At 71.5% G+C, this 56,817-nt stretch carries 46 protein-coding genes and 1 pseudogene (2 of these 47 cut by a window edge); 18 read left to right on the top strand and 29 right to left on the bottom strand.

The window, feature by feature from the left end; translation table 11 throughout:
* A protein-coding gene (gene mgtA, locus ABZV77_RS22170) for a magnesium-translocating P-type ATPase (RefSeq protein ID WP_356259383.1) crosses the window boundary here: on the bottom strand, positions 1–911 show its 5' portion. 1,819 nt of this gene lie to the left of the window's left edge; the window shows 911 of its 2,730 coding nt (coding positions 1–911); it begins with the start codon at positions 909–911; the stop codon falls past the left edge of the window.
* A gap of 586 nt (positions 912–1,497) precedes the next feature.
* On the opposite strand from mgtA, the gene ABZV77_RS22175 reads away from it, so the two are divergent.
* From ABZV77_RS22175 to ABZV77_RS22185, 3 genes are all read left to right on the top strand, one after another.
* Positions 1,498–3,555 (top strand): phosphocholine-specific phospholipase C, encoded by a 2,058-nt coding sequence (locus ABZV77_RS22175; protein WP_356259385.1) that lies wholly within the window; start codon positions 1,498–1,500, stop codon positions 3,553–3,555.
* 74 nt (positions 3,556–3,629) lie between these two features.
* Positions 3,630–6,233, top strand: a complete 2,604-nt coding sequence (valS, locus tag ABZV77_RS22180) for a valine--tRNA ligase (protein WP_356259388.1) — start codon at positions 3,630–3,632, stop codon at positions 6,231–6,233.
* 133 nt (positions 6,234–6,366) lie between these two features.
* The gene (locus ABZV77_RS22185; RefSeq protein WP_356259390.1) at positions 6,367–7,317 is read left to right on the top strand and encodes a phospholipid scramblase-related protein; all 951 of its coding nucleotides are present in this window, start codon (positions 6,367–6,369) and stop codon (positions 7,315–7,317) included.
* Between the two features lie 87 nt (positions 7,318–7,404).
* Here the strand turns inward: ABZV77_RS22185 and ABZV77_RS22190 are convergent, their stop codons facing one another.
* Together ABZV77_RS22190 and ABZV77_RS22195 are read right to left on the bottom strand one after the other, a co-directional pair.
* Positions 7,405–8,316 (bottom strand): DMT family transporter, encoded by a 912-nt coding sequence (locus tag ABZV77_RS22190; protein ID WP_356259392.1) that lies wholly within the window; start codon positions 8,314–8,316, stop codon positions 7,405–7,407.
* Entirely contained in the window at positions 8,313–9,104 is a 792-nt protein-coding gene (locus tag ABZV77_RS22195; RefSeq protein WP_356259395.1) for a phosphatase PAP2 family protein, read from the bottom strand. The genes ABZV77_RS22190 and ABZV77_RS22195 overlap by 4 nt, the downstream gene beginning before the upstream one ends.
* Positions 9,105–9,264: 160 nt before the next feature.
* On the opposite strand from ABZV77_RS22195, the gene ABZV77_RS22200 reads away from it, so the two are divergent.
* Complete coding sequence (locus ABZV77_RS22200; RefSeq protein WP_356259397.1) at positions 9,265–9,849, top strand: TetR/AcrR family transcriptional regulator C-terminal ligand-binding domain-containing protein; 585 nt, start codon at positions 9,265–9,267, stop codon at positions 9,847–9,849.
* A 162-nt stretch (positions 9,850–10,011) separates the two neighbouring features.
* Here the strand turns inward: ABZV77_RS22200 and ABZV77_RS22205 are convergent, their stop codons facing one another.
* The 4 genes from ABZV77_RS22205 to ABZV77_RS22220 form a co-directional block, all read right to left on the bottom strand.
* On the bottom strand, positions 10,012–11,004 hold the full coding sequence (locus ABZV77_RS22205; RefSeq protein WP_356259400.1) for a DUF2510 domain-containing protein: 993 nt from the start codon (positions 11,002–11,004) through the stop codon (positions 10,012–10,014).
* Positions 11,005–11,081: 77 nt separating this feature from the next.
* Positions 11,082–12,275 carry an anhydro-N-acetylmuramic acid kinase gene (locus ABZV77_RS22210; protein ID WP_356259402.1) on the bottom strand — a complete coding sequence of 398 codons (1,194 nt, stop codon included), beginning with the start codon at positions 12,273–12,275 and terminating at the stop codon, positions 11,082–11,084.
* Positions 12,276–12,400: 125 nt separating this feature from the next.
* Positions 12,401–13,387, bottom strand: a complete 987-nt coding sequence (locus ABZV77_RS22215; protein ID WP_356259405.1) for an acyl-CoA dehydrogenase family protein — start codon at positions 13,385–13,387, stop codon at positions 12,401–12,403.
* Complete coding sequence (locus ABZV77_RS22220) at positions 13,387–14,613, bottom strand: acyl-CoA dehydrogenase family protein (protein ID WP_356259408.1); 1,227 nt, start codon at positions 14,611–14,613, stop codon at positions 13,387–13,389. Before ABZV77_RS22220 ends, ABZV77_RS22215 begins: the two co-directional genes overlap by 1 nt.
* A gap of 90 nt (positions 14,614–14,703) precedes the next feature.
* On the opposite strand from ABZV77_RS22220, the gene ABZV77_RS22225 reads away from it, so the two are divergent.
* From ABZV77_RS22225 to ABZV77_RS22240, 4 genes are all read left to right on the top strand, one after another.
* Entirely contained in the window at positions 14,704–15,486 is a 783-nt protein-coding gene (locus ABZV77_RS22225) for an SDR family oxidoreductase (protein WP_356259410.1), read from the top strand.
* A 99-nt stretch (positions 15,487–15,585) separates the two neighbouring features.
* Entirely contained in the window at positions 15,586–16,173 is a 588-nt protein-coding gene (locus tag ABZV77_RS22230) for a TetR/AcrR family transcriptional regulator (RefSeq protein WP_356260198.1), read from the top strand.
* Positions 16,174–16,219: 46 nt separating this feature from the next.
* Positions 16,220–17,377, top strand: a complete 1,158-nt coding sequence (locus ABZV77_RS22235) for an acetyl-CoA C-acetyltransferase (protein WP_356259413.1) — start codon at positions 16,220–16,222, stop codon at positions 17,375–17,377.
* Between the two features lie 149 nt (positions 17,378–17,526).
* Complete coding sequence (locus ABZV77_RS22240; protein WP_356259415.1) at positions 17,527–20,175, top strand: AAA family ATPase; 2,649 nt, start codon at positions 17,527–17,529, stop codon at positions 20,173–20,175.
* An 85-nt stretch (positions 20,176–20,260) separates the two neighbouring features.
* Here the strand turns inward: ABZV77_RS22240 and ABZV77_RS22245 are convergent, their stop codons facing one another.
* The 4 genes from ABZV77_RS22245 to ABZV77_RS22260 are packed head-to-tail and all read right to left on the bottom strand — an operon-like array spanning position 20,261 to position 23,770.
* Positions 20,261–21,331 carry a nitronate monooxygenase gene (locus tag ABZV77_RS22245; RefSeq protein WP_356260200.1) on the bottom strand — a complete coding sequence of 357 codons (1,071 nt, stop codon included), beginning with the start codon at positions 21,329–21,331 and terminating at the stop codon, positions 20,261–20,263.
* A gap of 8 nt (positions 21,332–21,339) precedes the next feature.
* A complete protein-coding gene (locus ABZV77_RS22250; protein ID WP_356259418.1) occupies positions 21,340–22,113 on the bottom strand; it encodes a CoA-transferase in 774 nt (257 codons plus the stop codon).
* Positions 22,110–22,982, bottom strand: coding sequence for a CoA-transferase (locus tag ABZV77_RS22255; RefSeq protein ID WP_356259421.1), 873 nt, complete (start codon positions 22,980–22,982; stop codon positions 22,110–22,112). The genes ABZV77_RS22250 and ABZV77_RS22255 overlap by 4 nt, the downstream gene beginning before the upstream one ends.
* A complete protein-coding gene (locus ABZV77_RS22260) occupies positions 22,979–23,770 on the bottom strand; it encodes an enoyl-CoA hydratase family protein (RefSeq protein WP_356259423.1) in 792 nt (263 codons plus the stop codon). The genes ABZV77_RS22255 and ABZV77_RS22260 overlap by 4 nt, the downstream gene beginning before the upstream one ends.
* A 69-nt stretch (positions 23,771–23,839) precedes the next feature.
* Between ABZV77_RS22260 and ABZV77_RS22265 the strand changes: the two genes are divergently transcribed.
* Together ABZV77_RS22265 and ABZV77_RS22270 are read left to right on the top strand one after the other, a co-directional pair.
* Positions 23,840–24,604 (top strand): SDR family oxidoreductase, encoded by a 765-nt coding sequence (locus ABZV77_RS22265; RefSeq protein ID WP_356259426.1) that lies wholly within the window; start codon positions 23,840–23,842, stop codon positions 24,602–24,604.
* A gap of 21 nt (positions 24,605–24,625) precedes the next feature.
* Complete coding sequence (locus ABZV77_RS22270; protein ID WP_356259429.1) at positions 24,626–25,558, top strand: SDR family oxidoreductase; 933 nt, start codon at positions 24,626–24,628, stop codon at positions 25,556–25,558.
* A gap of 14 nt (positions 25,559–25,572) precedes the next feature.
* Here ABZV77_RS22270 and pcaD read toward each other — a convergent pair.
* The 6 genes and pseudogenes from pcaD to ABZV77_RS22300 all read right to left on the bottom strand — a co-directional run.
* Positions 25,573–26,331, bottom strand: a pseudogene (gene pcaD / locus ABZV77_RS22275) (3-oxoadipate enol-lactonase); the annotation flags it as partial.
* Positions 26,328–27,650: a 3-carboxy-cis,cis-muconate cycloisomerase gene (gene pcaB, locus ABZV77_RS22280; protein WP_356259431.1), complete on the bottom strand. Its 1,323-nt coding sequence runs from the start codon at positions 27,648–27,650 to the stop codon at positions 26,328–26,330. The pseudogene pcaD and the gene pcaB, both read right to left, overlap by 4 nt.
* Positions 27,647–28,210, bottom strand: a complete 564-nt coding sequence (gene pcaG, locus ABZV77_RS22285; RefSeq protein WP_356259434.1) for a protocatechuate 3,4-dioxygenase subunit alpha — start codon at positions 28,208–28,210, stop codon at positions 27,647–27,649. The genes pcaB and pcaG overlap by 4 nt, the downstream gene beginning before the upstream one ends.
* Complete coding sequence (gene pcaH, locus ABZV77_RS22290) at positions 28,210–28,920, bottom strand: protocatechuate 3,4-dioxygenase subunit beta (RefSeq protein ID WP_356259437.1); 711 nt, start codon at positions 28,918–28,920, stop codon at positions 28,210–28,212. Before pcaH ends, pcaG begins: the two co-directional genes overlap by 1 nt.
* Positions 28,921–28,985: 65 nt before the next feature.
* The gene (locus ABZV77_RS22295) at positions 28,986–29,633 is read right to left on the bottom strand and encodes a CoA transferase subunit B (RefSeq protein WP_356259440.1); all 648 of its coding nucleotides are present in this window, start codon (positions 29,631–29,633) and stop codon (positions 28,986–28,988) included.
* Complete coding sequence (locus ABZV77_RS22300) at positions 29,633–30,388, bottom strand: CoA transferase subunit A (RefSeq protein ID WP_356259443.1); 756 nt, start codon at positions 30,386–30,388, stop codon at positions 29,633–29,635. The genes ABZV77_RS22295 and ABZV77_RS22300 overlap by 1 nt, the downstream gene beginning before the upstream one ends.
* A 161-nt stretch (positions 30,389–30,549) precedes the next feature.
* Between ABZV77_RS22300 and ABZV77_RS22305 the strand changes: the two genes are divergently transcribed.
* Positions 30,550–31,044, top strand: coding sequence for a MarR family transcriptional regulator (locus ABZV77_RS22305; protein WP_356259446.1), 495 nt, complete (start codon positions 30,550–30,552; stop codon positions 31,042–31,044).
* A gap of 6 nt (positions 31,045–31,050) precedes the next feature.
* On the opposite strand, the gene ABZV77_RS22310 is transcribed toward ABZV77_RS22305, so the two are convergent.
* The 5 genes from ABZV77_RS22310 to ABZV77_RS22330 form a co-directional block, all read right to left on the bottom strand.
* The gene (locus ABZV77_RS22310) at positions 31,051–31,992 is read right to left on the bottom strand and encodes a DUF3048 domain-containing protein (RefSeq protein WP_356259448.1); all 942 of its coding nucleotides are present in this window, start codon (positions 31,990–31,992) and stop codon (positions 31,051–31,053) included.
* Between the two features lie 40 nt (positions 31,993–32,032).
* Complete coding sequence (locus ABZV77_RS22315) at positions 32,033–33,823, bottom strand: FAD-dependent oxidoreductase (protein WP_356259451.1); 1,791 nt, start codon at positions 33,821–33,823, stop codon at positions 32,033–32,035.
* A gap of 144 nt (positions 33,824–33,967) precedes the next feature.
* Complete coding sequence (locus ABZV77_RS22320) at positions 33,968–35,038, bottom strand: ATP-dependent DNA ligase (RefSeq protein ID WP_356259454.1); 1,071 nt, start codon at positions 35,036–35,038, stop codon at positions 33,968–33,970.
* Positions 35,039–35,137: 99 nt separating this feature from the next.
* On the bottom strand, positions 35,138–35,671 hold the full coding sequence (locus tag ABZV77_RS22325) for a GNAT family N-acetyltransferase (protein WP_356259457.1): 534 nt from the start codon (positions 35,669–35,671) through the stop codon (positions 35,138–35,140).
* Positions 35,668–37,353 carry a nitronate monooxygenase gene (locus ABZV77_RS22330; RefSeq protein ID WP_356259460.1) on the bottom strand — a complete coding sequence of 562 codons (1,686 nt, stop codon included), beginning with the start codon at positions 37,351–37,353 and terminating at the stop codon, positions 35,668–35,670. The genes ABZV77_RS22325 and ABZV77_RS22330 overlap by 4 nt, the downstream gene beginning before the upstream one ends.
* A gap of 199 nt (positions 37,354–37,552) precedes the next feature.
* Here ABZV77_RS22330 and ligD point away from each other — a divergent pair, with 199 nt between their 5' ends.
* The gene (ligD, locus tag ABZV77_RS22335; protein WP_356259463.1) at positions 37,553–38,584 is read left to right on the top strand and encodes a non-homologous end-joining DNA ligase; all 1,032 of its coding nucleotides are present in this window, start codon (positions 37,553–37,555) and stop codon (positions 38,582–38,584) included.
* Between the two features lie 107 nt (positions 38,585–38,691).
* On the opposite strand, the gene ABZV77_RS22340 is transcribed toward ligD, so the two are convergent.
* Both ABZV77_RS22340 and ABZV77_RS22345 read right to left on the bottom strand, forming a co-directional pair.
* Positions 38,692–40,920 carry a family 16 glycoside hydrolase gene (locus tag ABZV77_RS22340; protein WP_356259466.1) on the bottom strand — a complete coding sequence of 743 codons (2,229 nt, stop codon included), beginning with the start codon at positions 40,918–40,920 and terminating at the stop codon, positions 38,692–38,694.
* A complete protein-coding gene (locus ABZV77_RS22345) occupies positions 40,920–43,445 on the bottom strand; it encodes a ThuA domain-containing protein (RefSeq protein ID WP_356259469.1) in 2,526 nt (841 codons plus the stop codon). The genes ABZV77_RS22340 and ABZV77_RS22345 overlap by 1 nt, the downstream gene beginning before the upstream one ends.
* 199 nt (positions 43,446–43,644) lie before the next feature.
* Between ABZV77_RS22345 and ABZV77_RS22350 the strand changes: the two genes are divergently transcribed.
* A complete protein-coding gene (locus tag ABZV77_RS22350; RefSeq protein WP_356259472.1) occupies positions 43,645–44,742 on the top strand; it encodes a multicopper oxidase domain-containing protein in 1,098 nt (365 codons plus the stop codon).
* A 21-nt stretch (positions 44,743–44,763) separates the two neighbouring features.
* Here ABZV77_RS22350 and ABZV77_RS22355 read toward each other — a convergent pair whose 3' ends face one another.
* Complete coding sequence (locus ABZV77_RS22355; RefSeq protein WP_356259475.1) at positions 44,764–45,765, bottom strand: abortive infection protein; 1,002 nt, start codon at positions 45,763–45,765, stop codon at positions 44,764–44,766.
* A 117-nt stretch (positions 45,766–45,882) separates the two neighbouring features.
* The gene (locus ABZV77_RS22360) at positions 45,883–47,361 is read right to left on the bottom strand and encodes a HEAT repeat domain-containing protein (RefSeq protein WP_356259478.1); all 1,479 of its coding nucleotides are present in this window, start codon (positions 47,359–47,361) and stop codon (positions 45,883–45,885) included.
* 147 nt (positions 47,362–47,508) lie between these two features.
* Here ABZV77_RS22360 and ABZV77_RS22365 point away from each other — a divergent pair, with 147 nt between their 5' ends.
* Together ABZV77_RS22365 and ABZV77_RS22370 are read left to right on the top strand one after the other, a co-directional pair.
* Positions 47,509–49,569, top strand: a complete 2,061-nt coding sequence (locus ABZV77_RS22365) for a restriction endonuclease (protein WP_356259480.1) — start codon at positions 47,509–47,511, stop codon at positions 49,567–49,569.
* Positions 49,570–49,663: 94 nt separating this feature from the next.
* Positions 49,664–50,698 (top strand): LacI family DNA-binding transcriptional regulator, encoded by a 1,035-nt coding sequence (locus ABZV77_RS22370; protein WP_356259483.1) that lies wholly within the window; start codon positions 49,664–49,666, stop codon positions 50,696–50,698.
* A 225-nt stretch (positions 50,699–50,923) separates the two neighbouring features.
* Here the strand turns inward: ABZV77_RS22370 and ABZV77_RS22375 are convergent, their stop codons facing one another.
* Positions 50,924–52,162, bottom strand: coding sequence for a glycoside hydrolase family 64 protein (locus ABZV77_RS22375; protein ID WP_356259486.1), 1,239 nt, complete (start codon positions 52,160–52,162; stop codon positions 50,924–50,926).
* 213 nt (positions 52,163–52,375) lie between these two features.
* Between ABZV77_RS22375 and ABZV77_RS22380 the strand changes: the two genes are divergently transcribed.
* Together ABZV77_RS22380 and ABZV77_RS22385 are read left to right on the top strand one after the other, a co-directional pair.
* Entirely contained in the window at positions 52,376–53,167 is a 792-nt protein-coding gene (locus ABZV77_RS22380; RefSeq protein WP_356259489.1) for a VOC family protein, read from the top strand.
* Positions 53,168–53,368: 201 nt separating this feature from the next.
* Complete coding sequence (locus ABZV77_RS22385; RefSeq protein WP_356259491.1) at positions 53,369–53,617, top strand: WhiB family transcriptional regulator; 249 nt, start codon at positions 53,369–53,371, stop codon at positions 53,615–53,617.
* A gap of 133 nt (positions 53,618–53,750) precedes the next feature.
* On the opposite strand, the gene ABZV77_RS22390 is transcribed toward ABZV77_RS22385, so the two are convergent.
* Positions 53,751–56,231, bottom strand: a complete 2,481-nt coding sequence (locus ABZV77_RS22390) for a hypothetical protein (RefSeq protein ID WP_356259494.1) — start codon at positions 56,229–56,231, stop codon at positions 53,751–53,753.
* Between the two features lie 55 nt (positions 56,232–56,286).
* Positions 56,287–56,745, bottom strand: a complete 459-nt coding sequence (locus tag ABZV77_RS22395; protein ID WP_356259497.1) for an Lrp/AsnC family transcriptional regulator — start codon at positions 56,743–56,745, stop codon at positions 56,287–56,289.
* Between the two features lie 62 nt (positions 56,746–56,807).
* Between ABZV77_RS22395 and ABZV77_RS22400 the strand changes: the two genes are divergently transcribed.
* Positions 56,808–56,817, top strand: partial view of an AzlC family ABC transporter permease gene (locus ABZV77_RS22400; protein ID WP_356259500.1) — the 5' end (the start) only. The gene runs 761 nt beyond the window's last position; only the first 10 of its 771 coding nucleotides appear in the window; it begins with the start codon at positions 56,808–56,810; its stop codon lies beyond the right edge, outside the window.

Consider the following 56,817-nt stretch of genomic DNA (forward strand, 5'->3'; position numbering starts at 1 on the left):
AAGACGACCGGGACCATCACCAGCATGAAGCGGATCAGCAGGAAGCTGACCCGGCGCACGCCGATGTCGAACGCGGTCTGCGGGCGGTCGCCGGTCAGTGCGCTCGCCATCGAGCCGAAGTAGGTGTGCGCGCCGGTCGCGACGACCACGCCGGTCGCGGTGCCGGAGGTCACCGACGTGCCCATCAGGCAGAGGTTGTCGGCCTCCACGGGGTCCGTGGTGGTCTGCTGGCCCAGGTCGTGGGCGCGCGTGTCGGCCTTGGCGACGGGCAGCGACTCGCCGGACAGCGCGGCCTGGCTGACCATCAGATCCTTGGCGGTGAGCAGCCGCAGGTCGGCCGGGACCATGTCACCGGCGGCGAGCCGCACGAGGTCGCCGGGGACGACCTGCTCCATCGGGACCTCTTCGGTGGCCGCGGTCTCGCTCCAGCGGCGCGAGACCGCGCAGGAGGTGGTGACCAGCTTCTTGAGCGCCTCGGCCGACCGGGTGGAGCGGCACTCCTGCCAGAACCGGAGCAGCGCGCTGATCAGCACCATCGAGGTGAGGATGTAGACGCCGGGGTCGGCCGGGTCCTGCCAGTACATGACGGCCGCGAGGACGACGAGCACCCCGATGAAGGGGTTCCAGAAGGACTTGGCGAGCTGCCTGGACCAGTGCGGTGCGCGCTCGTGGGCGACGGTGTTCTCGCCGTACCGCTCGATGCGCTCCAGGACCTGGTCCTGACGGAGGCCGCGGGTGGTGGCGTTGAGCTCGCGCAGCACGTCGCGGGCGGGGCGCGCGCTGAGTTCGGCGAGCCTGGCGCCGACTTCGCGGGTGCGGGCGTCGAGTTCGGCGGCCTTGCGGGTACGGGGGGCGGGGCGGGGGTTCTCGCCTGGCGGGGCCAGGCGTACCTGGGGAATCAGCTTGTTCATGGCAGACCTCCCTCCGTGCGGGGCATGACGAGGCAGACCCGGGCACGAGGACGTGGATGTGTGAATGCGGGGTGAAGAATTTTCCGGCGTACCGAGGGCGATGTGCCGTCGGCAGGCGGAGTCGTCGCCGCGGTATCAGCGCGGCGGAGAAGAGGAAACAGCGGCGGAAAGCGCCTCAGAAGCGGTGGAAAGCTGCCACCGGCCTCAAAAAGAGGTCATCACCCATGAAAGTGCGCCATCACCCGTGGGAGATGGCCACCGGCTGCGGAAGGCAGCTTCGAAGGGGACGCCTCAGCGAAGATCACCGCTGACGCAAGGACTTCCTTCGGGACTCATCCCGAACACCTCCTTGCGCTCGCGGGACGGAGAAGAACGCGCCACTGGTCGGCGCACCGCCAAGTCAGTCACGCGTATTCCCATATGTCAAATGTGGGACTTTCGTCCCGAATGACCGGGACTTGTGTCCTGCCCACGAGAGGTTGGACTTCTCTTCACACGCCCGTCACAGCCCCTTCCGTATCGCTTGCTCCCCTTGGCACACTTCACCCCGCTCGCGTCCCCCACAAAACTCGAGGTCGGAATAGTCATGCCTGAACTCAATCGGCGCCGCTTCATGCAGCTGGCCGGCGGCACCGCGACGTTCGCCATGCTCAACCAGAGCATCGCCCGCGCCGCGTCCCTTCCCGCCAGGCGCGCGTCCGGCACCATCAAGGACGTCGAGCACGTCGTGGTGCTCATGCAGGAGAACCGTTCTTTCGACCACTACTTCGGCAAGCTGAAGGGCGTCCGCGGCTTCGGCGACCCGCGCCCGGTGACGCTGCCCAACGGCAAGCCGGTCTGGCAGCAGCCGAACGGCGGCAAGGAAGTCCTGCCGTTCCACCCGGACGCCGAGAACCTCGGCATGCAGTTCATCGCGGGCCTCGACCACGACTGGGCCGGTGGCCACAAGGCGTTCAACAGCGGCGCGTACGACCAGTGGATTCCCGCCAAGACCGAGCGGACGATGGCCTACCTGGAGCGGAACGACATTCCGTTCCACTACGCGCTCGCCGACGCGTTCACGGTCTGCGACGACTACCACTGTTCGTTCATGGGGGCGACCGACCCCAACCGCTATTACATGCTCTCGGGCCACGTCGGCAACGACGGCAAGGGCGGCGGCCCGGTCCTCGGCAACCAGGAGGCGGGGTACGACTGGTCGACGTACGCCGAGCGCCTGGAGCAGGCGGGCGTGAGCTGGAAGGTCTACCAGGACATCGGTGACGGTCTGGACGCGGCAGGACACTGGGGCTGGATCGACGACGCCTACCGCGGCAACTACGGCGACAACTCGCTCCTCTACTTCAACAAGTACCGCAACGCCAAGCCCGGCGACCCGCTCTACGACAAGGCCCGCACCGGCACCAACGCCAAGGCGGGCGACGGCTACTTCGACCTCCTCAAGGCCGACGTGAAGGCCGACAAGCTTCCGCAGGTCTCCTACATCGCCGCCCCCGAGGCGTTCTGCGAGCACCCCAACTGGCCGGTGAACTACGGCGCCTGGTACATCGCGCAGGTCCTGGACGCGCTCACCTCCAACCCCGAGGTGTGGGCGAAGACGGCCCTGTTCATCACGTACGACGAGAACGACGGCTACTTCGACCACATCGTCCCGCCGTACGTCCCCAAGGACGCCAACCAGGGCAAGTCCACCGTCGACACGACGCTCGACTACTTCCCGGGCAGCGCGGGCTACGCGGCCGGGCACTACGGCCTCGGCCAGCGCGTCCCGATGATCGTCGTCTCGCCGTGGAGCACCGGCGGCTTCGTGAACTCCGAGGTCTTCGACCACACGTCGATCATCCGGTTCATGGAGACGCGCTTCGGCGTCAAGGAGCCCAACATCTCGCCGTGGCGCCGCGCGATCTGCGGCGACCTCACGTCCGCCTTCGACTTCAGCGGCAAGGACACCGACCCGGCGAAGCTCCCCGACACGGCCGCCTACGAGCCGCCGGACAAGGAGCGCCACGACGACTACGTGCCCAAGGCGCCCGCGAACCCGGCGCTGCCCAAGCAGGAGTCCGGCTCCCGGCCCGCCCGCGCGCTGCCGTACGTCCCGCTGGTGGACGGCGCCGCGGACCCCGCCGCCGGAAAGTTCACGCTCACGTTCAGCGGCGGCGCCAAGGCCGGTGTCTGCTTCCACGTGCGCTCCGCCAACCGCACCGACGGCCCCTGGACGTACACCACGGAGGCGGGCAAGTCCCTCTCCGACACCTGGAACTCGAAGTACTCCAAGGACGCCTACGACCTCTCCGTCTTCGGTCCGAACGGCTTCCTGCGCACCTTCAAGGGCCCGGGCAAGCAGGCCGGTCCCGAGGTGATCGCCCGCCACGACGGCACCACGGGCAACATCAAGCTGACCCTGAAGAACGCGGGCGGCGCTGATGTGAACCTCACGGTGACCAACGCCTACGGCGGCGCGGGCCAGACCTTCAAGGTCAAGGCCGGTTCCTCGGTGGAGCACACCGTCGACCTGCGGGCCAGCAAGCGCTGGTACGACCTGACGGTGAAGTCCGACGCCGACACCGGGTTCCTGCGGCGCCTCGCCGGTCACGTGGAGACCGGCGCGGCGGGCGTCAGCGACCCGGCGATCATCACCGTCTGACGGGGCCCCGGCAGACGTAAGCCGGGAAAAAAGGGGGCGCCTGCAGTCGGCGCGGATGGATAGCATCCAGAGGCATGGCATCCACCCATCGCCCTGCAGGCGCCCCCGAGAAGCCCGTCCTCGACGGGCTCGAAGGAAAATGGTCTCGGCGATGGGACGAGTCGGGCGTATTCGCCTTCGACCGCTCGAAGACCCGGGACGAGGTCTTCTCCATCGACACCCCGCCGCCCACCGTCAGCGGCTCGCTGCACGTCGGCCACGTCTTCTCGTACACGCACACCGACACCATCGCCCGCTATCAGCGCATGCGCGGCAAGGAAGTCTTCTATCCCATGGGGTGGGACGACAACGGGCTGCCGACCGAGCGCCGCGTCCAGAACCACTTCGGCGTCCGCTGCGACCCCGCCCTGCCGTACGACCCGGACTTCACCCCGCCCGAGACCCCCGGCAAGCGGCAGCTGCCCGTCTCCCGGCGGAACTTCATCGAGCTCTGCGAGCGGCTCACCGTCGAGGACGAGAAGGTCTTCGAGGAGCTGTGGCGCCACCTCGGCCTGTCCGTCGACTGGTCGCACGGCTACCAGACCATCGACGCCGAGTCCCGCGCCGCCTCGCAGCACGCGTTCCTGGAGAGCCTCGGGCGCGGTGACGCGTACGTCGCGCAGGCGCCCACCCTGTGGGACGTCACCTTCCGCACGGCGGTCGCGCAGGCCGAGCTGGAGGACAGGGACCGGCCCGCCGCCTACCACCGGCTTGCCTTCCACCGGGCGGACGACACCTCCGGGCCCACGGACCCCGTCCTGATCGAGACGACCCGTCCTGAGCTGCTGCCCGCCTGTGTCGCCCTGGTCGCGCACCCGGACGACGAGCGCTACCGCCCGCTGTTCGGCACGACGGTCCGCACACCGCTCTTCGACGTCGAGGTCCCCGTCCTCGCACACCCCCTCGCCACCCCCGACAAGGGCACCGGCATCGCGATGGTCTGCACGTTCGGCGACACCACCGACGTGACGTGGTGGCGCGAACTGCGCCTCGAGACCCGGCCGGTGATCGGCTGGGACGGCCGCTTCCTCGCCGAACCGCCGAGCGGCGTCTCCGCCGCGCCCGCCGTCGAGGCGTACGGGCACCTGGCGGGTGCCACCGCGCACACCGCCCGCGAGCGCGTCGTCGCGATGCTGCGCGAGAGCGGCGACCTCAGGGGCGAGCCGCGCGCCGTCACCCACGCGGTGAAGTTCTTCGAAAAGGGCGACAAGCCCCTGGAGATCGTCACGACCCGCCAGTGGTACGTCCGCAACGGCGGCAGGGACACCGCCCTGCGCGACCGGCTCCTGGCCCGCGGCGCCGAACTCACCTGGCATCCGCCGCACATGCGGATCCGCTACGAGAACTGGGTCGGCGGCCTCAACGGCGACTGGCTGATCAGCCGCCAGCGGTTCTTCGGCGTCCCGATCCCCGTCTGGTACCCCCTGGACGCCGCAGGGCAGCCCGACCACGCCCACCCGATCGTCCCGGACACGGCCGCCCTGCCCGTCGACCCGAGCGCGGACACCCCGCCCGGCTACGAGTCGGCGCAGCGCGGCGCGCCGCACGGCTTCACCGGCGACCCGGACGTCATGGACACCTGGGCGACGTCGTCGCTCACCCCGCAGATCGCCGGGAAGTGGCGCTCCGACCCCGACCTGTTCGCGCGGGTCTTCCCGATGGACCTGCGCCCCCAGTCCCACGAGATCATCCGCACCTGGCTGTTCGCCACGGTCCTGCGCGCCCACACCGGGCACGACGCGCTGCCCTGGAGCCACGCGGCGATCTCCGGCTGGATCCTGGACCCCGACCGCAAGAAGATGTCGAAGACCAAGGGCAACGTCGTCACGCCGGGCCACCTCCTGGAGCAGTACGGCTCGGACGCGGTCCGCTACTGGGCGGCGAGCGGCCGCCCCGGCACGGACACGGCGTTCGACGTCGGCCAGATGAAGATCGGCCGCCGCCTCGCCATGAAGCTGCTGAACGTCGGCAAGTTCGTCCTGAGCCTGGGCGACGCGGGACCGCAGGCCGTCACGGAGCCGCTGGACCGGGCCCTCCTCGCCGCGCTGGCGTCGACCGTCGACGAGGCCACCACGGCCTTCGATGCGTTCGACTACGCACGCGCCCTGGAGCGTACGGAGCAGTTCTTCTGGCACTTCTGCGACGACTACGTCGAGCTGGTCAAGGCCCGTGCGTACGGCGACCACGGCGACGCCGCCGCCACGCAGTCCGCACGGGCCGCGCTCCGTACGGCGCTCGACGTCCTGCTGCGGCTCTTCGCGCCGGTCCTGCCGTTCGTCACGGAGGAGGTCCGGTCCTGGTGGCAGGAGGGCTCGGTCCACCGCGCGGCCTGGCCGAGCGGGGCGGAGCTGCGGCAGTACGCGGGCGACGTGGCGGTCCTGACCGTGGCGTCGGAGGCCATTGCCACGGTCCGCAGGGCCAAGTCGCAGGCCCGTCTTTCGATGCGCACGGAGGTCGCGGCGGTGACGGTCACGGCGCCGCGCGCCGCGCTGGATCGCTTCGCGTCGGCCGTGGGCGATGTGCGGGCGGCGGGGCGGATCGGTGCGGTGGAGCTGCGGGCGGGAGAGGGCGCGTTGCAGGTGGAGGTCACGTTGCGACGTTGGGCTGGTCCCCCTTCAGGGGTGCGGGGAGCTGCGTGACCAGCCACGACGTACCCCCGGCCGGGCGCGAAACGCCGGACAGCGGCCACACCGCCCGATCCGGTTGAGCCGGACATAACAACTCGGCAAGGGGCTGGCGGGCGGCCCGCACACGGAGGGTAGGGTCACCCGGGTGACCACGCATTCGAACACTCCTGCAGGCTGGTACCCGGACCCGCACGGCGCGCCCCAGCTGCTGCGCTGGTGGGACGGCTCCCAGTGGACGGACCACACCAATCCGGCCCCACAGGGCGGCCAGCAGCAGGCTCCGGCCCAGCAGGCCCAGGCCCAGCAGGTCCCGCAGCAGGCGCAGGCTCCGGCCGCCCAGCAGCAGGGACAGTTCGGCCAGCCGCAGACCCACGCGCTGCAGGGCCAGTTCGGCCAGCCGCAGGCGGCCCCGCAGGCCGCGCCCGCGGCCGACCCGGCCAAGGTGCAGCGCCAGGTGCAGCAGCAGGCCGGTGTCGCGCCGTCCGCGCAGGGCGGCGGCACGCTCTTCACGGAGCCGGTCCTGGTCGTGAACCAGAAGGCCAAGCTCATCGAGCTGACGAACGAGTACAGCGTCATGGACCAGTCGGGCAACACGCTCGGCTCGGTCGTCCAGGTCGGCCAGAGCACGCTGAAGAAGGTCGCCCGCTTCGTCTCCAGCGTCGACCAGTTCATGACGCACAAGCTGGAGATCCGCGACGCGTACGGCCAGCCGCAGATGATGCTGACCCGGCCCCGCAAGTTCATGAAGTCGCGGGTCATCGTCGAGCGCGCGGACGGCCAGCCGATCGGCGAGATCGTCCAGCAGAACATGATCGGCAAGATCAACTTCGGCATGATGGTGAACGGCCAGCAGGTCGGCGCGATCAAGGCGGAGAACTGGCGCGCCTGGAACTTCTCGATCGTCGACCACGCGGACAACGAGGTCGCCCGGATCACGAAGACCTGGGAAGGCCTCGCCAAGACGATGTTCACGACGGCGGACAACTACGTCCTGCAGATCCACTACCAGCTGCCCGAGCCGCTTTTGAGCCTGGTCGTGGCGACGGCGCTCACCGTGGACACGGCCCTGAAGCAGGACGCCCGCGGCTTCGGGTGACCTGGCGCGGCACTTGGCATGACAACGGCGCCGGTCGCCCCCTCCGTAGGGGCGACCGGCGCCGTTCTGCGTTTCAGAGACAGGCTCTCACGGCCGCGACAGATGCAGCGTGGCCGGTTCCACCGGCTGCCCTGGGATCGAGGTGAGGAACTCCGGGACGGGCTCGTGTGTGGGGGCCCTGGGCGAGCGAGTGAGCACCACGACTCCGTACGCCGCCACTGCCGCCCCCGCCACCGCGAGGAGGATGCCGCCGATCCCGCCCTGCAGCCGCTCGCCGAGCAGGGTCACGCCGATCACCGAGGCGGCGAGGGGGTTGGCGAGCGTCACGACGGCGAGGGGCGCGCCGAGGCCGCCGCGGTAGGCGGTCTGCGAGAGCAGGAGGCCCCCGGCGGCGAGCGCCGCCACGAGCAGCGCGACGATGACCACCTGCGGGCTGAGCAGCGGGCCCGAGCGGTCCGTCACGGCGACCGTCAGGGTCTGGGTGAGCGCCGACGCGACACCCGACGCGAAGCCGGACGCGGTCGCGTGCCGCAGTCCGGGGCGGGTCCCGGGACGGGACAGGAGGCCGATGACCGCCATGGTCGTGACGGCGACGGTCAGCGCCTCGGGCACGGTCAGGCTGTCGTCGGGCGCCGGTCCCGACGCGGTGAGCAGCAGCGCGCCGAGCCCGATGAGCGTGAGTCCCGTGCCGCGCCACTCCAGCCGCGTCACGCGGCGCCCCGCGAGCCGCGCGCCGAGCGGCACGGCGGCGACGAGGGTGAGCGCTCCCAGCGGCTGGACCAGCGTGAGCGGCCCGTACTTCAGGGCGGCCACGTGCAGCAGCGCCGCGGAGGCGTTGAGCCCGACGGAGGACCACCAGGCGCCACTGCCGAGCATCCGCAGGATCCCGCTCTCGCCCTCCTGGACGCGGGAGGCGAGCCGCTCCTGGGCGACAGCCGCGGCGGCGTACGCGGCCGCGGAGACGAGGGAGAGGGCGACGGCGAGCAGTGTGGCGTTCATCGGCCCGCCCCCGAGGTGATCAGTTCCGGTGCGGGCGCCGAGCGGCGCACGACCGGTGAGCGTCCGGGGCGGGGCAGGCGGATCACCGCGAGCGCGATGCCGAGCAGCACGGCCGCCGCGATCGCGTCGAGCCAGTAGTGGTTGGCGGTGCCCACCACCACGAGCAGGGTCAGCAGGGGGTGCAGCAGCCACAGCCAGCGCCACCGCGACGAGGTGGCGACGATCATGCCGACGGCGACCATCAGCGCCCAGCCGAAGTGCAGGGAGGGCATGGCGGCGAACTGGTTCGCCATGGTGTCGGTCGCGGGCTTGGCGGCGTACACCGAGGGCCCGTACACCTGCGCCGTGTCCACGAGGTGCGCGGCGTCCAGCATCCGCGGGGGAGCGAGCGGGAAGCCGAGGTGCAGCACGAGCGCGGCCGCGGTGAGCGCGGCGAGCACCCGGCGCGTCCACACGTAGTGCCGGGGCCTGCGCAGGTACAGCCAGACCAGGAACAGCAGGGTCGCCGGGAAGTGCACGGTCGCGTAGTACGTGTTGGCGACGTGGATCAGCGTGTCGCTGCTGAGCAGGGCGTCCTGCACGGCGCCCTCGCCGGGCAGGCGCAGGGCGCGCTCGGCGTCCCACACGCCGTGCGCGTTGTCGAAGGCCTCGCCGGTGTGGCCGTTGGCGAGCTGCCTGCCGAATTTGTAGACGAGGAAGAGTCCTACGACGAGGAGGAGCTCGCGGACGAGGGGCGGTCGGACCGTTATGTCCGGCTCCCGTTCGGCAGGCTCGGTTCGGGATTCCATCCCCCGGCCCCTTTACGTGATGACTGGGTAGTGCGGTGCTGAGCGAGGGATCGCCCCACTCATCGATACGCCAGTGTACCGATACGGAGGCGTACCGGTACACTGGCGTATCGAAAGGTGCCGATCCCGCAGGTCGGCCGCCGTACCCAGGAGAAGAGTCATGACGTCGACGTCGAACCGCTCGAAGATCACGCCGGAGCGTGAGCAGGAGTTCTACGACGCCGTCCTCGACCAGCTCCGCCGGTGCGGGTACGAGGCGCTGACCATGGAAGGCGTGGCCGCGAGCACGCGCTGCAGCAAATCCACGCTCTACCGCCAGTGGAAGACCAAGCCCCAGTTCGTGGCCGCCGCGCTGCGCGCCAATCGCTGTGTGCGGTTCGCGGGCATCGACACCGGCAGCCTCGCCGGGGACCTGCGGGAGGCGGCCCGCGCGGCCGGCGAGCAGTCGGGGCGCGACACGATGCTGGTCCAGGCGCTCAGCCACGCCGTTCTGCAGGACGCCGACCTGCAGCGGGTGCTGCGCGAGACGCTGGTCGAGCCGGAGCTGCAGGCCATGGCCGCGATCATCCGGCGGGGCGTCGAGCGCGGCGAGATCGCCGAGGGACACCCGGCGGTGGAGTTCCTCTCGGTGCAGCTGTTCGGCGTGGTGCGGGCCCGGCCGATCCTGGAGGGGGCGTACGCCGACGAGGAGTACGTGACCCGTTTCGTGGAGGCCTGCGTGCTCCCCGCACTGGGCCTCACTTGATCGTGGGCCCGGGTCCGGTTGGATGACGTGACCCGGGCTCGCCCGCGCCGCACCGTGGGGACGGGGGCGGCGCGCACCCCCGGGCCGGGCGGTGTTCCTCCTGAGCGGTGAGGAACCCCGCCCGGCCCCGTGGTGTGCGGAGCCGCACGTCCGGTGGGCGCGCTACACGTCCTGGCCGTTCCCGCCGCCGCTCTCGCCGACCGGGCCGGCCTTGATGCCCTTCGCGATCTTGTCCATGGCGGACTGCGAGGGGGCCTTGTCGTTGACGTCGATGCCCATGCGGACGATGACGATCTTCGACTTGTCGGCGGGGGACGGGAAGGCGAGCGACTCGACGTACCCGTCGTCGCTCTTCTCCGTGACGGCCTTCCAGCGGACGTAGTAGCCCTTCTGCCCCGCCACGGTGACGGTCTCGGAGGCCAGCACCTCGTGCGAGGTGATCTTGCCGTAGGTCTTGCCGCCGTATCCGGCCTTGGCGTTCTTCTTGATGTCCGCCTTGGCCGCCGCCTCGGGCGTCTCGGCGTCGAGCTTCAGCTGCTCGGCCGACTGCGAGAAGGCGCTGCCGCGGGTGCACTTCTCGCTCTTGTTGCCGGGGCACGGGATCGGGTCGGTCTGCACCCCGGCGCCGAACTGCGTGCTGCCGCCCTTCCAGCCGTCCGGCACGGGGATCTTGATGCCGTTCACCACGTCACTGGCGAAGCCCGGGTCCTGCTCGGGGGCCTGCGGGTCGGGCGCGCCCGGCGAACCGGGCGCCCGCGGCGACTCCGGGGAGCCCGGGTCCTGCGGTTCCTGTGGGACACCGGCCGACGGCTCCCTGACCGCGGAGCCGCCGCCGTCACCGTCGTCGTCGGAGGTCAGGGCGTACACGCCGCCGCCTATCCCGGCGAGGACGACGAGCACCACGCCCGCGGCTATCGCCACGCGCAGCTTGCGACGCGGGGCGGGGGCCGGGGGCGGGGCCTGGCCGGGGTACGCCGGGAAGGCCGACTGGGTCGGCTGGGTCTGCTGCGTCGGCTGTGCCGGGTGTGCCGCGGTGTCGGCGGTGGCACGGACCTGGTCCGTCCACGAGGTCCCGTCCCACCAGCGCTCGGTGGGAGGACCGTCGGCGGTCCGGCCGGGGTCGGGGTACCAGCCCGGGGGAGTCATCTGGGTCATGGCCGCCAGCGTATGAGCCCCGCGTGAAAGGCGGATGAGAGGGGCGCCACAATCCGGCCCCACTCAGAGCCTGTCTGCTACCGGCCCACATCTTCATGGCCGTTGACGACGAGCCGCACCGGCCCCGGGGCCTCCTCCGGCATCCGCGGCCACTGCGTCCCCCGCCGCCCCGGAGTGATCGAACCCAGCACGCTCGCGTGCCGGGCGCCCGTGCTCGCGGGGACGGTGCCGGGCAGCCCGTGCAGGGTCAGGAAACCGAGCACGGCGAAGGCATACGCCTCCTTCGCCGCGGAGGGCAGACCGAGCTCGCCGGACGTGCGCAGTGGCACCCCGTCGGCCAACTCCGCCAACTCCGCACGCAGGAAGGCCATCAGCACCGGGTTCTGCGTCCCGCCGCCGGAGGCGATGACTTCGGAGGCCCCCACCGAGCGGACGGCGTCGGCGACCGTGCGGGCGGTGAGGCGGGTGAGGGTGGCGACGACGTCCTCGGCGGGCAGCGCCTCGTACCCCTGCAACGCCGTACGCAGATACGGCAGGTGGAAGAGTTCCTTGCCCGTCGTCTTCGGCGCGGGCAGGGCGTAATAGGGCTCGTCCAGGAGCCGGGTGAGGAGTCCCTCGTCGACCGCACCGCGGGCGGCCAGTTCGCCGTCCATGTCGTACGCGAGGCGGCCGTCCGTCGCTTCGCGCACCGCGGCGTCCACGAGGGCGTTGGCGGGTCCCGTGTCGAAGGCGGTGCCGTCGGCGGCGGTGATGTTGGCGATGCCGCCGAGGTTCAGCGCGGCGGGGGTGCCGGGCCTGCCGCGCAGCCACATCCGGTCCACCAGGCTGACCAGGGGCGCGCCCTGGCCGCCCGCCGCGATGTCGCGGGGACGGAAGTCGGAGACCACCGGCAGGCCGGTCGCCTCGGCGATCCACGCGGGCTGCCCGATCTGCAGCGTGCCGTGCACCCGGCCGCCCTCGACCCAGTGGTAGACGGTCTGCCCGTGCGAGGCGACCAGCTCGGCCCGCCCGTCGCACAGCTCGCGGTCCGCCTCGACCGCGGCGGCGGCGAACGCCCGCCCGATGCCCGTGTCCAGGCGGCAGACCTCGGCGAGGCTGGTGGCGGCGGGCGGCAGCGCGGCGGCGAGCCCGGCGCGCAGCCCCTCGTCGTAGCCCCGGCTGATCAGCCCGAGGGGGGTGAGCGTCAGACGGTCGCCGTCGAGCGTCAGATCGGCGGCTGCCGCGTCGATCGCGTCGTACGAGGTCCCTGACATGAGCCCGATCACGCGCACGTGGGGCCTCCTTCTCGGTCGGCGCACCAATGAGCTTGATCATCGCATCCCGTGGGCCGCGGGCGACTTGTGTTCCCGGAAACGCGGCACGGGGTGCAGCGTTTCGCGGTGCGTCTCCTGGCGCGTCACTCGTGCGCCGCGAGGACCCGCCCCCGCCACACCCCCGGGTCCCCCCAGGCGCTCCGCAGCGCTCGCGCCTTGGTGAGCCACAGGGACAGGTCGAACTCCGCCGTGTACCCGATCGCCCCGTGCAGTTGGAGTGCGGCACGGGCCGCCCCGTACGCGGACTCGCCCGCCGACACCTTCGCCGCGGCGACATCGCCCGGCGCCATGGTCGTCGCGGCGCCGAACACCAGCGGCCGCGCGAACTCCAGGCGCACCAGCACGTCCGCGAGCCGGTGCTTGACGGCCTGGAACGTCCCGATCGGCGCCCCGAACTGGGCGCGCTGCTTGGCGTACGCGACGGTCCTTTCGAGCAGCGCGAGGCCGACGCCCAGCGACTGCGCGGCCGTGGCGAGCGCCGCCCAGGCGGTCGCGTGTCGCGCCGCCGCGGTCACGGCGGGCCCCGAGGCGAGCAGCTCCCCGCCGGGCAGGGGCGCGGCGAGGCGGCGCGCGGGGTCCAGGGACCGGCGCACACGCGCGTGCCCCGGCGCGAGCCGCAACTCACCGTCGGCCGCGGTCAGGACCAGGTCGGCGGCGTCCGCGTCCAGGGCGAGCGGGCCGCCCTCCGGCAACGTCAGCGTCGCGCTCGCCGCGCCCGAGGCCAGCGAGGGCAGGAAGCGCTTGGCGGGCTCCCGCTCGCCCGTCCCGGCGAGGTGGGCCAGGAGCGCGGCGGCCGCCACCGTCTCGACGACCGGCCCCGGCACTGCGTGCCGCCCCACCTCCACGAAGGCGACGGCCGTCTCCACGGGCAGCGGACCGACGCCCTCGTACTCCTCGGGGACCGGCAGCGCGAAGACGCCCGCGTCCGCGAGCCGCGCCCACACGGCCCGCCCCGGCGCGTGCTCGCCGACGCCCCACGCGCGTGCGGCCGCCACCGTGTCGGCCGCCGTGAGCATCGCGTCCAGGGACCGTGCGAAGTCCCGCTGCCCGTCGTCGAGGAGGAACCTCATCAGCGGCGTCCCTTCGGCAGGCCGAGCAGCCGCTCGGCGATGATGTCGCGCTGGATCTCGTTCGTCCCGGCGTAGATGGGACCGGCGAGCGAGAACACGTATCCCTCCATCCAGTCGGGGCCGCCCACGGGGGAACCGTCGAGCAACTCGCCGTCCGGGCCGAGCAGGTCGAGCGCCGTCTCGTGCAGCGCGATGTCGTACTCCGACCAGAAGACCTTGTTGAGGCTGGACTCGGCGCCGATCGTCTCGCCTGCCGTGAACCGTGAGGCGTTGGCCCAGGTGAACAACTCATAGGCACGGGCACCGATCACGGCATCGGCGACCCGGTCGCGCAGCGTTGTGTCGGCTGGGCCGCCTGGGCCGCCTGGGCCGCCTGGGCCGCCCGGGTCGGCCGGGTCGGCCTGCGTGCGCCACTGCCGCACCAGCCGGTCCGCGGCCGCGAGGAAGCGGCCGGGGGAGCGCAGTGTCAGGCCGCGTTCGTTGCCCGTGGTGGACATGGCGATCCGCCAGCCCTGTCCCGGCTCGCCGATCACGTCCTCGTCCGGCACGAAGACGTCGTCGAGGAAGAGCTCGGCGAAGGCGGGCTTGCCGTCCAGGCGTCCGACGGGACGGACCGTCACCCCGTCCGCGTCGAGCGGGAACATCAGGTACGTCAGGCCGTGGTGCGGCTTCTTCGGGCGCTCCCCGCCGGTCTCCTGCGGCTCGCTGCGGAACAGGCCGAACGCACGGTCCGCGAACGCGGCCCGCGACGACCACGTCTTCTGGCCGCTGATCAGCCAACCCCCGTCCGTGCGACGGGCGGTGGAGCGCAGAGACGCCAGGTCGGAGCCCGACTCGGGTTCCGACCAGGCCTGCGCCCAGATCACCTCGCCCGTCGCCATGGCGGGCAGCACCCGCGCGCGCTGTTCCTCGGTGCCGAAGTCGAAGAGGGTGGGCGCGAGGAGGTTGATGCCGTTCTGCGAGACCCGGCCCGGCGCCCCCGCCGCGTAGTACTCCTCCTCGAACACCAGCCACTTGACGATGTCGACGCCCTGTCCGCCGTACTCCTCGGGCCAGGACACCACCGACCAGCGGTCGGCCGCGAGCGTGTGCTCCCACTCCCTGTGGGCCGCGAACCCCTCCCCGGTCTCCAGTGAGGGCAGGGGCGCGGGCGGCACATGCGCGGCGAGCCACGCGCGCGCCCGCTGCCTGAACTCCCCCTCCCCGGCGGTGAAGTCGAGGTCCATCGGTGCCTCACTCCTTCGCTCTTCCCTAACAAGTGTTTGGTAGATTACCGTGGGGGTGCAGAGGAGTCGAGAGCCGGAATCGGAGAGCTCATGGATGCGCCCGCCTACGTTCCCGCGCACGACCTGCTCGCGGGCCGCACCGCCGTGATCACCGCGGCCGCCGGCGCGGGCATCGGCGGCGCCACCGCACGCCGCTTCCTGGAGGAGGGCGCGCGGATCGTCATCGGCGACGCCCACGCCCGGCGCACCAAGGAGTCGGTGGCGGCGCTCGCCGATGAGTTCGGCGCCGACCGGATCGACGGCATCCCCTGCGACGTCACCGACGCGGCACAGATCCAGGCGCTGTTCGAGCTGGCGGAGCGGCGCCACGGCCACCTCGACGTGGTGGTGAACAACGCCGGCCTCGGAGGCACCGCCGAGCTCACCGAGATGACCGACGAGCAGTGGGACAAGGTCATCGACGTCACGCTGAACGGCACCTTCCGCGCCACCCGCGCCGCCCTGCGCCGCATGCGGGCCGCGGGCCGGGGCGGCGTGATCGTGAACAACGCATCGGTGCTCGGCTGGCGCGCCCAGGCGGGTCAGGCGCACTACGCCGCGGCGAAGGCGGGCGTCATGGCCCTCACCCGCTGCGCGGCGATCGAAGCGGCCCCCCACGGCATCCGGGTCAACGCGGTCTCGCCGAGCCTCGCCCTCCACCCCCACCTCGCCAAGGTCACCTCGCCCGAGCTCCTCGAAGAGCTCACCGCGCGCGAGGCGTTCGGGCGCCACGCCGAGCCCTGGGAGATAGCCAACGTCATCGTCTTCCTGGCCAGCGGCTACTCCTCGTACATGACGGGGGAGACGGTCTCGGTCAGCAGCCAGCACGCGTAGGCGGAGAATGACCGTGTGTCGAACCCGAAGCAGCACTCCAGCAACCCGAAGCAGCCCGTCGGCAGTCCGAAACAGCCCGCAGGCAAGAAGAAGTCCCAGGTGAGCCCCTCACCCGAGCGGCGCCGCGAACTGCTCGGCATCGCCGCCGACGTCTTCGCCGAGCAGGGGTACAACGCGACCACGGTCCGCAAGATCGCCGACGCCGCGGGCATGCTCGCGGGCAGCCTCTACTACCACTTCGACTCCAAGGAGTCGATGCTCGAAGAGATCCTCCGCACCTTCCTCACCGAGCTGTGGGACGGGTACGACACCGTGCTCCGGGCCCAGCTCGACCCCCGTGCCACGCTCGAAGCCCTCGTCACCGAGTCCTTCCGGGAGATCGACCGGCACCGCGCCGCCGTCGCGATCTACCAGAAGGAGTCCAGGCACCTCGTCGCCCAGCAGCGCTTCCAGTACCTGGCGGAATCGCAGCAGCGCTTCGAGAAGACCTGGCTGACGACGCTGGAGCGCGGCGTCGCGGAAGGCGTCTTCCGCGACGACCTGGACGTCCGCCTCGCCTACCGCTTCGTGCGCGACACCGTCTGGGTCGCCGCGTCCTGGTACCGCCCCGGCCGCGGCCACAGCCCCGAGGAGATCGCCCGCCAGTACCTGTCGATGGTCCTGGACGGCATCTCCGTACGCACGTAGCAGGCGCGTCGTCGCACGGCGCGCCACGACCGAGGAGTACGCAGTCATGGCCGAGGCCTACATCGTCGAAGCGGTCCGCACCCCCGTCGGCAGGCGCAAGGGAGGCCTCTCCCAGGTCCACCCCGCCGACCTGGGCGCCCATGTGCTCAAGGCGGTCGTCGAGCGCAGCGGCGTCGACCCCGCCGCCGTCGAGGACGTCGTCTTCGGCTGCCTGGACACGGTAGGGCCGCAGGCGGGCGACATCGCGCGCACCAGCTGGCTGGCGGCCGGACTCCCCGAAGAGGTGCCCGGCGTCACCATCGACCGGCAGTGCGGATCGTCCCAGCAGGCCCTGCACTTCGCCGCGCAGGGCGTCCTGTCCGGCACCCAGGACCTCGTCGTCGCGGGAGGCACCCAGAACATGTCGATGATCCCCATCGCCTTCGCCTCCCGGCAGGCCGCCGAGCCCCTCGGCCTCACCCAGGGCCCCTACGCGGGCAGCGAGGGCTGGCGCGCCCGCTACGGCGACCGGCCCGTGAACCAGTTCCACGGCGCCCAGTTGATCGCCGAGAAGTGGGGGATATCCCGCCGCGACATGGAGGAGTTCGCGCTCCGCTCGCATCAACGGGCCGTCCGCGCCATCGACGAGGGCCGCTTCGACCGCGAACTCGTCGCCTACGGAGACGTCACCACCGACGAGGGACCGCGGCGCGACACCACCCTGGAGAAGATGGCGGGCCTCAAGCCCGTCCTCGGCGACGGCACGATCACCGCCGCCTGCTCCTCGCAGGTCTCCGACGGTGCGGCGGCGCTGCTCATCGCGAGCGAACGGGCCGTGCGGGAACACGGGTTGACGCCCCGCGCCCGCGTCCACCACCTCTCCGTGCGCGGCGAGGACCCCATCCGGATGCTCTCCGCGCCCATCCCCGCCACCGCGTACGCCCTCAAGAAGACCGGCATGAGCATCGCCGACATCGACCTCGTGGAGATCAACGAAGCGTTCGCTCCTGTTGCCCTGGCGTGGCTGAAGGAGACCGGCGCCGATCCGGAGAAAGTCAACGTCAACGGCGGTGCGATCGCACTCGGCCACCCCCTCGGCGCCACCGGCGTCAAGCTCATGACGACCCTCCTGCACGAACTGGAGCGCACCGGCGGCCGGTTCGGCCTCCAGACGATGTGCGAGGGCGGCGGCCAGGCCAACGTGACCATCGTCGAACGCCTCTGAAGGACCCGATGACGCACCCGGACCGTCCCCGGTGGGGCTTCTCCCTCACTCGTTGCGGGAGTACCTGCCCGGACCGCGCTCCATGGCGGCTCTGACCCGGCTAGTCTCGACTTCTGTACGTCGATTGAGCGACCCCGGGAGGTAGCGCGATGACGCAGGGACGGCCCGGAGGAGCCGCCTGGGCCCCGCTGTGGGAGCGCGACGTCGAGCTCGCCGCGGTGGCCCAGGCCGTCGACGAACTCTGTGCGGACTCGACGACGACGGGCGGCCTGCTCGCGTTCAGCGGCGAGGCAGGCATCGGCAAGACCGCACTGCTCAACGAAGTCCGCCGGATGGCGGAGGGCCGGGCCACGGTCTGGTCCGCGCGCGGCGGGGAAACGGTCACCTCCGTCCCCTTCAACGTCGTACGACAACTGCTGCAGCCCGCACTCGTCCACCTCACCCCCGACGAGGCACGCGAGTACTTCGGCGACTGCTACGACATCGCGGGCCCCGCCCTCGGCATAGCCGAGCCCGGCGGACGCCAGGCCGACCCGCAGGGCGTCTGCGACGGTCTCGTCGAAGCGGTCTCCCGGCTCTCGCGGCTGTACTGGCCCCTCATCCTCCTCATCGACGACGCGCACTGGGCCGACCAGGAGACACTGCACTGGCTGTCGGCGTTCGCCCAGTACCTGGACGATCTGTCCGTGCTCGTCGTGGTCGCCCGCAGGCCCGGCGAGGCCTCCGGCGACAGCGCACGCCACCTGGCCACCATCGGTGCGGAGGCCCGCTCGTTCAGCACGCTGCGCGCCCTCACCCCGGAGGCCGCGGCGGGCCTCACCCGCGCGACGGTCGGCGAGCACGCCGACGCCCCGTTCTGCCGCGAGGTCTGGGCCGTCACCGGCGGCAATCCGTACGAATCCGTCGAGCTCCTCGCCAAGGTCCAGGACAGCGAACTCGAACCGTCCGAGAGCTCCGCCGACGAACTGCGCGCCCTCAACCGCACGGCCCGCGGCCGCGGCCTCGTCGCCCGCCTCGAAGGCCTCGGCACCGACGCCACCCGCTTCGCCTGGGCCGCCGCCATCCTCGGCAGCGCCATCTCCGTCGACCTGGCGGGCTCACTCGCCGGAATGACGTCCGACAGCGCCGCACGCTGCGCGGAGTGCCTGTGCACGGCGCGCATCCTGGTCAGCGGCGACGAGGGCCTGGAATTCGTCCACCCCCTGATCGCAACCACCGTCTACCGCTCCATCCCGTCGGCCACCCGCACCGCGATGCACGGCGTGGCCGCCGCCGTCATCACGCACGACGGCAGGGGCGCCGCGGCAGCCTCCCCGCACCTCCTCGAAGTCCACCCGGACGACGACCCCGACCTCGTCGGGCAGCTGCGCGAGGCCGCCGCCGAACACCTCGCCGTCGGCGCACCCGACGCGGCGCGGCGCTGTCTGGAGCGGGCCCTGCGCGAGCCACCGCTGCCCGAGATCCACGCGCGCGTGCTCTACGAACTCGGCTGCGCCACCATGCTGACCTCACCCGCCACCACGATCAGGCACCTGCGCGAGGCCCTCTCGATGCGCGGCCTCGACCAGGACCTGCGCGTCGACGCGGTCTGCCGCCTGTCCCAGGCCTTCGTCCACAACGACCAGCTGGAAGAGGGCCTACGGGCCATCGCCGAGGAGGCGGGCAGGCTCGAACCGGGGCCCGCGCGGCTGCGCCTGCAAGCCGTGCACTACATGTGGGAGGGCATCCACGCGGGCGAGGAGGACTCGCCCGCACGGTCGCGGCGGCTCGCCACGCTCGCCGGACCCCTCGCGGGCCGCAACAACGCCGAGCGCGCCCTGCTGATCCTGCGCGCCTTCGACGCCATGACCCGCGGCGAGAGCGCCGAACTGGTCGTCGAGCTCTGCGACCGCGCGCTCGTCAACGGCCGCCTCGCGCCCGGACTCGGCTGGACGGACCCGGAATGGAGCTTCGAGCTCCGCCTGATGCTCGGCGGGTCGTACGCCTTCTCGGACCGTCTTGACCGCGCCGAGAGCCTGTTCACCGAGGCCGTGCGGGCCTACGAGACCGCGGGCTGGAGCGGCGGACATCTCTCCCTCTCGCACGCCTTCCTCGGCTATGTGTACCGCAGGCGCGGACGGCTGATGGACGCCGAGCGGTCGCTGCGCGAGAGCCTGCGCCTCGCCGACCGCGTCGGCCAGGGCCTGCCCATGCACTGGGAGGCGGCCAGCATGCTCATCGACACGCTGCTGGCGCGCGGCCACGTCACGGAGGCGGGCGCCGTCGCCGACCAGTACGGCTTCGCGCCGCCCTCCGCCTCCACGATCTACGTGCCCGACGCGCCGTCCGTACGCGGTCGGCTCCTGCTCGCCCTCGGGCGCACGAAGGACGGTCTCAACGAACTCGAAGCCACGGCGAAGGCGTTGACCGCCCGCGGCCAGTACAACACCGTCCTTGCGCCGTGGGCGTACGACCTCGCCCGTGCGCTGGCCCACGAGGATCCCAAGCGGGCGGCGCACCTCGTCTCGGACGCCCGCAGGCAGGCCGAGCGGTTCGGCACGGACACGGCGATCGGTGAGGCGCTGCGGTGCGCCGCGGCTCTGGAGACCGGGACGCGCGCGGTCGCGCTGTACCGCAAGGCCGCGTCGTACCTGGAGGCGTCTCCCTGTGCGTACGAACACGCGGTCGCCCGCGTCGAGTACGGCATCGCGGCGGAGTCCGTGCCGGAGCTGGAACGCGGGCTGACCCTGGCACGGACGTGCGGGGCGGACGGGCTTGCGGATCGGGCGTTGGATCATTTGGGGCTGGTTCATCGCTGAGTCTGGCCCCTGGGCCTTGGGCGGATTTTCTCTTGGCGCCCGGCGCCGGGGTGCTGTCTCGGGGCTCCGCCCCGGGCCCCAGTCCTCAATCGCCGGACGGGCTGAAACCCGCCGCGGCCGGGAGGCGGCTCAGAGTCTTGTCCGCCTCCCTCATCACGCGTTCCACCAGCTCCGCGCACGACGGGAGGTCGTCTATCAGGCCCGTGATCTGGCCCGAGGCCATCACGCCCGCCTCGGGGTGGCCGTCCACCATGGCGGACCGGAGCATCATGGGTGTGTTCGCCGCCAGGAGCACCTGGCTCCACGTCAGGTCCTTGCCGTGCCGCATCGCCAGGCCGTCGCGTGCCATCTGGCGCCAGCCCATCCCGGAGAGCTTCCGGAACGCCGCCGCGTGCCGCACCGCGCGCGTCAGCGAGGCGACCCTGCCCGACTTCTCCAGGCCCGCCACCAGCTCCGTGCGCAGCATCCGGTGCGGGAGGCCGTCCACGCGCGTCGTGACCGTGACGTCCTTGACCGAAGCCGCCAGATAGCGGGCCTTGACCGCGTCCGGCACCGTCGAGTCGGAGGTGAGCAGGAAACGGGTGCCCATGGCCACGCCCGCCGCGCCGTAGGCGAGGGCGGCGACCAGGCCGCGGCCGTCGTAGAAGCCGCCCGCCGCGATCACGGGGATCTCCACCGCGTCGACCACCTGCGGGAGCAGCACCGTGGTGGCGACCTCGCCCGTGTGGCCGCCGCCCTCGCCTCCCTGCACGATCACCGCGTCCGCACCCCACGCGGCCACCTTCTCGGCGTGCCGTCGCGCGCCGATCGACGGGACGACCACCACGCCCGCGTCCTTGAGCTCGGCGATCAGCTCCTTGGACGGCGCGAGGGCGAACGACGCCACCCGCACCCCTTCGTCGATGATGACCCGGACCCGGTCCCGCGCGTCGCCCGCGTCGGCCCGCAGGTTGACCCCGAAGGGCGCTGTCGTACGGGACTTCACCTCGCGGACGGCCGCGCGGAGCTGGTCGACCGTCATGGTCGCGGACGCCAGGATGCCGAGCGCCCCGGCGTTCGCGGTCGCCGAGACCAGGCGGGGACCCGCGACCCAGCCCATGCCGGTCTGCACGATGGGATGCCGGACACCGGTCAGTTCGGTCAACGCCGTCTTCAGGTTGGGGGTCATGCGCGCACCTCGCGGTCGCGCAGGCCGCGCGGGTCCACGACGTCCCGGATCAGCCGCAGCTCATCGGCGGTCGGCTCACGGGTGTACGGAACGCCGTCGTCCGGCACGGCAAGGGCGAACCCGGTGGCCTCGCGCACCTGGTCGAGCGTCACGCCCGGGTGCAGGGACACCACGCGCATCACGTGATCCGGTGTGCCGAAGTCGAAGACACCGAGATCGGAGACGACGCGGCGGAGATCGTGGAAGCGGGTCGCGGAGGGCCCGGCCGCGGCCGCACTGTCGTACCCGACGCCGCTGATCATGTCGACCTTCTCGACGAACACGCGCGGGGAATGCCTCGGGACCCAGTAACTCACGGGATTGTTGAGCGTGTTGACCGGGGCGCCGCGCACGCCGAGCAGCTGGCGCGTGGGGCGGGCCCAGTCGCCGATGCACGAGATGTTCTGGTTGCCGAAGCGGTCGAGCTGGCTCGCGCCCATCATCACGTGCCGCTTGCCGCCCATGACCATTGTCAGGTGCTTGCGGTACGGCAGCCATCCCTCGGTCACCGCCGACGTCGCGCCGACCGCGGGTACGTCGCCGATGAGCAGGGCCTCGCCGTCCGTGAGCAGCAGGTCGGGGGAGAAGGTCAGTCTGGCGAGGCGTGCCGCGACCGACGGGACCGTGCCCATGGGGGAGGCGAGGATCTCGCCGTCGGCCCGCCAGGCCTCCGCGCAGGCGATCACGCAGTACTCGGCGCGGGTGGCGGTGATCCGTCCCGTCTGTGTCATCGCTGCTCCTTGTGCCAGGTCTGGACAGCCAGTTGATAGTCCTTCTCGGTACCGGCGAGGAAGCGGCTCCGGAAGGCTTCCCAGGCCTCCGGGTCGGCCGCCGCCGTCGCATAGGCCTTCTGGAAGGGCTCGTCGCGGCCGTAGTCGGGCACGCAGGAGGTGAAGTGCGCGCCGCCGGGCGTCTCGGTCACGCCCGTCACCGTGTGCCGGGACACCAGCATCGTCTGGGGCGCGGCGTGGGCGGTGAGCTCGGCGGAGTCGACGATGCGTTCGCAGGAGACGTACGCGGTGTCGGCGGCCTCGCAGAACAGGTCGTCGAAGTACGGGTCGGGGCCCAGGTACTGGCCGTTGCCGAAGCGGTCGGCGCGGTTCATGTGCACCAGGGCCGCGTCCATCCGCAGGGCGGGCACGGCGACGAGCTCCTCCCCGTCCTCGTACGGCGAAGTGACCGTTCGCAGGTGGGGGTTGACGCGCAGGACGTCGGAGCCGAGGCCCGCGCGGATCGGCAGGAACGGCAGCCGCTGGACGCCCGCGGTGAGGCCCTGCATGAACATCGCCTCGTCCAGCTCGACGAGTTCGAAGTCCGCACGCTCGCGTGCCGCCCGGAAGTGCGGCTCCAAGGGGATCGAGTCCAGGGTCGTGAAGGCCGTGACCAGCTTGCGGATCCGGCCGGCCGCGGCGAGCAGGCCGATGTCCGGGCCGCCGTACGAGACGACGGTCAGGTCGGTGATGCCGGACCGCAGCAGCGCGCGCACCAGCGCCATCGGCTTCCGGCGCGAGCCCCAGCCCCCGATGCCGAGCGTCATGCCGCTCTCCAGGCGCCCCACGATCTCGTCGGGCGTCATCTTCTTGTCCCTCTGGCCGGTCATGTCGTGCCCTCCCGCTGTGTCCCCTGCGGCCCCTGTGTCCCCTGCGTCCTTTGCTGACCGAAGTCGTCGCGGACCCGGTCGGCCAGGCCGCTGAGGTTCGCCTCGAAGGTGAAGCCCTGCTCGAAGCGGTAGCTGCGGTGTACGTCGACGGGGTCGATGCCGTTGATCGCCGCCTTCGCGAAACGCAGCAGCGTGCCGTCCTTGCGGGCGATCTCGCGGGCCAGCTCCAGTGCGGCCTCGCGCAGTTCCGCGCGCGAGACGACCTGCCAGACGGAGCCGTGTGCGTGCAGGTCGGCGGCCGTCGCGGTGCGCGAGGTGTAGTACAGGGCGCGCATCAGGTGCTGCGGCACGAGGCGGGACAGGTGCGTGGCCGCGCCGAGCGCGCCCCGGTCGAGCTCGGGCAGGCCGAAGGTGGCGCCCTCGCTCGCCACGATCGCGTCCGCGTTCCCGACGAGGCCGATGCCGCCGCCCAGACAGAAGCCGTGCACGGCCGCGACGACGGGCACCTCGCACTCGTACACCGCCGAGAACGCTTCGTAGCACCCCCGGTTGGCGCCGATCAGTGCGGTGTGGCCGGTGTCGCGCTGCATCTCCTTGATGTCCACGCCCGCGTTGAACCCCCGGCCCTCGGCGGCGAGGACGACGCAGCGCGTCTCGGGGGCGCGGCCCGCCGCTCGGATTGCGTCCGCCAGGTCGTACCAGCCCTGCACCGGGAGGGCGTTGACGGGTGGGTAGTCGACGGTGACGACGGCGATGCCCTTGTCCGGGGCGTAGGTGGAGACAGACATCAGACGATCCGCTACCTTTCAACCCACAGGCTTTCAACCAAACATTTGTTAGTTGGAAAGGTAGCAGCGATGACTGACACACGACAGGTGGTCGTCGTGACCGGCGGCACCCGGGGCGTCGGTGCCGGAATCGCCCGGAGCTTCCTCGCCGCCGGGGCGCGGGTCGTGATCTGCGCCCGCAGGCCGCCGGACGAGCCCGTCGAAGAGGCGGGCGAGAGAGCCGAGTTCAGGACGCTCGACCTGCGGGACGCGGCGGCGGCCGCCGCCTTCTTCGCCCAAGTGGCCGCCGAGCACGGGTCGGTGGACGGTCTGGTGAACAACGCGGGCGGCACACCGTTCGGGTTGCTCGCCGAGTCCACTCCGGCCCGCCAGGCGAAGATCGTCGAACTGAACCTGCTCGCCCCGCTCCACGCCTCCCTCGGCGCCTATGAGGTGATGCGCCGTCAGGAAGCCGGTGGCAGCATCACCATGATCGGCAGCGTCAGCGGGACCCGGCCCTCGCCCGGCAGCGGGGCCTATGGAGCGGCCAAAGCGGGCCTGGAGAACCTCGCGGGGACCATGGCCGTCGAATGGGCCCCGGCCGTGCGCGTCAACACGGTGGTCCTCGGCCTCGCCCGCACCGAGAGCGCGGCCCTCCACTACGGCGACGAGGAGGGTATCGCCCAAGTCGCCCGCACCGTCCCGCTGGGCCGCCTCGCCGACCCCTCCGACGTCGGCGACGCCTGCGTCTTCCTCGCCTCCGACCGCGCCCGGTACATCAGCGGCGCCGCGCTCCGGCTGCACGGCGGCGGCGAACGCCCCGCGTTCCTGGCCGCGGCGTCCGTCAACCACTGAACGCAACCGAGGAGTTCCGTCATGACGTCAGCCGCTACTCCCACGTCCGGGCTCTGCGCAGGCCGCGTCGTGCTCGTCACCGGTGCGGGCCGCGGCCTGGGCCGGGCCCACGCGCGCGCGTACGCCGCCGAGGGCGCCCGGGTCGTCGTCAACGACCTCGGCGTGGGCCCCGACGGGTCGGGAGGATCGGGCGGGCCCGCCCACGAGGTCGTCGAGGAGATCCGGGCGGCGGGCGGCGACGCCGTCGCGCACGGCGGCGACATCGCGACCTCCGAGGGCGCCGCCTCCCTGGTGCGGACCGCACTCGACACGTACGGCCGCCTCGACACCCTGGTCAACAACGCGGGGTTCCTGCGCGACCGGATGCTGGTCAACCTCGACGAGGACGCCTGGGACGCCGTGCTGCGCGTCCACCTCAAGGGGCACTTCCTCCCCCTCAAGCACGCGGGTGCGCACTGGCGTGCCGAGGCCAAGGCGGGCCGCACCCCGCATGCGTCCGTGATCAACACCAGCTCCGGAGCGGGCCTCCTGGGCAGCGTCGGGCAGGGCAACTACAGCGCGGCCAAGGCCGGAATACTCGGCCTGACCCTCGTGGCCGCCGCGGAACTCGGTGCCTACGGAGTGCGGGTGAACGCCATCGCGCCCGCCGCCCGCACCCGTATGACGGAGCAGACCTTCGCCGACACGATGGCCGCCCCCGAGGGCGGCGCCTTCGACGCGATGGCCCCGGAGAACGTCTCCCCCCTCGTCGTCTGGCTCGGCTCCACCGCCTCCGCGGGGATCACCGGCCGCGTCTTCGAGGCCGAGGCGGGCCGCATCACCGTCATGGAGGGCTGGCGCCCCGGCCCGACCGCGGACAGGGGTGCCCGGTGGACCCCGGCGGAGGCGGGCGAGACGGCGCTGAAGCTGCTCGCGGACGCGGAGGTGCCGCAGCGGGTGTACGGGGCGCGCTGACCGCGTCCCTAGGCGCCCGCGAAGTGGGCGAGCAGCGCCTCCGCGACCGCTTCGGGGCGCTCCGCCGGTGCCAGGTGCGAGGCGCCCGCGAGCTCCACGAGGGAGGCGTGCGGCACCGCTTCGGCGATCTCCCGCGCGTGGGCGGGCGGTGTCGCCGGGTCCTCGCGCCCGGCGACGGCCAGCGTGGGCACCCGGATCGACGCGAGTGCACCCCGCATGTCGTACGTGGCCAGGGCGTCGCAGCACGCGGCGTACGCGCCGGGATCGGCCGACCGGAGGTCCGCCACGAGGCGGGGCACCGTGAATCCGGGCGTGAACCAGCGCTGCGGCGCGGAGTCCGCCAGCCCGGCAAGACCCTCGCGGCGCGCCAGCGCGGCCCGTTCCCGCCACGGCCCGTCCCCGCCGAAGTGCGCCGATGAGCAGAGCACGGCGAGCCGCGCCACCCGCTCGGGGTGCCGGGCCGCGAGGTGCAGCCCCACGGCGCCGCCGAGCGAGACACCGGCGTACGCGAAGCGGTCGATGCCGAGCGAGTCGGCGAGCGCGAGGACGAGTCCGGCGAGGTCGGCAACTGTCGCGCCGGGGCCGACCAGGTCCGCGGGGGAGCCGCCGTGGCCGGGCAGGTCCCAGCGCACGATGCGGTGGGCGGCGCAGAGTTCGGGTGCGACGGCGTCCCACAGGGCCGTGGAGGTGCCCAGGGCGGGCCCGAGGAGGAGCGGGGGCCCGGCACCCTCGACGGTGTGGTGCGGCAGCCTGCCGCCCGGTCCGGTGGTCAACGTCGCTCCAGAGCACGGTCGGTGAGGTCACCGGCGTAACCGGTGTAGTGCGTGGGGTCGGTGAGCGCGGCGAGGTCGATGTCCTGGAGGGCGGGCTCCTCGGCGAGGACGTCCGCGAGCGTGCGCCCCTCGGCGCGGGCGCGCCTCGCCGCTCCGGTCAGCAGCTGCTGCGCGGCGGCCCTGCCGAACACGGGCGCGAGCTCGGCCGCCACCCGCTCCGAGGCGATCAACCCGCCGGTGAGGGCGAGGTGTTCGCGCATCGCCTCCGGGTGCACGCGCAGCCCCTCGACGAGCTCCGCGCCGTCCCGGGCCGCGCCGCCCGCCAGCCGCAGCAGGTCCCGCAGCGGCTCCCACTCGGCGTGCCAGGCGCCCGCGGGACGCTCGTCCTCGGCGACGAGCGAGCCGAAGAGGGTGGCCGCGAGGCCGGGTGCGCGGCGGGCGGCAGCGGCGATGAGCGTGGCGCGTACGGGGTTGGTCTTGTGCGGCATCGCGGACGAGCCGCCGCCCGCGCCCTCGGAGAGTTCGGCGATCTCGGTGCGGGACAGGGTGAGCACGTCGGCCGCCAGCTTGCCGAGGGCGCCCGTGGTGAGCGCGAGGACGGAGGCGAGATCGGCGACGGGAGTGCGGAGGGTGTGCCAGGGCAGCTCGGGTGCGCGCAGGGAGAGTTCGCGGGCGAAGGCCGCGGTGAGTGCCTCGCCACCGCGACCGCACTCCCCGTCCGCCCGGAAGGCCGCCAACGTACCGGCCGCGCCGCCCAGTTGGACCGGCAGGCTGGCACGCACGCGGGCGAGACGGTCCCGCGCGTCGAGGATCAGCGAACGCCAGCCCGCGGCCTTCAGGCCGAACGTCGTCGGGACCGCGTGCTGCGTGAGGGTGCGGCCCGGCACGGCCGTGTCCCGGTGCGTGGCGGCGAGGCGAGTCAGGGCGCGCTCCGTGCGGTCCAGATCCGCGCGGATCAGGTCCAGGGTCCGTGCGGACAGCAGCATCAGCGCGGTGTCCAGAATGTCCTGGCTCGTCGCGCCCCGGTGCACATGGGGCGCCACCTCGGCGGGCACCGCCGCTGTCAGCGCCGCCACCAGCGGGATCACCGGGTTTCCGCTCTCCCGGGAGCGGAGGGCGACGTCCTGCGCGTCGAACCGGCCGACGTCCGAGGCCGCTTCCCGCACCGCTGCCGCCGCGTCCGGGGGCGTCAGGCCCACCGCGGCACGGGCGTCGGCCAGTGCGGCCTCGGCGGCCAGCAGGGCCTCCAGGAAGGCCAGGTCGGAGGTTGCGACGGTGGCGGGCGAGTCGGCCAGGACCGGCGCGAACAGGCCGTTCATGCGGGCCCCGTCGGGAAGTCCAGGAAGACCGTCTCGGCGGCCCCTTGGAGGTGGATGTCGAACCGGTACGTCCGGGGCGCCTCGCTCCGGGCGACCAGGGTGGCCCGCTCCGCCGCGTCCAGGGAGCCGAGCAGCACGTCACCGGGCTCGTCCACCAAGTACGCCCGTGTGTACAGGTGGTGCAGCAGACCGCGGGCGAAGACGGCGAGCGAGATGTACGAGACGCCGCCCGGCGGCAGCGTCCGCACGGCCCAGTGCCCGTCGGCGTCGGTCGGAACCCGGCCGAACCCGGTGAACGCGACGCCGTCCCGTCCCGCCACCAGCCCCGTCACGGGGTCGCGCCGCAGCGAGCCGGGGACGCCCGCGCGTGCGCCGTCGGGTCCGGGCTGCCAGGTCTCGATCAGCGCGTCGGGCACGGGCTGCCCCTCGCCGTCGAACACGTGACCGTGCAGCGTGATGGTGTCGGGGTGCCCGACGGGGGCCACGTCGCCGCCGCGCGGGAAGGGCAGCGCATGGCCGTAGAAGGGGCCGACGGTCTGGGAGGGCGTGGGAGCGGGCATCAGTGGTCGTCCTCCTCGAAGGGCGTCGCGGACGGGCCGTCCAGGACGATGTCCCAGCGGTGGCCGAGCGACCACTCGGGGACGGACAGGTCGTGGTCGTAGGCGCAGACGAGGCGCTGCCGCGCCGACTCGTCGCTCACCGAGCGCAGGATCGGGTCGTACGGGAAGAGCGGGTCGCCGGGGAAGTACATCTGTGTCACCAGGCGCTGGGCGAACGCCGTGCCGAAGAGCGAGAAGTGCAGGTGCGCGGGGCGCCAGGCGTTGGTGTGGTTGCGCCACGGATAGGCGCCCGGCTTGACGGTCGTGAAGGAGTACGCGCCGTTGTCGTCGCTCAGACAGCGGCCGAAGCCCGTGAAGTTGGGGTCGAGCGGTGCCGGGTGCCGGTCCAGCTGGTGCGCGTACCGGCCCGAGGCGTTGGCCTGCCACAGCTCGACGAGCTGGCCGCGCACGGGCCGTCCCCGGCGGTCGAGCACCCGGCCGCTCACGGTGATGCGCTCGCCCAGCGGCTCGCCCGGGTGCTGCCGCGTCAGGTCGCTGTCCAGGGCGGCCACGTCGGTGACGCCGAACGCGGGGCCGCTCAGCTCCACCGCCTCCGGGTCGCGCAGCGGGACCAACGGCCGCTTGGGGTGGCGCAGCCGACTGCTGCGGTACGGCGGATGGTCGCGGGGCGGGTGGTGTTCGGCGGCCGTCCCGGCAGTGGTGAGGGTCATCTCTTGTGGCTCCGTACGACGTAGTAGCGGTGTCGGAGAAGTGCGATGTCACCGACGGCGTGCGCTCACGACGGAAAGCCGTCCGGGACGTGGATCTCGGCCGCCGTCTTCGATGCGATCTCCTCGGCGGAGACGCCCGGCGCCGCCTCGACCAGCTCCAGACCGCGCCCCGTCACCTCCAGGACCCCGAGGTCGGTGACGATCCGGTCGACGCAGCCCTTGCCGGTCAGCGGCAGCGCGCACTCGTCGAGGATCTTCGCCGAGCCGTCCTTCGCGGTGTGCGTCATGACGACGATGACGGTGCGGGCGCCGTGCACGAGATCCATCGCCCCGCCGATCCCGGTGATCATCTTGCCGGGGACCGCCCAGTTGGCGAGGTCCCCGCGCGCGGAGACCTGCATCGCGCCCAGCACGGCGACGTCGATGTGGCCGCCGCGGATCATCCCGAAGGAGAGCGCCGAGTCGAAGAAGGAGGCGCCGGGCCGCACGGTCACGGTCTCCTTGCCCGCGTTGATCAGATCGGGGTCGACCTCCGCTTCGGTGGGGTAGGGGCCCACGCCGAGAATGCCGTTCTCCGACTCCAGGACCACTTCCACGCCCGGCGGCAGATGGCTGGGGAGCAGCGTGGGCAGACCGATGCCGAGGTTCACGTACTGGCCGTCGCGGAGTTCGCGCGCGGCGCGGGCGGCCATCTCCTCACGGGTCCAGGCCATCAGCCGCGCACCGTCCGCCGCTCGATCCGCTTGTCCGCCGCCTGCTCGGAGGTGAGCGCCACCACCCGGTGTACGAAGATCCCCGGCAGGTGCACCGCGTCCGGGTCGATGTCGCCCGGCTCCACCAGCTCCTCGACCTCCGCGACGGTCACGCGTCCGGCCATCGCGGCGAGCGGGTTGAAGTTGCGGGCGGATCTGCTGAAGACGAGGTTGCCGTGCCGGTCGCCCTTGGCGGCGCGCACCAGCGCGCAGTCGGTACGGATGCCACGCTCAAGGACGTACGGCGTGCCGTCGAACTCCCGCACCTCTTTGGCCGGGGAGGCGAGCGCGACCCCGCCGTGCCCGTCGTGGCGCAGGGGGAGCCCGCCGTCGGCGACCTGGGTGCCCACTCCGGCCGGGGTGTAGAACGCGGGGATGCCCGCGCCGCCCGCCCGCAGCCGCTCGGCGAGTGTGCCCTGCGGGATCATCTCGACCTCCAGCTCGCCGCTGAGGTACTGCCGTGCGAACTCCTTGTTGGAGCCGATGTAGGAACCGGTCACGCGGGCGATCCGGCCCGCCGCCAGGAGGACGGCGAGCCCCGAGTCCATCGCCCCGCAGTTGTTGGACACGACGCGCAACTCCGCCGCGCCGGACGCGTGCAGTGCACGGATCAGCTCGTTCGGCACACCGCTCAGCCCGAATCCGCCGACCGCGACCGACGCGCCGTCACGGACGTCGGCCACCGCGTCGGCAGCCGTGGCCATCACCTTGTCCATCCGCGCGGCCTCCCTTTTCACATCTCTCATTGATCAGGGCACTGACTATTCCGGCGAGGATAGGCCGATGCCAACTACCTCGCAAGGGCAGGTCACTTGAGAGGCGGAGGGAGGTATTGTTCAGTGCACCGACGGAAAATGGACCGGAAGGGAGGGACCCCATGAGGGCCGTGGATCTCGCCACCCACCCCGGGCATCTCGCCCGGCGGCTGCAGCAGGCGCATCACCTGCTGTGGAACACGATGGTGTCCGAGGAGACCACCTCGCCGCAGTACGCCGTCCTCAACGCCCTCGTCGCCGAACCGGGCCTCGACCAGCGCACGGTGGGGGAGCGGGTGGGCCTCGACCGGTCCACCATCGCCGAGGTCGTCGCCCGGCTGATCCGCCGGGAGCTGCTGGCCAAGGTGCGGGACCCGCGGGACGGCCGTCGCTGCCTGCTGCGCGTCACCGACGAGGGTTTGCGCACGCACGCCAGGCTGACCGTGCGGACCGCCCGGATGAACCAGGTGCTCCTCGCCCCGCTCTCCGCCGGGGAGCAGTCCGTCTTCCTCGATCTGATCCAGCGGGTCGCGGACGCGGCGGAGAAGCTGCGCGACCCCCTGGCACCGGCCGTGACATCGGGCGTGGCACCGGCCGTGGGGCGCGGCACGGACTGACGACGCTCACGCCTTCGCGTACACGACCCACACCTGCCCCTTCGCGAACGGCAGTTGACGGCCGTCGGCCGTCGTGAACTCCGTGCCGCTCTCGGCCGACGGACGCTTCCACCGCGCCTTGTAGGCGCGCCCGTCCCGCAGGACGCTCGCGGAACCCTGGCCGACCGTCTCGGTGAACGGCGAGACGCTGCCCGAGCGGTCGTGGAAGCGTGACGGCCGCACCTTCACGTACTGCACGACGACCGTCGAGGCGCTCAGCTCCTTGCCGCCGGACGTCCGCGCCCGCTCGCCGTCCATCGCGATGCGCCAGCGTCCCTCGTACTCCACCCAGGTGAAGGTGAAGCGCGCGGCGGGGAAGCGGACCGTCCGCGTGGTCTGCGGTGTGCCGCCCTCCGGGCGGGGGCCGAACCGGAATCCGGCGTCGGCCAGGGCGCCCGGGCGCGGGTTCACCTTCAGGGCGTCCGGGCGTACGAGGAGATTGTGCGGCGCGGGCTTCCCGCCGCCCCGGTAGTAGGCGCCCGCGGGTGCCTTGCCGGGCGGCAGCGCCCGCAGGGGCGCGTCGGCGATCAGCGGCAGGAGCTTGGACTGCGCCCCGGAGAACGCGAGCGCGGGACGGTCGAACTGCCGCAGCAGTTCGAGATCCGTCTCCCGCGCGCTGCGCACCGGGCCGACGACGGGCGGCAGGCGGGACGCGAAGACCGCCATCAACCGGCTGAGTCCCGCCTCCACCTGCTCGGCATAGACGACGTCCGCGGCGTCCAGACCCGTCTGCGGGCGGGCCGGGGCGACGTTGTCGACCTTCACGGCGAGCACGTCGCCGCCCTTCCCCGCCGACGGACTCTTGCCGTCGGCGGGCTCGATCGTGCAGCCGGACACCAGGGCGGCGAGCACGAGAGCCACCGCCGTCCCGGTCCCGGTCCTGGTCCGTGTACGCGTCCGCCGTCTCATGCGGAAGTCCTACCCCGAACGCGGCCGGAACCGCATCTCCTCAGCCCAGATCGAGGGCGTTGCGCAGCCCGAGCCGGTAGCGGGTGCGGTCGTGGCGCTTGAGGGCCTCGACCTCGGGGACGCGGTACAGCGGCGTCACCGTGCACGGCGCGTGATCCGAACCCACCTGCTTGAGCAGGGCGTTGACGGCCTGGCGGGCCGACGCGTTGGCGCCCTCCATCGTCGCGAGGTCGATGTCCACGGAGACGTAGTCGCCCGAGAGGAAGAGGTTCGGGATCTTCGTGGCGGCCGATGGGCGGTTGTGGAAGGTGCCCACGGGGTGGATCAGGAGCTGGTCCTCGTTGGTGGGGTTCGGCGTGCCGAGCCCGTCGACGCCCGGATCGAGGAACCACGAGTGCAGCTTGCTGTCGCTGAGCACCGTCTTGCCGGTGTCGTTGAGGGCGGCCTTGAGCTGCGCCCACACCTCCTTGGCGACCTCCTCGCGGGTGCACTGCTTGGCCGTCTTGCCGTACAGGATCCCCGGTTTGTCCCATTCGGAGATGTCCACCGACAGGCACTCGACCGCGACGCCGTCGCCGTAGTCGGCAGGGAAGTCCCGCTCGGGCCAGTGGCCCGCCTGGGCGATGCCGGTCAGGGACCAGGGCGAGTCGATGAGGTTGAAGTGGCCCTTCACGACGGCCGGGCGCTCCGTCAGATAGAACTGGATGCCCGTCATCCAGTCCGTCTCCAGCTTGTCGCAGCGCGCCAGCTGGGGGTCGGCCGCCTTCATCGCGGCGCTCCACGTGCGGCGCGCGTGCTCCACGGGCATGGCCTGGACGTAGTGGTCGGCGGTGATGTCGCGGCGGGTGCCGTCGGGGTCCTCGACGACGGTCTTGGTGATGCGCCCGTCGCCGAACGCCAGCTCGCGCACGGTCCAGCCGATGCGGAACTCCACGCCGAGCGACGTGAGGTGGGTGACCCACGGGTCGATCCACGCCTCGTTGGTCGGCGCGTTCAGGATGCGGTCGGGCGGGCCGTCCGCGCCCTGGCCGAGCGCGTTGAGGACGAAGGCCTCGCCGAGCGTGCCGACGGTGCGGGTGCTGGCCTCCTCGGCCTTGGTCGCCACGATGTTGCGGGTCACGCCGATGACGAGGATGCGCTGGTAGTCCTTCGACATCCGCTCGGCGCGGGTGAACTCCCACCAGGGCGTCGACTCCCAGTCGTCGTCCCGGCGTTCGTCGCAGCTGGTGAAGAAGACGAGGGCGCGGTTCACGAAGTACGCGGCCTCGTGGGCCGGGAGGTTGGACGCGGTGTCGACCAGCGCGGTGAGCGCCCGCCGGATGTCGTCCAGGGTGAGCTTCTCCGGGTCGTGGCCCGGCCACGGGATCGGCAGCCGGATGTCCTCGCGGCCGGTGCGCGCGAACGACATCTCGCGGGGTGCGATCAGGTTGTCCCACACGCCGTTCGCGTTCCCGGGGAAGGGGATGCGGCGCATCGTGTCCGGGAGGTTGTGGTAAATGCCGGGGATGAAGCGGAAGCCGTGCTCGCCGGGCAGCGGCTTGCGGTTGCCCTTCGCGCTGTTCGGGACGTCCATGCTGCGGGCCTTGCCGCCGAGCGCCCTGCGTTCGTAGACGGTGACCGCGAAGCCGCGCTCCACCAGCTCGTGGGCCGCGGTGAGCCCGGCGACACCACCGCCGAGGACCGCCACGGACGGCTTGCCCCGCGGCGCGTCCGCGGCTGCCGCAGCAGGCAGTGTCCCTGCTCCCACGCCCAGCGCGGCCGCCCCGCCCACCGCCGCGGCCCCCGCGACGAACCCCCGCCGCGTACTTCCCTCGGCACGACTGTGCCCCATGCCCCGCCCCCCTTACCGTCGGTAACTGACGTGTCAGGCGCAGGAGCATACGGTCACGTTCGGAGGGGCGGAAGATACGTGGGAGCTGAATCGAACATTGGCGTGATCGGAGTGGTGCGTGGCGGGCCGGAGCGGCCCCGCCCGTCAGCCCGTTGAGCCCAGTACGTCGTCGAGAGCGTGCCGCACCGGCTGCTCCAGCTGTGCGTACGTGCAGCTCTCCGGGGTCCGGTCGGCGCGCCACCTGCGGAAGGCGGCCGTGTGGCGGAAGCGCCGCCCGTTCTCCATGTGGTCGTACGCCACCTCGCAGACCCGCTCCGGGCGCAGCGGCACCCAGGACAAGTCCTTCTTGCCCGACCAGCGGCTCGGGGCGCCGGGCATGCGGGCCGTCTCGTGCGCCGCCTCGTCCGCCCAGGACGCCCACGGGTGACCGGCCGCGGACTCCATCCGCAGCGGTGCCAGCTCCTCGACGAGCTCGGCGCGGCGCTGCATCGAGAACGCCGCGCACACGCCCACGTGCTGCAGGGCGCCCCCGTCGTCGTACAGCCCGAGCAGCAGCGAACCGACGATGGGACCGCTCTTGTGGAAGCGGTAGCCCGCGACCACGCAGTCCGCGGTGCGCTCGTGCTTGATCTTGAACATGAGGCGTTCGTTCTGGCGGTAGCGCAGGTCGAGCGGCTTGGCGATGACGCCGTCGAGGCCCGCCCCCTCGAACTGCTCGAACCACACCTGCGCCACGTCGGGGTCCGTGGTCGCAGGCGCCAGATGAACGGGCGCCGTGACGCCCGACAGCGCCTTCACCAGCAGGGCGCGGCGGTCGGCCAGCGGGGTGTCGAGCAGCGCCTCGTCCGCGAGGGCGAGGAGGTCGAACGCCACGAACGAGGCGGGCGTGCGCTCGGCGAGCGTCGCCACGCGGGACGCGGCGGGGTGGATACGCTCCGTGAGCGCGTCGAAGTCGAGGCGCCCCTCCTTGGCGATCACGATCTCGCCGTCCAGCACGCACCGCTCCGGCAGCCGCTCCCGCAGGGCGGCCACCAGCTCGGGGAAGTAGCGGGTGAGGGGCTTGCCGGTGCGGCTGCCGAGCTCGATCGCGTCGCCGTCGCGGAAGACGATGGCGCGGAACCCGTCCCACTTCGCCTCGTACTGCATACCCGGCGGGATCTTCTTCACGGGTTTGGCGAGCATGGGCTTCACGGGCGGCATCACCGGCAGATCCATGGTTCAAATCTATGCGGCGTCCACCCGGTCCGCCTGTTCAGCGCGTGCTCGGAAAGGCCAGGTCAGCGGCGCCCCGGACCGTGCCGATGCGGTTCCGGTTCAGGCCTCGTACTCGGTGAGGTCGATGGAGTGGACCTGCAGCGGGTGGCCGGAGACCGGGTGGGTGGTCTCGCGGTCCGGGACCATGCCGAGCTTCCGTACGACGTTGGCCGAGGCCTCGTTGCCGATCCGGTCGATGCTGATGACGCGGTCGAGGCCCCGGTCCTGGAGGGCGAACTCAAGGGTGGCCTGCGCGGCTTCCGAGGCGTAGCCCTGGCCCCAGAACTGGGAGCCGAGCCGCCAGCTGATCGCGATGTCCGGCAGGACCTCGGGCAGGAACTCGGGAACGAAGAGGCCGGTGAAGCCCGCGAGCTCGCCGGAGGCGAGGAGCTCGACGGCGAAGAGCCCGAAGCCCTCGTCGTCCCACTCCTCCTCCCAGCGCTCGATGGCCTCCGCGGTGTCGTCCAGGTCGTGCACGGGGCCGCCCTCGACCCACTGCATGACGCGCGGGTCCGCGTTGATCTCCGCCATGGGCGCGAGGTCGTCGTCGTGCCAGCGACGCAGAATGAGGCGGGGGGTGCGGATCTCGGTCATGGCCCCCATCCTGCCGAAGGCGGGACCACCTGCGAAATCGGCCCCCGTCCCGTCAGCCACTCCACCACCTCGACCGCCCGGTAGGTGCCGCCGTCCGGGCTCAGGTCCGCCAGGAAATCCAGGTCCTGGCCCAGGGTGACGACCGGCGGTTCGTCGCGTCCGGACGGGTGGCGCTGGCCGAGCCCGACCGTGGCCAGCAGCCCGTTGCACAGACAGAGTCGGCCCTCGGTGTCGGCGGCCGAGCCGCCCTTGCGACGGAAGGCGGCCTCCGGTTCGGCGGGGCAGCGGTAGCCGATCGCGCCCTTGGGCGTGCGGTAGGGGACACGGAGGTAGCCCAGGTCGCACACGTTGCGACGGGCCGTCCGGACCGCGGGGTCGGACAGGGTGCCCGGCAGCTCGGCGACCTTGAAGGGAAAGCCGGTGGGCGACGCCATCGGATCGTTGCGCACCCGAAGCGTCCCTGCGCGGGCCCGCGTCCGCAGCGCGTCGCGCAGACCGGGCAGCAGACCCGACTCCTCGCACAGCGCGAACGCACTCCCGACCTGCACCCCCGCCGCGCCGAGCGCGCGCGCCGCCGCGAGCCGTTCGGGGTGGGCGGCGCCGCCCGCGAGCCAGAAGGGAATGCCGAGCCCCGCCATCTTCGCGAGGTCGGGATGGTCGCGCGGCCCGTAGACGGGTTCGCCCTCCGCGTCGAGCCGGAGCGCCCCGCGGGGCGGAGCGCTGTGGCCGCCCGCGCCATGGGTCTCGATCACGAATCCATCGGGTGTCGTGGCTCCGTCGCGGGCCAGGTACGCGGCCAGGAGCGGCAGCGACACGATGGCGAGGACGTTCGGCCGCCGCAGCGACCGCAGTGAAGGCCGGGCGGGGCCGGGTGACGACGGGGCGACCGGGGGCCTCTCGGCCGGGGCGAGCGACTCGATCCGTACGTCTTGCACCTGCGCCCGCGCCGGTGTCCGTACCCGTCCCTGCCGCTCGCTCTCCGCAGACGCCGCCACCCCCCGGCAACCGGCCCCCTCGCCATCGCCCCCGCACCGACAGCCGCCCTGCTCCACCCCGAAGCCCACACGCCCCAGCAGCGCCACCGGATCGAAGTGATGGTCGTGGTCCTCCTCGGCCCCGTCGAGGCGGACCCGCACGGTCACCGGCTCCCTCCGCGCGAGCCGCCGCGCCAGCTCGGGCACGTGCCCCGGGACGCCCGCGCCCACCAGGACGCAGTCCACTCCCGCGAGGATCGCGCCGAACATGCCGGGGGCGAGGCCCAGTTGGACCTTCTCCAGGTAATTGATCCCCACCGGGCCCTCGTGCCCCTCCTTGGCCAGCCACACCTCCACGAAGTTCCCGAGCACGGTGAGCAGTTCGGCCTGCTCCCCGCGCTCGACCCGCAGCATCGGCTGCGCACGGAGGCGCTCTCCCGCCGCGACCCCGCCCTCGACGTAGAAACGGTCCAGGACCGCGCCCGCCAACTCCGGTACGGGAAAGGCCGCGAGGGCGCGGCGCACGTCACCGCCGGGGTCGCCGAGCTGGAGCCGCCGGGTGAGGAGTGCGTCGAGCGCCGTGCCCGACACGACGCCGAGCTGTCCGGCGGAGCTGACGGCGCGGGCCAGCCGCCACCCGGAGACACCGACGCCCATCCCGCCCTGGATGACCTCCGGCAGTTCCCCGCCCGCCATGTCCATCGGCATACCGCACCACCTTGCTGCTGGAGCTCCACAACCTACGGTTCCGTAGGTTCGGCCAGGGGTTCAGTCTTGGCCACCGAATGCCGGAGGCCACCCGCCGGAAGGCCCCACTGGTGGTGACCAAAGACCTCCTGGCGGTGGCTCTTGGGCCCCCGGGCGGCCCGATATGCGGAGAAGGGCAGAGGCGCCTAGCGTGGCTCGCATGGGTGCAGCGAAGGGCAGGAGCGCAGCCGTGGAGATCGACACGGGGGAGCGGACGGTGCGCCTCTCCAGCCCGGACCGGGTGGTCTTCCCCGAGCGGGGCTTCACCAAGCTCGACGTCGCCGAGTACTTCGTGGCCGTCGGCCCCGGCATCCTCCGCGCGCTCCGCGACCGCCCCACCACCCTGCAGCGCTACCCGGAAGGGGCGGCGGGCGAGTTCTTCTACCAGAAGCGCGCCCCGAAGAGCCACCCCGACTGGATCCCCACCGCCACCATCGCCTTCCCCAGCGGCCGCACCGCCGACGAGATGTGCCCCACCGAGGTGGCCGCCGTGATCTGGGCGGCCCAGTACAACACCCTCACCTTCCACCCCTGGCCGGTGCGCGGCGACGACCTCGACCACCCCGACGAACTCCGCATCGACCTCGACCCGCAGCCCGGCACCGACTATGCGGACGCGGTCCGGGCCGCCCACGAACTCCGCTCGGTGCTCGACGAGTTCGGCGGCCTCGAAGGGTGGCCCAAGACATCGGGCGGCCGCGGGCTGCACGTCTTCGTGCCCATCGAGCCGCGCTGGACCTTCACCCAGGTGCGCAGGGCGGCGATCGCGGTCGGGCGGGAGCTGGCGCGGCGGATGCCGGACGCGGTCACGACGGCGTGGTGGAAGGAGGAGCGGGGGGAGCGGATCTTCGTGGACTACAACCAGACGGCAAGGGACCGCACGATCGCCTCCGCCTACTCGCTGCGCGCCCGCCCGGACGCCCCGGTCTCGGCGCCCCTGCGGTGGGACGAGGTCGAGGACGCCCGCCCCGAGGACTTCGACCTCGCCACCATGCCGGGACGCTTCGCCGAGGTCGGCGACCTCCACGCGGGCATGGACGGCCAGGCCCACTCGCTCGACGCGCTGCTGGCCCTGGCCGACAAGGACGAGCGGGACCACGGCCTGGGCGACCTGCCGTATCCCCCGGAGTACCCGAAGATGCCGGGGGAGCCGAAGCGGGTGCAGCCGAGCCGGGCGAAGCACGAGGAGTGAGCGGCGGGCCCGGCTCGCAGGGGTCCCCGAGCGCCCGTGCACGACAGCGGCGCCGCCACCCCGGGCGGGGTGGCGGCGCCGAAGAGGAACACGGCAGAAGCCTGTGCCTACAGCTCCTTGATCCTGATGTCCCGGTACGAGATCACATCCGTGACCCCGTGCACCTGCACCCCGACATAGCCGGACGAGTAACGCCGCCCGTCCGTGCCCGGGTCGTCGCCGCGCGGCGGCGTGAACTCCTGGCCGCCCGTGTTGTCGAACTCGTTGATCAGGACGCCGTTGCGGTAGATCGAGTAGTGCTGGTCCACCACCTTGATCTCGTAGTCGTTCCACGTGCCCTTCGGGGTGACGCCCGCACCGGCGAGACCCACCCGGTCGAAGCCGTAGACGGACCCCGTCTTGTACATGTCGCCGTCAGGCCGGTCCAGGGCCTGGATCTCGTGGCCGTACTTGATGGCGACCCACTCCGGACGTGACTCCTCCGGGTGGTCGTGGACCTGCGGGAAGCGGACGAAGACGCCGCCGTTGGCGTTGCCGTTGCCCGGTGCGTCGTCCCGCCACTGGAGCTTCAGCGAGAAGTCGCCGTACTTGCGCTGCGGGAACCACAGCATGCCCATGCCCTCGACGGTGGTGCTGCTGGTGATCGAACCGTCCGCGTTCAGGCCGAACTTGCCGCCCCCGACCTGCTCCCACTTGTTCAGGGACGCCTGGGTGCCGTCGAAGAGCTTGCGGTAGCCCTCCGTCTGGCCGGGCTTGCCGATGCCGGACTGCTTGGCGGCGCGATTGATCTTGTTGTACTCGCGCTGGTCGATCTCACCGGCCTTCAGGAGCTTGTCCGTCACGCCCTTGACGTGCTTCAGGAAGAGCGCTTGCGAGGTCCACTCCTTCTCGTCCTCGATCATCTCGCCCACGCGGCAGCGGTTGTTCGTGACGCGGTTCGGGATGCCCGTGTCGACCGTGCCCACGAACACCGTCAACCGCTCGTCGAACTCGGGGCAGTTGGGGGCAGGCACGCCGCCGCCCTCGGCCACCGTGAAGGAGGCGGTCTTCGCCGGGGACGCGTTGCCCGCCTTGTCGCTCGCCCGGTACGCCACCGTGTGGCGCCCCGCGCGGTCGACGACGACCGGCGCCGCGTACGCGAGGTAGGGCCCGCCGTCCAGGGAGTACTCGACCTTGTCGACGCCCGAGTCGGCGTCCGTGGCGGTCACCGTCACCTTCGCCTTGCCGACGTAGGCGCCGTCCGAGTTCTTGTCGCCCTCGACCTTCGCCGACGTCTCCGGCGGTGTCTTGTCCTCCACGGGCGGTGCGACGACGGTGAACTCGACGCTCTTCTCGGCCGCCTGGTTGCCCGCCTTGTCGGAGGCGCGGTAGCGGACCTTGTGGGCGCCCGCCTCATGGACCATGACCGGCGCGGTGTACGCGGTCCAGGCGCCGTCACCGATCGCGTACTCGATCTTGTTGACGCCGGAGCCGGTGTCGGACGCGGTCACCGTGACCGTCGCCATCCCGACGTACTGCCCCTGGTCGTTCTTCTCGCCGCTCACCGTGGCCGACGTCTCCGGCGGCGTCTTGTCGTCCGTCGGCGGCGCGACGACCTTGAAGTCGGCGGCCTTCTCCGCGGACGCGTTGCCCGCCTTGTCGGTGGCCCGGTAGCGGATCTTGTGGGTGCCGACCTGGTTGACGACGACGGGCGCGGTGTACGGCTGCCAGGCGCCGTCCGCCCCCACCGCGTACTCGATCTTGTCGACGCCCGAACCCTCGTCCGTCGCCGTCACGGCCACGGTCGCCGAACCGACGTACGCGCCATCGGCGTTGGTGGTCCCCTCGACCTTCGCCGAGGCCTCCGGCGCCTTGGTGTCCTCGCCGCCGCCCTCGGTCACGACCAGGATGCCCTGCATCGACCCGTGGCCCGGGATGGTGCAGTGGTAGCGGTAGCGGCCCGGGGTGAGCGTCACCTCGGCGGTGTGCTTGCCGCCCTTGTCGTCATTGGGGTTGGCGAGGATGTTCAGCGTGACGTCGTTGTTGTACTCCGGGTCGGAGGTGTCGAACGTCAGCGTGTGCGGCATGCCGGTCGTGTTGCCGGTCGCCTCGCTGTTCTCGAAGACGATCGTCGTCGGGCCCGCCACCGCCGTGGTGGGCGCCGACTTGTACTTGGTGATGTCGTTGTCGGCGGTCCAGTTGAGCGTCTGCGCCTGTGCGGAGAGCCCGGAGTTGTCGGTGCGGGCCGTCGCCGCCGTGGACGTCAGGCCGAGCACCATCAGGAGCGCGGCGAACAGCGCTGTGTACAGTCTTCGTTTCCGTATGGTCCGGATCGTGCGAGAGCTGGGGGAACGCATCACTCCGCCTTCCTGGCCAGGTCGTCGGCGGCCGGTGTCGCCGCCCCGCCCTTGTACGTCACGCGCCACAGCGCGGACTTGGGGTCCGAGGTGAAGAAGCCGCGGCCGTAGTCGAGGACGTACAGCGAGCCGTCCGGCGCGAACTTCCAGTCCATGAGGTTCTTGATGCCGTCGTTGCCGATCGGAATGATCTTCTTCAGCGATTCGGCGTGGACGGGCAGGCCGCCGTTGCCGACCGTCTTCGGATCCGTCACCACCGCGTGCCGCGGCTGGTCGGAGTCGTAGAAGTCACCGACGAACCACTTGCCGTCCCAGTAGGAGGGCCATTTGTCGGCGCTCGCGTTCGCCGCGTCGAAGCGGTAGACCGGGCCGTTCATCGTGGCCTGGCCGCCGCCCTTGAGCCACGGCAGGAGCGTCTTCTGCTCCTCCGTCTTGTAGCTCGGCACGCCCTTCGCGTCGCGCGGGTAGTCGACGCCACCGCCCTGCGGCGAGTACCAGATGTTGTTCGGCTCGGCAGGCGGGATGTTCACCAGGCCGTCGTTGTTGGGCGACTCGTTCTTGAGGTTCTTGCAGTCGTACCAGCCGAGCGGCTTCGTCGGGTCCGGCAGATTGCGGTCGCGGTAGGGCTGGTTGTTGCCCATGCAGTACGGCCAGCCGCGGTTGGAGGCATGGGTGATCGCCGCGAATGTGTCGTACTTGGCGGGCCCCCACGTCGTCGACGGCGCGCCCGCGTCCGGGCCGACCCAGCCCGCGTACAGCGTGTCCGTCTTCTTGTCGATGGAGATGCGCGCCGGGTTCCTGACGCCCATCACATAGATCTCACCGCGCGTCTTGCCGCCGCCCTCGTCCGGCTCCTTGCCGGTGAAGAGGTTGCCCTGCGGGAGCGTGTACGTCCCGTCGGCCTCCGGGTGGATGCGCAGGATCTTGCCGTTGAGGTTGTTGGTGTTGCCGGCGGTGCGGCGCGCGTCGGCGAACGAGACGCCCTTGAAGTTCGGCTGCGGGTTGTTGCCCGAGTAGCCGTCGGTGAACCCCGAGGAGTTGTTGTCACCGGTCGCGATGTAGAGGTTGCCCTTGGAGTCCCAGGCCATCCCGCCGCCCGCGTGACAGCAGCTGTGGATCTGCACCGGCCACTTCAGGAGCACCTTCTCGCTGCCCATGTCCAGCTTGTCCGTGCTGCGGTCGAGCGTGAACCGGGAGACGTAGCGCTCGGCCATGTGCGTCTCGCGGTTGATCTTCGAGTGGGGCGTGTAGTGCAGATACACCCACCCGTTCTGCTCGAACTTCGGGTCGAGCTCGATGCCGAGGAGCCCCTCCTCGACCTTGATCAGCTCGTCGCCGCCGCCCTTGTTGCCGAAGACGGTCAGCGCGCCCGCGAGCGTCGACTTCTTGGTCTTGGGGTCGTAGACGTGGATCTCGCCCGTGCCCTTGCCGACGTCCGGCTTGGTCCAGTCGGTGACGACCGGCTGGGAGGAGTCGGCGCCGCCGCGGCCGATGTAGAAGACCTTGCCGTCGGGCGCGGTGACCAGCCCGTGCGGCTCGCCGATCTGGTCGTTCTTGCCCGGCTGGTTGGCCTGGGTGAGCCGCTCCGCCTTGTAGTTGGCGTTGATCGTCGCCTGGCAGTCGGCCCGCGCGATGCGGGTGGTCCACAGCAGGGCGCCCCGCAGATGGCTGCGGAAGTCCGCTTCGTCGTACGAAGCCGCCGTGCCGCCCATCCCCGTGTAGAAGGAGCGGCCGCCGTCGTAGTCCCGGCACCAGGACACGGGGTGGTCCCAGCCGTTCTTGCCCGCGCCCGGCTGATACGTGGACTCGCGCACCCGGGCGACCGTGTGCACGTCGCCCGAGGGGTTCTTCGCCCAGTTCAGCCACCGGTCGGGGCGCTTCCACTGGAGGGGCAGGTCCTTGGTCGCCGGGTTCTCGCGGTCGCCGACCTCGACGGTGGCGCGCTGCACGTCCGTCGGGCTCGCGTCGGCGGGACGGGCGCCGATCAGGCCGGTGAACCAGTTCGAGTACGGCTCGGCGCGGGCCGCGTCGTGGATGCCGAGGAAGCCGCCTCCGGCCTCCATATAGGCCTCGAGGCCCGCCTCCTGCTCGGGGTCGAGGACGTCACCGCCGCCGGTGAGGAAGGCCACGGCGTTGAACTTGCCGAGCCTCCGCTCGTCGGTGAAGACGGACGCGTCGTCCGTCGCCACGATCTTGAACCGCTGGGCCGCGGGGCCCGTCTGCCCGATCTTCTCGATGGCCTCGATACCGGCGTTGACGACGGGGGACTCGTCGCCGCCCGCCGCCGAGCCGTGGAAGACCAGGACCTTGACGTTGGCCCCGCCGGGCGGCGAGGGCAGGGACATCGTTGTCAACGGCGGTTCGGGGAACGGCCGCGCGGAAGCGGCCTGCGCGGAGAGCGCCCCGGTGACCAGGGCGCCGGACAGCAGCGCGGCTGCCCAGGCCCGGCGTTTGCGGTCCGGTCTGCGTCGATTTCTGCTCAACCCTCGTACGGTCAAGGGCCTTTGATGCGGTGTGCGCCGCATGAGTACACCCACCCCTCGTCGGTCACAGCAACAGCGCCGACGAAGCTAGACCTCTTTTCGCGCCTCGCCAATAGGTATCACCGCGATAGCACCAACTTTGTCCTGCGTGTGGATAAACAAAGATCCGGCCGATACCGTGTGGCCGTCTCGGGGGCCTCCTGCGCCCCGTCAGTCTCCGTACCGCAGTGGGGAGTTCGTCATGGACCGACTGAACCGACGGGATCTGGACAGGCGCAGCTTCAACCGTCGGATGCTCGTCGGCGGCGCGGCAGCGGCGGCCGGGGTGACATCGTTGTCGGTGGCGAGTGCGCCCGACGCGAGCACGGCCGAGGCGCCGCCGAAGACCGCGCCCGCGGGCGGCGAGGTCAAGCGCATCAAGATGTACGCGGAGAAGCTCGCGGACGGGCAGATGGGGTACGGCCTGGAGAAGGGCAAGGCCTCCATCCCCGGCCCGCTCATCGAGCTGAACGAGGGCGACACCCTGCACATCGAGTTCGAGAACACGATGGACGTGGACGCCAGCCTGCATGTGCACGGCATGGACTACGAGATCTCCAGCGACGGCACGAGACACACCAGGAGCCATGTCGAGCCGGGCGGCAAGCGCACGTACACCTGGCGCACGCACGCGCCGGGCCGCCGCAAGGACGGCACCTGGCGCCCCGGCACCGCGGGCTACTGGCACTACCACGACCACGTCGTCGGCACCGATCACGGCACCGGCGGCGTGCGCAAGGGCCTCTACGGCGCGTTGATCGTGCGGCGCAAGGGCGATCTGCTGCCGGACAAGACGTTCACCATCGTGTTCAACGACATGACGATCAACAACAAGGCGGGCCACGACACCCCCGCCTTCGAGGCCACCGTGGGCGACCGCGTCGAGTTCGTCTCGATCACCCACGGCGAGTACTACCACACGTTCCACGTGCACGGTCATCGCTGGGCGGACAACCGCACGGGCCTGCTCACCGGCCCCGACGACCCGAGCCAGATCCTCGACGACAAGATCACGGGCCCCGGCGACTCCTTCGGCTTCCAGGTCATCGCGGGCGAGGGCGTGGGCGCCGGGGCGTGGATGTACCACTGCCACGTGCAGAGCCACTCCGACATGGGAATGGCGGGGCTGTTCCTGGTGAAGAAGGCGGACGGGACGATCCCGGACTATGAGCCGCACCATGCGGCGGCGCCGAAGTCGAAGTCGTCATCGAAGTCGTCATCGAAGTCGTCCGCGAAGCCGCCAGCGCAGTCGGAGTCCTCGTCGAGCGATGCCGCCTCCGGGGAGCACGCTCACCACTAGAGGGTCCATGGGGGCGCGGGCTCAGTGGGAGCCGTAGAACCTGGCCAGTTCGTGGAACGCGGCTTTCGGCTCCCACCCGTCCCCGACCGCCTTGACCACACCGAAGCTGGCCATGTCCAAGTCGTGGCGCGGGTCGGCCGAGTGGGGCTTCGGCGCGATGAACTCGAAGACGTACGCCCCGTGGACCTTCTCGGCCGCGAAGAGCTCCAACTGCTGTGCCAGGTAGTCCGCCTGCACCTGCTCGTTGCGGGTGAACGAGCCCGCAAGCCTCGGGGGATCGGCCGACCAGTCGATGATGCCGTAACCGGCCGGGCCCATCGCGGCGGCGCCGTCGAAGGAGCAGCAGCCGAACTCGGTGATCACGACGGGCTTGCCGTGCCGGTGGAACCGTCGGAGGCCCGCGGCGTAGTCGGCGTCGTTGTAGGCCATGCGGTAGTAGTTCAGCCCTACGAGGTCGAAGCCGTCCCAGTCCACGTCCTCCCACAGACCCGCGCCGTACGTCAGTTCGCCGCCGAAGCGCGCCCGAGCCACCTCACGAGCGCGTCCGAGCAGGTCGTTCAGCTGCTCGTTGAACTCCGGGAAACGCGGCCACCACTCCGGGTCGGCCAGCTTGGCGGACCGGTCCGCGTGCGTGTCGCCGGGGATGATCCCCGAGCCGAAGACCGTCAGCTCGCAGCCGATGATGAGGGCGACCCGGCCGTACCGCTGCCGCAGCTCCTCGGCGGCAGCGGCGGCCGCCGCGAGGTGCTCCAGCATCGCGTCGGGCGCCGCTTCTATGAGGCGCGGCTGCAGGCTGACGTGCAGCCCCAGATCAAGCGCCGCGACGGCCGTCTCGGTCAGCCGCCCGATGTCGGTCCCGAAGAGGCTGACCGAGGTGCAGTTCAGATCGTTCCGGATGACCGACATGTGCCGCCGGATCAGGTCGCCGGATGCCTCCTTGCGTGACAGGCCGTTCTCGGAGTAGTTGGTGCCGGTGTCGTAGTTGATGCCCTTCCGGACCAGTCCCGGGGTGTCTTCTCGCATGCGCGGAGCTTAGAGCCTGTCTTTGAACCCCCGCCTGCGCCCCGACGCCCGGCACGCACTCCCCCTAGCTCTCGGCTGCGCTCGAGCAGGGGGACCCCCATGCCGCACGGAGTCGGCTCAGGCGCGGGCGCGGAGCTGTGCCAGCAGATCGGACAGCATCTCGGCACGGCGGTCCGGGTCGGGATAGCCGTCCGGGTCCTCGCAGCGAGCCGCCCATCCGGTCGTCTCCAGCCGCTCCAGCCGTTCGACGAGACGTGGGCGAATGTCGTCCGGCAGGCTGAAGTCCCCTTCCATGGCGGCGAGTTCATAGGCCGACAGGAACCGCCAGTCCACGTCGGGGGAGTCGAACTCGCGCAGCAGCCGGTCGTACGCGTCCGTGGCGCCGTTCTCCAGGGCGTGCTGGAGGGCGGCGGCCCGGATCTTCGGCGAGGAGGCGTCGGCGTGACGTTCCAGGGCGTCGGAGACCGTCCGGGAGACCGGCTCCTCGCCGCGGTCCAGCCCCGCCAGGCTCTCGGCGGCGGAGCCCCGGACCTCGTCCTCGGGGTCGTCGTCCAACAGCGCCACGAGGGCGTCCACGACCCGGCCCTCCTCCGGTGTGCCGAGGGTCAGCGGTCCGAGGCCGAATGCGGCGGCGGAGCGGACGGTGTCGTCGGCGTGGCGCAGCCGGCCGAGGAAGAGGTCCACCGGCGGGTCGGGGAGGGAGGCGGCGACGTGCAGCTGGACGTAGCAGCCGAGGAGCTGGTTGAGGACGAACGGGTCCTGCTCCCGGGCCAGCAGGTGGTCCAGGGCCTCGCGGGTCCGCCCGCGCCGCAGCAGGTCGTCCCGCATGACCTGGTGGTGCAGGGTCTCGACGCCCAGGGTGGCCCGGTCGGCGTCGGCGCTCATGCAGAGGTCCAGCGTCTCGTCGACCTGGAGGCCGTGCCGTGCGCGGTCCGTCCACGCCTCGTCGTCGGGAGAGTCGCACAGGGGGGCGATCAGTTCGAGACGTACGTCGCTGTCGGGAGCCGTGGCCAGGGCCCGCTCCAGGATCGCGCCGGTCTCGGTCCGGACGCGCTCCGCGTCCTCCGCGGGCAGCGGCTCGTTCCTGCGCACCACGAGCGACGTCAGGAGGACGGCGAAGTCGAACGCAAGCTCGCGCGTGAAGCTGCCGGGCCGTCCGGCGCCGTCGAGCCCCTCCGGGGTCCAGCCCTGGCTGCGCAGGTACGTGAGGCGGGCCCGCATGTCGTCCCGTACGTCCTCGCCGACCTCCCGCAGGGCCGGGGGCCCGCCGAGCTCCTCGACGAAGCCGGTCCACGCCCGGAGGCAGCCCTCGGGGTCGTCCAGATGCCCGGCGAAGATCCCCTCCACGCGCTGACGGACCGCGGTGTCGCGGCGCAGCGCCGCGCAGAAGCCGTCCACCACGGTCTCGTGGAAGTCGTCCGTCCACGGCTCGCGCGCCACGGCAGCGGCCAGCTCCCGAAGCGCCCACTCCAGATCGGCGGCCTCCGCGGCGTCGACCGCCGCCTTGGCCCGCACCGCCGCGTCCGGATCCCGCAGAGCAGCTCCCAGCTCCTCGTGCAGCTCGGCCTGCTTGCGCTCTCTCCGCTTCTTGAACATGGGGGCAGGGTATGCGCAGCGCGCTTCGCCTGCTGTTGCCGAGCGGATATGCGGGGCGGCTGTCGCTCGGTACAGTCGTTCTGTGGCGACTGGTTGTGGGGACAACCAGTCGGTGTTCGGCTGCCAATGTCCGGGGGGCTGCAGCACATGAGTCGTCGTTCTACGGGTTTCGTCGGCGTATGGGCCGAAACGCAGCGGCAGCAGCAGCGCCAATCCGAAGCCGAAGCCAGCAGGCGGAGACAGGAGGCCCAGCAAACACGGGCCTTTCAGCAGCGCGCTGCCCAGAGCCATCGCCAGTACAGGGATACGGAGGCGCTGCGTCGCACGGAGGAACTTGACGCGGAAGTCGCGGCACTGCAAGAGCTTCTTGCCGAGGGTTGTCGGGCTCATCCCTTCGAGGCCACCTCGCTCCTGCGGCCGGAGGAAGTCCAGCCTTTCGCTCCGGGGCCATTGGCGCAGCCCGTGCCTCTGCCGGATTTGAATCAGTACCAGGCGCAGGACGGGTGGACTGGGAGGCGACGGGCGCAGGCTCAGGCCGAGGCCCGTGCGCGCTACGAGCGTGTCCGCGACGCCGCCCTGGCGGCGGAGGCGCAGCGGCAGCAGCAGCTGGCCTCGTACCGTCGGGAGTATCAGGCGTGGGCCGATGGGCAGCTGGCCGAGGTCCGCGCGCACAATGCGGGTGTCGCCGCAGTGACCCGAGGGGTGCGGCGCCGGGATCCGGATTCGGTGGTCGAGTACTTCTCCGCGGCTCTGTACGCGTCAACGGGATGGCCGGAGGGATTTCCCCGGCAGGTCGTAGCAGCTTATGACCCTGATGCGGGTCAACTGGTGCTCGATTGGGAGTTGCCTACCTTCGGCGTCGTTCCTGCGGTCAAGTCGGTTCGCTACATGTACGGGATCGACCAGGACAAGGAAATCGCTCGTCCGATAGGCCGGCGTCGTGCGCTGTACAAGGAGGTGCTGGCCCAGTGCATGCTGCTTGTTCTGCACGAGCTCTTTGCCGCGGACGAGTTCGGTGCGCTCGAGTCCGTAGCCTTGAATGGATTCGTCGACGGACACGACCCCACGACGGGTCGGCCCGGCCGCATTTTCCTCGCGACCGTGATGGCGTCGCGTTCTTTGTTCCGTGAGCTGCATTTGGCGCAGGTGGACGCGGGCAGTTGTCTCGCCGACGCGCTGCGGGGGCAGCTCTCGCCGCGGCCTGACCAATCCGCCGCGGTGCGGCCGAGTCGACGTCCGCAGGACGTCGGGCACCGTGTCGTCGCGCACGGCAGCGACGAGGAACCGGATCTGTACGAGATGGATCCGGTCGCATTCGAGAACCTCGTCGCCGATCTCTTCCGGGCCATGGGAATGCAGGCGGTGACGACGGCACGTTCCAATGACGGCGGTGTGGACGTCGACGCCCTGGATCCCACCCCGATCCGCGGCGGCAAGATGGTCGTTCAGGTCAAGCGCTACCGCAGGACGGTGCCGCCCACCGCCGTGCGCGACCTGTACGGGACCGTGCAGGACGCCGGAGTGAACAAGGGTGTCCTCGTGACGACGTCGGGGTTCGGACCTGGCTCCCACACGTTCGCCAACGGGAAGCCGCTGGAGCTGATCTCGGGCGCCGAGCTCGTCGATCTGCTGCATCGGCACGGTCTGCGCGGGCGGCTCGGCGAGGAACGCCCGCAGAACGCGGCACAGGCGGCCGCCGCGGCGCCGGACACGCGACTGCCCGACGACTACAACGTGCTCGGCATGTCGTGGACCGGAAGCGTCGCGCTGGACGTCTGCGCGCTCGTCTGCCGCGGCAGCCGTGTCATCGGCGACGACTTCTTCGTCTTCTACAACAACCCGCAGACCCCGGACGGTTCCGTCCGGGCCGTTGACGCCGCTGCTCCCGACAAGGCCGCGGTCTGCGTCGCCTTCGACGGACTGCCGGACGAGGCCGACCGGCTCGTGCTCGCGGCCGCCGTCGATCCCGAGGCCAACCCGGACGCCGACCTCTCCGGGTTCACGGACGCCTGCATCCGCCTGCTCGACCCCGAACTGACCGAGCTCGGAAACCTGGAGGTCTCCGACGGCCGCCCGCGCGAGACCGCGCTGGTGCTCGGTTCGTTCCGCCGCAGGTCGACCGGGGACTGGGACTTCGTGCTTGGCGGCAGGGGGTACACGGGCGGCCTGGAGGAGCTCGTGCAGGACTTCGGCATCGAGGTGGAGTAGACAGGCTGATCGAATTCGTCCGCCGTCCCCGCACACCCTCCGCCCCCGATACGGGAAGATGCCTCCTGACATCGTCAGGGAGGAGTGACCGAAGGTGACCGAGGAACCGCGCCCCACCCTGGAGGCCGTGGCCGCTCGCGCCGGGGTTTCCAGGGCCACCGTCTCGCGCGTCGTCAACGGGGACCCGGGGGTGCGGGAGGTGCTCGCCGAGAAGGTGCGGCGGGCGGTCGACGAGCTCGGCTACGTCCCCAACCGTGCCGCCCGCAGCCTGGTCACCCGGCGCCACGACGCGGTCGCCGTGGTGATCGCCGAGCCGGAGACGCGGGTCTTCGCCGACCCATTCTTCGCGCTGCAACTGCGCGGCATCAGCCAGGAGTTGACGGCGCACGACATCCAGCTGGTGTTGCTGCTCACCGAGGGGCGGGACGACCACGAGCGGGTCGGCCGCTATCTCGCGGGCGGGCACGTCGACGGGGCCCTCGTCTTCTCGCTGCACCTGGACGACCCGCTGCCCGGCATCATCCGGCGCGCGGGCCTCCCGACCGTCTTCGGCGGGCGCCCCGGCTGGCCCCAGGCCGAGGAGGGCGAGCCCGGTGCGTCGTACGTGGACTGCGACAACCGGGGCGGTGCGCGCGACGCGGTGCGGCATCTGATCGGTCTCGGGCGCGGCCGCATCGCGCACATCACGGGAGCCCTCGATCAGACCTCCGCGGTCGACCGGCTCGACGGGTACCGCGAAGCGCTGGCCGACGACGTCGATCCGGGGCTGATCGCCGAGGGCGACTTCACCCCGGCGGGCGGGGAGCGCGCGATGCGGGAACTCCTGGACCGGGAGCCGGAGTTGGACGCCGTCTTCGCGGCCAGCGACTTGACCGCGTCCGGCGCCCTCCGGGTGCTTCGGGAGCGGGGCCGGAGGGTGCCGGACGACGTGGCGGTGGTCGGCTTCGACGACATGCTTGCGGTGGCCGAGCAGACCGAACCGCCGCTGACGACGGTCCGTCAGGACATCGAGCAGATGGGCCGGTTGATGGCCGGGATGCTGCTGCGCGGCCGGGGAGGCGCGGAGCCCGCGGCCGAGCCGGCCGGTGTGGTCCTGCCGACGTCACTCGTGCGCAGGGCCTCCGCGTAACGGGTCTGGACCCTGGGGGCTAGGGCCTGTGTCGGAAGTCCCGCCTGCCCCGCGACGCCCGGCACGCACTCCCCCACGCCTGAAGGGCGCGGGGGGACCCCCAGCCGCGTTGTCGGGACACCCCGATACAACCAGTATCGGGGCGACCCTCCGCCTTGCGATCGCACGCACCGGACGCCGCGGGGCCCGCCCTCCGGGCGAACGACGGGACTTCCGACACAGGCCCTAGGAACCCACGCTCACCGTGAAGCGGCGCGGATTGCCGTCGTGCGCCGCTCCCGACACGTCGGGCTGTCCGTCGGGGCGCACGTCGTCGTACGGGAACGCGTACCCGATGGGGGAGTTGGCGTGCACCACCCGTGACCAGTGGTTCGTCACCGGGTCCTGGTAGTAGTCCGCCGAGCTCGTGCCGTTCGGCTGCTCGGGGTGGGTGAGCATGATGCTGCGGTTGAAGCCCGCCGCGAGCCGGGCGAGCAGGCCCTTCTTGTCGTCCGGGTCGTTCGGGTTGTTGGCGAAGGGGCCGTGGTTGCAGGTGAAGATGTCCTTCGAGGTGGGCTTGGGGAAGGCGTGGCCGCCGTTGAAGGTCAGGACGTCGCCTTGGACCCGCCCGGTGAACACGCCGCGGCCGCCTTGCAGGTCGATCTTGAGGTCCGTGCCGCGGTACTTCTCCCACACCTTGTCGATGTAGCTGTTCCACAGGTCGCGGAACGGCATCTGGTCCGGCTTGTCGAAGTACGGCGCCATCAGGTTCTGCGGCGAGATGATGCGCAGTACCTTGCCGTCGTCACCGCGGATGACCAGCTTGTCCCACGGCTGTCCGTCCTTCCCCGTCTGCGCCGCCAGATCCGCGGCGATCTTGTCGACGGCGCCGTCGGGCAGCGGGGCGACGGTGTGCTTGTCGTCGCCCTCCAGGGTCAGGCCGATGGGCAGCGCGGTCACGAGGTCGACGTAGCTGATGTTGGCGTAGAGCTGCTGGGGGTTGAAGGTGAACTCGCAGAACGACCACGTGCGGCCGTAGTTGGGGTCCTCGCGGGTCGCGAAGGCGGGCTCGACCAGGGAGGGGCCGGGGTTGAGGAAGAAGTCCAGCTTGTCGTCGCGCACGAAGTAGACGCGGGCGCCGTACATCTGGGGGAGGGTCAGCACCTTGGGGGCCGAGCCCGCGGCGCCGAGCGGGATGGCGCAGTCGACGGGCAGCGGGGTCTGGGGCGCCGAGGGCGAATCGGGGCGGTAGACGCCGCCGTCCGGCTTGAGCAGCACCCAGCGGTCGGTGCCCTGCTCGTGGCCGGTGACGTAGGCGCGCACCTGGCCGGGGAGCGACTTGTTCGCGAGGGCCAGCTCACAGGTGGCGGGCGCGGCCTTGCCGCCCGCCTGGGCGCCGGGGCTCAGCGCGCTTCCCCAGACGGGGTAGGTGAGGGCGCCCGCGGCGGCGGCCGTGGTGGTCAGGAACGTTCGACGCGATATCACGGAAAGTCTCCTGCGCGGTTGCGTGGGGGGATGTTGTGTGGGGGGCACCACTGTCTCGGCGGGCGATTGCGACGTCAAGAGTTGTGACTGAGAGCGCTCTCAAAAATGTTGTCCCTTCATCAAATGACGACGTGAGCGCGGGGGTGGGCCGATTGTCAGTGGCGGGTGCCAGACTCAGGGGTGCGGAAGCGAGATGCGACAAAGGAGTCGATCATGCTCAATAACCGTTTCGTCACAGGTGCACCCGTCTGGGTGGACATGTGCGCCCCGGACCTGAGTAGCGTCAGCGGGTTCTATCGCGAGCTGTTCGGCTGGGAACTCCAGCAGGGCGCCGCGGACGTGGGTGGCTACAGCCAGTATCAGCTCGCGGGCCGCACCGCCGCGGGCGCCATGGCCATGTCGGCCGACGAGGCCCCACCGGCCTGGACGCTCTATTTCCGCACGCCGGAGGTGGACGCCACGGCGAAAGCGGTCGAACAGGCAGGTGGCCGCACGCTCTTCGGGGCCGTGGACATCCTCGACCTCGGCCGCATGGCAGGCCTCGCGGACGCCGCGGGCGTCCCGTTCTCCGTGTGGCAGCAGGGCCAGCTCAAGGGCCTCGATGTCCTGAACGAACCAGGCAGCCTGATCTGGACCGAGCTGTACACCCCGGACGTCGCCGCGGCCACCGCGTTCTACGGCTCCGTGTTCGGCTGGGGCACCACAGAGGCGCCCTTCCCCGGCGGGTCGTACACGATGGTGCACCCGGCGGACGGCACCCCGGACGACATGTTCGGCGGCATCGTGCCGCTGGACAGCGACCCCGCCGAGGAGGCGGCGTATTGGCTGCCGTACTTCCAGGTGGACGACTGCGACGCCGCCGTGGCCAAGGCGCGGCAGGCGGGCGGCGAGGTGCGCATGGAGCCCGTTTCGATGGAGGGCGTGGGCCGCTTCGCGAAGCTCGCGGACCCGGCGGGTGCGAGGTTCGCGGTGCTGCAGCCGTCGCCTCCCGGAGAGGGCCAGTAGGGCAGAGGCAGGGGCAAGCGGTAGCCTTCGGCGCCCGGTCATGCGGTTTCGAACCGGGTGCCGAAGGACGGTTTCGCCGTGCCCGCCGCCGGGCAGTCCTCCCCGGGGCCACTGGCCGGGCACCGCCTCCCGGAAGCCGACCAGTCGTTCGTTGATCGTTCGTTGATCGGTTGTTTCGCGCGGTGGGACAGCATCGGTGTCATGCAGATCGAGATGACAGCCGAGCCCGAACTCGCCTGGCAGGAGCAGGCGCTGTGCGCCCAGACAGGAGCAGACTTCTTCTTCCCCGAGCCCGGAAGCTCGGTGCGTGAGGCGAAGGACATCTGCCAGATGTGCGACATGCGCACGGCCTGCCTGGAGTACGCGCTGAACAACGACGAGCGGTTCGGCGTATGGGGCGGACTCTCCGAGAAGGAGCGGTACGCCCTCAGACGCCAACCCAGCGCCTGATCCGCCCTGATTGCCTGATCGCCTGATTCCCCGAACCCGCGAGCTCCTCAGTGACCATGGAGCCCGCGGGTTCTCAGGCGTTCCCAGGCGTTCCCAGGCGTTTCCAGGCGTTTCCAGGAGTCCTGAGGAGTTCTCAGGCGTACGTGACCACGAACCGCCGCGTCCCCGCTGGGACATGCACGTCGTCACCGGAGACGGGCAGCCCCCGTCCGTCCGCCGACACCGACCGCACGGACCCGAACCGGCACGGATAGACGTACCGCACCCGATCCGGGGCCTCGGTCACCTCCACCGTCACCGTCCGGTCGCCCGCGTCGTGCGTGAGCCGGTAGCCGAAGGGCGCGCCGAACAGCGTCGGGGCGGACTCGACGGCCACCGTGTCGCCGTCCGGCACCCAGTGCGGACGGACGCCGGGCGCGATGTACACATGCGGATCGCGGTCCTCGTCCGCCTCGAACAGCAGGATGTCGCGGAGCAGGAGCAGATACTCCGCGGCGGCCCAGCCGTGCGGGATGTCGCCCATGTACCAGTGCCGGGACGGCACCTCGTGGAAGTCCGAAGCGATGGTGAAGGCGTGCTGCTCGTTCCACGCGCCGAGCGCCACCGCACGCTCCTCGGTCCGCGGGAAGGCGGCCCCGACGATCCAGCCGAGCAGCGCGTCCGCCCGCGCCGGGTCACCCGCCAGCAGATACGCGTGCGCCAACTGCGTGGTGAGGTAGGGCCCGTAGGCGTTCCACGCCGCCTCGTGCCGGTATCCGCCCCGCACGAAGTGGGCGTACATGGTGTCGAGCGTGCAGCGCGCCGCCGCGTCGATGTCCGTGCCGAGCTTGCTGCCCATGTGCAGCCGCAGCGGATGGAAGAACGCCGCGGTGCCGATCATCGTCGAGTCGAGCCTGCCGACGTCGCCGGGCCCCGTCGGGATGTACGTCTCCCAGGCCCCGCGCCTGCGCTGCTCCGCCAGGACCCAGCGCACCGAGGCCGCCGTCGCCCGCTTCAGGTCGTCGAAGGCCGCCCACAGTTCGGGCACGTCCGGCGAGCCGATGCGCTCCGCGAGCCGCGCCGCCTCGTACAGACCGGCCAGCGCCCACAGGTCGTCCCAGTAGTGCGGTTTGTCGCGCTCGCCCAGGTGCTCGGCGCTCCAGCCGCTGTGCAGCAGCCCGTACTGGTCGCGGTTGTCCCGCAGCCACCGGGCGCCGTCGATCACGTACGGCGCGTAGAGCTTCGCGCCGAACGCGGCGGTGCGGCCCCTGGTGCGGTCGAAGCGGCCGATCGCCCAGAGTGCCTGGCCGTTGCTGTCCCATTCGCGGTCGTCCCGCTCGTGCGGGCCGCCGTAGAAGCCGTACTCGGCGCAGGGCCCGATCCGGCCCGTGCCGCGGTTGAACTTCAGCGGGTAGTGCGTGCCCAGCTGGTGCTCGGCGAGCGCGCTGTCGCCCACCAGCGAACAGGCCGTGGCCTCCACGGACGAGTCGCGGATCCAGAACGAGTCGTACACCGTGGGGCCGGGGTGGATCTCCCCGTGGTCGGAGAGGATGAGCAACTGCGAGCGCGACTCGCGGAACAGATCGGCCAAGTGCGAGACGGTGCGCGGCAGTTCCGGCTGCACTCCCTGGCCGAGCAGCTTCGACGTCCAGAACGCCCGGTTGGCCTCCTCCAGTTCACCGGCCGGTACGGCCCTGATCTCGGCCAGGTCGTCGGCCCCGCTGTACAGATCGACGGGCAGCCGCACATCCAGCTCGAACACCTCGTCGTCGATCACCCGGAACGGCCACGCGAACGCCGCGCTGCACAACCCCGCGACCTGGTCCTGCGCCTGCCCGGCGCCGTTCAGCTTGCCGCCGTTGACCAGGTCGTGGAACGGGCTGTGCGCCAGATACGAGGCCGGGTCGTAGCTGAAGTCGGGGTTGCCGTACACGCCGTACTGCTCGGGCGCCGTGTCGAACACCGGGCCCCAGCCGCTGTTCGTCTCGACCCGGTTCTCCACCGGCAGATGCCGCAGGAAGGTCAGCCTCCGGTCGGTGATCTGCCGACCGTTGCGGTCGTGCCGCTGGAAGCCGCTCGGGCCCGCGGGCAGCACCGCCGCGCACAGCCAGCCCTCGCGCGGCTGCCCGGTCGCGGTGCCCACCGTCACCCGGGTCACCACGAGATCGCGCTGCCGCGCGCCCACCGCCGTGGCGAAGGTGCGCTGCACGAACTCGACGCCGTCCGGGGCGCGGAAATCCGTGAGGACGACCGGCAGGTGCGGCGCCTCCATGCGCTGGGACACCGTGCCGTCGCCGGGCAGCTGCGGCAGGTTCAGGGCGCCCGTCGCCGGGTCGTAGAGGAAGAAGCACAGGCAGTACTTGTCGTAGACCGGCTCGATCTCACCGGCCTGGCCGATCAGTGACTCCTGACGGTGGTCCTTCACGCCCACCATGTGCCAGTAGCGGTACAGGGCGTTGGAGGCCAGGGCGGCTTCCTTCGACTCGTACGTCCCCGAGTCGAAGTCGTCGCTCCAGCGCCGGAAGGCCTGTTGCGCCCACCACGGCACGGGATAGGGCACCGTCGCCCGGCCCGCCCAGCTGCGCCACATGACCTCGTAGAACATCCACTCGTGGGTCTGCGCCATCTGCGCCATGGGTTCACCCCCTCGCCCACCGTTGCACCGCGGGGGGCGTTCGTAAATCGGGTCCTCAGGGGCCCTGCTTCACCGTCTTCATCGTCAGGTGGGAGTCCACGCGCAGAACACAGGGCAGGCCGGTGATCTTGCCGGTGAGGAAGGCCTCGTAGGCGGCGTGGTCGGCGACGGCGACGCGGATGAAGTAGTCGGGGCGGCCGAACATGCGACGGACCTCTATGACCTCCTCGTAGGAGGCCACGACCTCCTCGAACTCCAGATAGGTCTTGCGGTCGTTCGCGCTGACCTCGACGTCGATGAGGACTTCGAGGCCCCGGCCGAGCGCCGCGGTGTCGATCACGGCGTGATATCCGGCGATCACGCCCGCCTCCTCCAGGCGCTTGACCCGGCGCAGACAGGGCGGCGCGGTCAGGCCGACGCGTTTGGCCAGCTCGACATTGGTCAGACGGCCGTCCTGCCGCAGATGAAACAAAATTTCGTGGTCCAGCGCATCGAGGCGAATTTCATTGCTCACAGGGCCATTGTAGGGCCACTATTAGCAACCATATTAGGCTTGGATCTTTATAAAATGTCGGCATGCGAACAG

This window comes from Streptomyces sp. NPDC004732, from assembly GCF_040609235.1.
Taxonomy (GTDB): Bacteria; Actinomycetota; Actinomycetes; order Streptomycetales; family Streptomycetaceae; genus Streptomyces.

Bases quoted from the DNA above. Each gene is read 5' to 3' on its own strand.
- ABZV77_RS22300 (WP_356259443.1), bottom strand. From the start codon at position 30,388: ATGGACAAGGTGATGGCCACGGCTGCCGACGCGGTGGCCGACGTCCGT.
- ABZV77_RS22320 (WP_356259454.1), bottom strand. From the start codon at position 35,038: ATGGATCTGCCGGTGATGCCGCCCGTGAAGCCCATGCTCGCCAAACCC.
- ABZV77_RS22380 (WP_356259489.1), top strand. From the start codon at position 52,376: ATGCTCAATAACCGTTTCGTCACAGGTGCACCCGTCTGGGTGGACATG.
- ABZV77_RS22310 (WP_356259448.1), bottom strand. From the start codon at position 31,992: ATGAGACGGCGGACGCGTACACGGACCAGGACCGGGACCGGGACGGCG.
- ABZV77_RS22255 (WP_356259421.1), bottom strand. From the start codon at position 22,982: ATGACCGGCCAGAGGGACAAGAAGATGACGCCCGACGAGATCGTGGGG.
- ABZV77_RS22270 (WP_356259429.1), top strand. From the start codon at position 24,626: ATGACGTCAGCCGCTACTCCCACGTCCGGGCTCTGCGCAGGCCGCGTC.
- ABZV77_RS22315 (WP_356259451.1), bottom strand. From the start codon at position 33,823: ATGGGGCACAGTCGTGCCGAGGGAAGTACGCGGCGGGGGTTCGTCGCG.
- ABZV77_RS22360 (WP_356259478.1), bottom strand. From the start codon at position 47,361: ATGTTCAAGAAGCGGAGAGAGCGCAAGCAGGCCGAGCTGCACGAGGAG.
- ABZV77_RS22340 (WP_356259466.1), bottom strand. From the start codon at position 40,920: ATGCGTTCCCCCAGCTCTCGCACGATCCGGACCATACGGAAACGAAGA.
- pcaH (WP_356259437.1), bottom strand. From the start codon at position 28,920: ATGACCCTCACCACTGCCGGGACGGCCGCCGAACACCACCCGCCCCGC.
- ABZV77_RS22250 (WP_356259418.1), bottom strand. From the start codon at position 22,113: ATGACACAGACGGGACGGATCACCGCCACCCGCGCCGAGTACTGCGTG.
- ABZV77_RS22265 (WP_356259426.1), top strand. From the start codon at position 23,840: ATGACTGACACACGACAGGTGGTCGTCGTGACCGGCGGCACCCGGGGC.
- pcaB (WP_356259431.1), bottom strand. From the start codon at position 27,650: ATGAACGGCCTGTTCGCGCCGGTCCTGGCCGACTCGCCCGCCACCGTC.
- ABZV77_RS22350 (WP_356259472.1), top strand. From the start codon at position 43,645: ATGGACCGACTGAACCGACGGGATCTGGACAGGCGCAGCTTCAACCGT.
- ABZV77_RS22325 (WP_356259457.1), bottom strand. From the start codon at position 35,671: ATGACCGAGATCCGCACCCCCCGCCTCATTCTGCGTCGCTGGCACGAC.
- ABZV77_RS22345 (WP_356259469.1), bottom strand. From the start codon at position 43,445: ATGCGGCGCACACCGCATCAAAGGCCCTTGACCGTACGAGGGTTGAGC.
- ABZV77_RS22190 (WP_356259392.1), bottom strand. From the start codon at position 8,316: ATGAACGCCACACTGCTCGCCGTCGCCCTCTCCCTCGTCTCCGCGGCC.
- ABZV77_RS22235 (WP_356259413.1), top strand. From the start codon at position 16,220: ATGGCCGAGGCCTACATCGTCGAAGCGGTCCGCACCCCCGTCGGCAGG.
- ABZV77_RS22225 (WP_356259410.1), top strand. From the start codon at position 14,704: ATGGATGCGCCCGCCTACGTTCCCGCGCACGACCTGCTCGCGGGCCGC.
- ABZV77_RS22330 (WP_356259460.1), bottom strand. From the start codon at position 37,353: ATGCCGATGGACATGGCGGGCGGGGAACTGCCGGAGGTCATCCAGGGC.
- ABZV77_RS22205 (WP_356259400.1), bottom strand. From the start codon at position 11,004: ATGACCCAGATGACTCCCCCGGGCTGGTACCCCGACCCCGGCCGGACC.
- ABZV77_RS22365 (WP_356259480.1), top strand. From the start codon at position 47,509: ATGAGTCGTCGTTCTACGGGTTTCGTCGGCGTATGGGCCGAAACGCAG.
- ABZV77_RS22260 (WP_356259423.1), bottom strand. From the start codon at position 23,770: ATGTCTGTCTCCACCTACGCCCCGGACAAGGGCATCGCCGTCGTCACC.
- pcaG (WP_356259434.1), bottom strand. From the start codon at position 28,210: ATGCCCGCTCCCACGCCCTCCCAGACCGTCGGCCCCTTCTACGGCCAT.
- ABZV77_RS22220 (WP_356259408.1), bottom strand. From the start codon at position 14,613: ATGGACCTCGACTTCACCGCCGGGGAGGGGGAGTTCAGGCAGCGGGCG.
- ABZV77_RS22295 (WP_356259440.1), bottom strand. From the start codon at position 29,633: ATGGCCTGGACCCGTGAGGAGATGGCCGCCCGCGCCGCGCGCGAACTC.
- ABZV77_RS22240 (WP_356259415.1), top strand. From the start codon at position 17,527: ATGACGCAGGGACGGCCCGGAGGAGCCGCCTGGGCCCCGCTGTGGGAG.
- ABZV77_RS22200 (WP_356259397.1), top strand. From the start codon at position 9,265: ATGACGTCGACGTCGAACCGCTCGAAGATCACGCCGGAGCGTGAGCAG.
- ABZV77_RS22355 (WP_356259475.1), bottom strand. From the start codon at position 45,765: ATGCGAGAAGACACCCCGGGACTGGTCCGGAAGGGCATCAACTACGAC.
- ABZV77_RS22385 (WP_356259491.1), top strand. From the start codon at position 53,369: ATGCAGATCGAGATGACAGCCGAGCCCGAACTCGCCTGGCAGGAGCAG.
- ABZV77_RS22305 (WP_356259446.1), top strand. From the start codon at position 30,550: ATGAGGGCCGTGGATCTCGCCACCCACCCCGGGCATCTCGCCCGGCGG.
- ABZV77_RS22215 (WP_356259405.1), bottom strand. From the start codon at position 13,387: ATGAGGTTCCTCCTCGACGACGGGCAGCGGGACTTCGCACGGTCCCTG.
- ABZV77_RS22390 (WP_356259494.1), bottom strand. From the start codon at position 56,231: ATGGCGCAGATGGCGCAGACCCACGAGTGGATGTTCTACGAGGTCATG.
- ABZV77_RS22175 (WP_356259385.1), top strand. From the start codon at position 1,498: ATGCCTGAACTCAATCGGCGCCGCTTCATGCAGCTGGCCGGCGGCACC.
- valS (WP_356259388.1), top strand. From the start codon at position 3,630: ATGGCATCCACCCATCGCCCTGCAGGCGCCCCCGAGAAGCCCGTCCTC.
- ABZV77_RS22195 (WP_356259395.1), bottom strand. From the start codon at position 9,104: ATGGAATCCCGAACCGAGCCTGCCGAACGGGAGCCGGACATAACGGTC.
- ligD (WP_356259463.1), top strand. From the start codon at position 37,553: ATGGGTGCAGCGAAGGGCAGGAGCGCAGCCGTGGAGATCGACACGGGG.